60 protein-coding genes and 1 pseudogene (1 of these 61 cut by a window edge) are annotated in these 55,630 nt (G+C 70.2%); 19 read left to right on the top strand and 42 right to left on the bottom strand.

The window, feature by feature from the left end; all coding sequences use genetic code 11:
• From ACXJKB_RS10880 to ACXJKB_RS10865, 4 genes are all read right to left on the bottom strand, one after another.
• A protein-coding gene (locus ACXJKB_RS10880; RefSeq protein ID WP_457188187.1) for a transglutaminase-like domain-containing protein crosses the window boundary here: on the bottom strand, positions 1-241 show its start. Its footprint begins 2,216 nt before the window's first position; the window shows 241 of its 2,457 coding nt (coding positions 1-241); the start codon lies at positions 239-241; its stop codon lies beyond the left edge, outside the window.
• A 92-nt stretch (positions 242-333) separates the two neighbouring features.
• On the bottom strand, positions 334-1,503 hold the full coding sequence (locus ACXJKB_RS10875; RefSeq protein ID WP_457188185.1) for a DUF58 domain-containing protein: 1,170 nt from the start codon (positions 1,501-1,503) through the stop codon (positions 334-336).
• 20 nt (positions 1,504-1,523) lie between these two features.
• The gene (locus tag ACXJKB_RS10870; RefSeq protein WP_457188183.1) at positions 1,524-2,495 is read right to left on the bottom strand and encodes an AAA family ATPase; all 972 of its coding nucleotides are present in this window, start codon (positions 2,493-2,495) and stop codon (positions 1,524-1,526) included.
• Positions 2,496-2,546: 51 nt separating this feature from the next.
• The gene (locus tag ACXJKB_RS10865) at positions 2,547-8,810 is read right to left on the bottom strand and encodes an Ig-like domain-containing protein (RefSeq protein ID WP_457188182.1); all 6,264 of its coding nucleotides are present in this window, start codon (positions 8,808-8,810) and stop codon (positions 2,547-2,549) included.
• Between the two features lie 176 nt (positions 8,811-8,986).
• On the opposite strand from ACXJKB_RS10865, the gene ACXJKB_RS10860 reads away from it, so the two are divergent.
• On the top strand, positions 8,987-10,156 hold the full coding sequence (locus ACXJKB_RS10860; protein ID WP_457188180.1) for an FHA domain-containing protein: 1,170 nt from the start codon (positions 8,987-8,989) through the stop codon (positions 10,154-10,156).
• Entirely contained in the window at positions 10,153-11,616 is a 1,464-nt protein-coding gene (locus ACXJKB_RS10855) for a serine/threonine-protein kinase (RefSeq protein ID WP_457188178.1), read from the top strand. Before ACXJKB_RS10860 ends, ACXJKB_RS10855 begins: the two co-directional genes overlap by 4 nt.
• A 27-nt stretch (positions 11,617-11,643) precedes the next feature.
• Here the strand turns inward: ACXJKB_RS10855 and ACXJKB_RS10850 are convergent, their stop codons facing one another.
• The 25 genes from ACXJKB_RS10850 to rpsJ all read right to left on the bottom strand — a co-directional run bounded on the left by ACXJKB_RS10850 (position 11,644) and on the right by rpsJ (position 25,619).
• Positions 11,644-12,675 carry a TerC family protein gene (locus ACXJKB_RS10850; protein WP_457188176.1) on the bottom strand — a complete coding sequence of 344 codons (1,032 nt, stop codon included), beginning with the start codon at positions 12,673-12,675 and terminating at the stop codon, positions 11,644-11,646.
• Positions 12,676-12,879: 204 nt separating this feature from the next.
• Positions 12,880-13,704: a type I methionyl aminopeptidase gene (map, locus tag ACXJKB_RS10845; protein WP_457188174.1), complete on the bottom strand. Its 825-nt coding sequence runs from the start codon at positions 13,702-13,704 to the stop codon at positions 12,880-12,882.
• A gap of 16 nt (positions 13,705-13,720) precedes the next feature.
• Positions 13,721-14,296: an adenylate kinase gene (locus ACXJKB_RS10840; protein ID WP_457188172.1), complete on the bottom strand. Its 576-nt coding sequence runs from the start codon at positions 14,294-14,296 to the stop codon at positions 13,721-13,723.
• On the bottom strand, positions 14,297-15,592 hold the full coding sequence (gene secY / locus ACXJKB_RS10835; RefSeq protein WP_457188170.1) for a preprotein translocase subunit SecY: 1,296 nt from the start codon (positions 15,590-15,592) through the stop codon (positions 14,297-14,299).
• Positions 15,593-15,782: 190 nt separating this feature from the next.
• Positions 15,783-16,223: a 50S ribosomal protein L15 gene (gene rplO / locus ACXJKB_RS10830; RefSeq protein ID WP_300049852.1), complete on the bottom strand. Its 441-nt coding sequence runs from the start codon at positions 16,221-16,223 to the stop codon at positions 15,783-15,785.
• A 1-nt stretch (position 16,224) separates the two neighbouring features.
• Positions 16,225-16,407 (bottom strand): 50S ribosomal protein L30, encoded by a 183-nt coding sequence (rpmD, locus tag ACXJKB_RS10825; RefSeq protein WP_056599717.1) that lies wholly within the window; start codon positions 16,405-16,407, stop codon positions 16,225-16,227.
• On the bottom strand, positions 16,407-17,030 hold the full coding sequence (gene rpsE, locus ACXJKB_RS10820) for a 30S ribosomal protein S5 (RefSeq protein ID WP_457188167.1): 624 nt from the start codon (positions 17,028-17,030) through the stop codon (positions 16,407-16,409). Before rpsE ends, rpmD begins: the two co-directional genes overlap by 1 nt.
• Before the next feature lie 40 nt (positions 17,031-17,070).
• Entirely contained in the window at positions 17,071-17,454 is a 384-nt protein-coding gene (gene rplR, locus ACXJKB_RS10815; protein WP_457188165.1) for a 50S ribosomal protein L18, read from the bottom strand.
• Position 17,455: 1 nt separating this feature from the next.
• Positions 17,456-17,998 carry a 50S ribosomal protein L6 gene (gene rplF / locus ACXJKB_RS10810; protein WP_300049844.1) on the bottom strand — a complete coding sequence of 181 codons (543 nt, stop codon included), beginning with the start codon at positions 17,996-17,998 and terminating at the stop codon, positions 17,456-17,458.
• A 34-nt stretch (positions 17,999-18,032) separates the two neighbouring features.
• A complete protein-coding gene (gene rpsH / locus ACXJKB_RS10805; protein ID WP_300049842.1) occupies positions 18,033-18,452 on the bottom strand; it encodes a 30S ribosomal protein S8 in 420 nt (139 codons plus the stop codon).
• Positions 18,453-18,522: 70 nt separating this feature from the next.
• Positions 18,523-18,708 carry a type Z 30S ribosomal protein S14 gene (locus ACXJKB_RS10800; RefSeq protein WP_011757321.1) on the bottom strand — a complete coding sequence of 62 codons (186 nt, stop codon included), beginning with the start codon at positions 18,706-18,708 and terminating at the stop codon, positions 18,523-18,525.
• Position 18,709: 1 nt separating this feature from the next.
• A complete protein-coding gene (gene rplE, locus ACXJKB_RS10795) occupies positions 18,710-19,276 on the bottom strand; it encodes a 50S ribosomal protein L5 (RefSeq protein ID WP_457188162.1) in 567 nt (188 codons plus the stop codon).
• Between the two features lies 1 nt (position 19,277).
• Positions 19,278-19,619 (bottom strand): 50S ribosomal protein L24, encoded by a 342-nt coding sequence (gene rplX / locus ACXJKB_RS10790; RefSeq protein WP_457188160.1) that lies wholly within the window; start codon positions 19,617-19,619, stop codon positions 19,278-19,280.
• Between the two features lie 14 nt (positions 19,620-19,633).
• Positions 19,634-20,002, bottom strand: a complete 369-nt coding sequence (gene rplN, locus ACXJKB_RS10785) for a 50S ribosomal protein L14 (RefSeq protein ID WP_056887123.1) — start codon at positions 20,000-20,002, stop codon at positions 19,634-19,636.
• Between the two features lie 103 nt (positions 20,003-20,105).
• A complete protein-coding gene (rpsQ, locus tag ACXJKB_RS10780; protein ID WP_300049831.1) occupies positions 20,106-20,390 on the bottom strand; it encodes a 30S ribosomal protein S17 in 285 nt (94 codons plus the stop codon).
• On the bottom strand, positions 20,387-20,629 hold the full coding sequence (gene rpmC / locus ACXJKB_RS10775; RefSeq protein ID WP_204811325.1) for a 50S ribosomal protein L29: 243 nt from the start codon (positions 20,627-20,629) through the stop codon (positions 20,387-20,389). Before rpmC ends, rpsQ begins: the two co-directional genes overlap by 4 nt.
• Entirely contained in the window at positions 20,629-21,048 is a 420-nt protein-coding gene (rplP, locus tag ACXJKB_RS10770) for a 50S ribosomal protein L16 (protein ID WP_129426329.1), read from the bottom strand. The genes rpmC and rplP overlap by 1 nt, the downstream gene beginning before the upstream one ends.
• A 5-nt stretch (positions 21,049-21,053) precedes the next feature.
• Positions 21,054-21,872 carry a 30S ribosomal protein S3 gene (gene rpsC / locus ACXJKB_RS10765; RefSeq protein WP_457188156.1) on the bottom strand — a complete coding sequence of 273 codons (819 nt, stop codon included), beginning with the start codon at positions 21,870-21,872 and terminating at the stop codon, positions 21,054-21,056.
• Positions 21,872-22,321 carry a 50S ribosomal protein L22 gene (gene rplV, locus ACXJKB_RS10760; protein ID WP_191194626.1) on the bottom strand — a complete coding sequence of 150 codons (450 nt, stop codon included), beginning with the start codon at positions 22,319-22,321 and terminating at the stop codon, positions 21,872-21,874. The genes rpsC and rplV overlap by 1 nt, the downstream gene beginning before the upstream one ends.
• A complete protein-coding gene (gene rpsS, locus ACXJKB_RS10755; protein ID WP_056906592.1) occupies positions 22,318-22,599 on the bottom strand; it encodes a 30S ribosomal protein S19 in 282 nt (93 codons plus the stop codon). The genes rplV and rpsS overlap by 4 nt, the downstream gene beginning before the upstream one ends.
• 5 nt (positions 22,600-22,604) lie before the next feature.
• Positions 22,605-23,441 (bottom strand): 50S ribosomal protein L2, encoded by an 837-nt coding sequence (rplB, locus tag ACXJKB_RS10750; RefSeq protein ID WP_129453376.1) that lies wholly within the window; start codon positions 23,439-23,441, stop codon positions 22,605-22,607.
• A 24-nt stretch (positions 23,442-23,465) separates the two neighbouring features.
• Positions 23,466-23,771 carry a 50S ribosomal protein L23 gene (gene rplW / locus ACXJKB_RS10745; protein WP_457188153.1) on the bottom strand — a complete coding sequence of 102 codons (306 nt, stop codon included), beginning with the start codon at positions 23,769-23,771 and terminating at the stop codon, positions 23,466-23,468.
• A complete protein-coding gene (gene rplD / locus ACXJKB_RS10740; RefSeq protein ID WP_457188151.1) occupies positions 23,768-24,634 on the bottom strand; it encodes a 50S ribosomal protein L4, sunset domain variant in 867 nt (288 codons plus the stop codon). The genes rplW and rplD overlap by 4 nt, the downstream gene beginning before the upstream one ends.
• 2 nt (positions 24,635-24,636) lie before the next feature.
• On the bottom strand, positions 24,637-25,302 hold the full coding sequence (gene rplC / locus ACXJKB_RS10735) for a 50S ribosomal protein L3 (RefSeq protein ID WP_457188149.1): 666 nt from the start codon (positions 25,300-25,302) through the stop codon (positions 24,637-24,639).
• A gap of 8 nt (positions 25,303-25,310) precedes the next feature.
• Complete coding sequence (gene rpsJ / locus ACXJKB_RS10730) at positions 25,311-25,619, bottom strand: 30S ribosomal protein S10 (RefSeq protein WP_008360994.1); 309 nt, start codon at positions 25,617-25,619, stop codon at positions 25,311-25,313.
• A 497-nt stretch (positions 25,620-26,116) separates the two neighbouring features.
• On the opposite strand from rpsJ, the gene ACXJKB_RS10725 reads away from it, so the two are divergent.
• Entirely contained in the window at positions 26,117-26,458 is a 342-nt protein-coding gene (locus tag ACXJKB_RS10725; protein ID WP_457188147.1) for a hypothetical protein, read from the top strand.
• Here the strand turns inward: ACXJKB_RS10725 and trmB are convergent.
• From trmB to ACXJKB_RS10710, 3 genes are read right to left on the bottom strand one after another with little or no spacing between them, the layout of a single operon-like run.
• A complete protein-coding gene (gene trmB / locus ACXJKB_RS10720) occupies positions 26,434-27,165 on the bottom strand; it encodes a tRNA (guanine(46)-N(7))-methyltransferase TrmB (RefSeq protein WP_457188145.1) in 732 nt (243 codons plus the stop codon). The genes ACXJKB_RS10725 and trmB overlap by 25 nt on opposite strands.
• A gap of 51 nt (positions 27,166-27,216) precedes the next feature.
• On the bottom strand, positions 27,217-28,620 hold the full coding sequence (locus ACXJKB_RS10715) for an aspartate aminotransferase family protein (protein ID WP_457188143.1): 1,404 nt from the start codon (positions 28,618-28,620) through the stop codon (positions 27,217-27,219).
• Positions 28,617-29,075, bottom strand: coding sequence for an Lrp/AsnC family transcriptional regulator (locus ACXJKB_RS10710; RefSeq protein ID WP_457188141.1), 459 nt, complete (start codon positions 29,073-29,075; stop codon positions 28,617-28,619). The genes ACXJKB_RS10715 and ACXJKB_RS10710 overlap by 4 nt, the downstream gene beginning before the upstream one ends.
• 192 nt (positions 29,076-29,267) lie before the next feature.
• On the opposite strand from ACXJKB_RS10710, the gene ACXJKB_RS10705 reads away from it, so the two are divergent.
• The 12 genes from ACXJKB_RS10705 (at position 29,268) to ACXJKB_RS10650 (ending at position 41,871) form a co-directional block, all read left to right on the top strand.
• Positions 29,268-30,713, top strand: coding sequence for a gamma-aminobutyraldehyde dehydrogenase (locus tag ACXJKB_RS10705; RefSeq protein WP_457188139.1), 1,446 nt, complete (start codon positions 29,268-29,270; stop codon positions 30,711-30,713).
• 92 nt (positions 30,714-30,805) lie between these two features.
• Complete coding sequence (locus tag ACXJKB_RS10700) at positions 30,806-32,056, top strand: ABC transporter substrate-binding protein (RefSeq protein WP_457188137.1); 1,251 nt, start codon at positions 30,806-30,808, stop codon at positions 32,054-32,056.
• A gap of 1 nt (position 32,057) precedes the next feature.
• Entirely contained in the window at positions 32,058-33,158 is a 1,101-nt protein-coding gene (locus ACXJKB_RS10695; protein WP_457188135.1) for an ABC transporter ATP-binding protein, read from the top strand.
• 43 nt (positions 33,159-33,201) lie between these two features.
• On the top strand, positions 33,202-34,113 hold the full coding sequence (locus ACXJKB_RS10690) for an ABC transporter permease (protein ID WP_457188133.1): 912 nt from the start codon (positions 33,202-33,204) through the stop codon (positions 34,111-34,113).
• A 1-nt stretch (position 34,114) separates the two neighbouring features.
• Positions 34,115-34,999 (top strand): ABC transporter permease, encoded by an 885-nt coding sequence (locus ACXJKB_RS10685; protein WP_457188131.1) that lies wholly within the window; start codon positions 34,115-34,117, stop codon positions 34,997-34,999.
• 26 nt (positions 35,000-35,025) lie between these two features.
• Positions 35,026-36,309: a saccharopine dehydrogenase family protein gene (locus ACXJKB_RS10680; protein ID WP_457188128.1), complete on the top strand. Its 1,284-nt coding sequence runs from the start codon at positions 35,026-35,028 to the stop codon at positions 36,307-36,309.
• Positions 36,306-37,667, top strand: coding sequence for a 4-aminobutyrate--2-oxoglutarate transaminase (gene gabT / locus ACXJKB_RS10675; RefSeq protein ID WP_457188126.1), 1,362 nt, complete (start codon positions 36,306-36,308; stop codon positions 37,665-37,667). Before ACXJKB_RS10680 ends, gabT begins: the two co-directional genes overlap by 4 nt.
• Positions 37,667-39,124, top strand: a complete 1,458-nt coding sequence (locus ACXJKB_RS10670; RefSeq protein WP_457188124.1) for an NAD-dependent succinate-semialdehyde dehydrogenase — start codon at positions 37,667-37,669, stop codon at positions 39,122-39,124. Before gabT ends, ACXJKB_RS10670 begins: the two co-directional genes overlap by 1 nt.
• A gap of 7 nt (positions 39,125-39,131) precedes the next feature.
• Positions 39,132-40,493, top strand: a complete 1,362-nt coding sequence (locus tag ACXJKB_RS10665; protein ID WP_457188122.1) for a transaminase — start codon at positions 39,132-39,134, stop codon at positions 40,491-40,493.
• Complete coding sequence (locus ACXJKB_RS10660) at positions 40,490-40,966, top strand: helix-turn-helix domain-containing protein (protein WP_457188120.1); 477 nt, start codon at positions 40,490-40,492, stop codon at positions 40,964-40,966. Before ACXJKB_RS10665 ends, ACXJKB_RS10660 begins: the two co-directional genes overlap by 4 nt.
• 9 nt (positions 40,967-40,975) lie before the next feature.
• On the top strand, positions 40,976-41,419 hold the full coding sequence (locus ACXJKB_RS10655) for a VOC family protein (protein ID WP_457188118.1): 444 nt from the start codon (positions 40,976-40,978) through the stop codon (positions 41,417-41,419).
• A gap of 32 nt (positions 41,420-41,451) precedes the next feature.
• Positions 41,452-41,871 (top strand): hypothetical protein, encoded by a 420-nt coding sequence (locus ACXJKB_RS10650; RefSeq protein WP_457188116.1) that lies wholly within the window; start codon positions 41,452-41,454, stop codon positions 41,869-41,871.
• 29 nt (positions 41,872-41,900) lie between these two features.
• On the opposite strand, the gene ACXJKB_RS10645 is transcribed toward ACXJKB_RS10650, so the two are convergent.
• The 8 genes and pseudogenes from ACXJKB_RS10645 to ACXJKB_RS10610 all read right to left on the bottom strand — a co-directional run bounded on the left by ACXJKB_RS10645 (position 41,901) and on the right by ACXJKB_RS10610 (position 50,543).
• Positions 41,901-42,491 (bottom strand): mismatch-specific DNA-glycosylase, encoded by a 591-nt coding sequence (locus tag ACXJKB_RS10645; protein ID WP_457188114.1) that lies wholly within the window; start codon positions 42,489-42,491, stop codon positions 41,901-41,903.
• Between the two features lie 106 nt (positions 42,492-42,597).
• The gene (gene tuf / locus ACXJKB_RS10640; protein ID WP_300049773.1) at positions 42,598-43,791 is read right to left on the bottom strand and encodes an elongation factor Tu; all 1,194 of its coding nucleotides are present in this window, start codon (positions 43,789-43,791) and stop codon (positions 42,598-42,600) included.
• 73 nt (positions 43,792-43,864) lie between these two features.
• Entirely contained in the window at positions 43,865-45,982 is a 2,118-nt protein-coding gene (gene fusA, locus ACXJKB_RS10635; RefSeq protein WP_191194607.1) for an elongation factor G, read from the bottom strand.
• A gap of 89 nt (positions 45,983-46,071) precedes the next feature.
• The gene (rpsG, locus tag ACXJKB_RS10630; RefSeq protein ID WP_191194606.1) at positions 46,072-46,542 is read right to left on the bottom strand and encodes a 30S ribosomal protein S7; all 471 of its coding nucleotides are present in this window, start codon (positions 46,540-46,542) and stop codon (positions 46,072-46,074) included.
• The gene (gene rpsL, locus ACXJKB_RS10625) at positions 46,542-46,913 is read right to left on the bottom strand and encodes a 30S ribosomal protein S12 (protein WP_056906817.1); all 372 of its coding nucleotides are present in this window, start codon (positions 46,911-46,913) and stop codon (positions 46,542-46,544) included. The genes rpsG and rpsL overlap by 1 nt, the downstream gene beginning before the upstream one ends.
• Positions 46,914-47,111: 198 nt before the next feature.
• Positions 47,112-48,368: pseudogene (locus tag ACXJKB_RS10620) on the bottom strand (MFS transporter); the annotation flags it as partial.
• A gap of 57 nt (positions 48,369-48,425) precedes the next feature.
• Positions 48,426-48,869, bottom strand: coding sequence for a MarR family winged helix-turn-helix transcriptional regulator (locus ACXJKB_RS10615; RefSeq protein ID WP_457188111.1), 444 nt, complete (start codon positions 48,867-48,869; stop codon positions 48,426-48,428).
• A gap of 186 nt (positions 48,870-49,055) precedes the next feature.
• Positions 49,056-50,543, bottom strand: coding sequence for an NCS2 family permease (locus tag ACXJKB_RS10610; RefSeq protein ID WP_457188109.1), 1,488 nt, complete (start codon positions 50,541-50,543; stop codon positions 49,056-49,058).
• A gap of 64 nt (positions 50,544-50,607) precedes the next feature.
• Between ACXJKB_RS10610 and ACXJKB_RS10605 the strand changes: the two genes are divergently transcribed.
• Entirely contained in the window at positions 50,608-50,895 is a 288-nt protein-coding gene (locus ACXJKB_RS10605) for a DUF2530 domain-containing protein (protein WP_254182517.1), read from the top strand.
• A gap of 10 nt (positions 50,896-50,905) precedes the next feature.
• Positions 50,906-51,499 (top strand): class I SAM-dependent methyltransferase, encoded by a 594-nt coding sequence (locus tag ACXJKB_RS10600; protein WP_457188107.1) that lies wholly within the window; start codon positions 50,906-50,908, stop codon positions 51,497-51,499.
• A gap of 22 nt (positions 51,500-51,521) precedes the next feature.
• On the opposite strand, the gene ACXJKB_RS10595 is transcribed toward ACXJKB_RS10600, so the two are convergent.
• Complete coding sequence (locus tag ACXJKB_RS10595) at positions 51,522-52,316, bottom strand: DUF3027 domain-containing protein (protein WP_457188105.1); 795 nt, start codon at positions 52,314-52,316, stop codon at positions 51,522-51,524.
• 111 nt (positions 52,317-52,427) lie between these two features.
• Between ACXJKB_RS10595 and ACXJKB_RS10590 the strand changes: the two genes are divergently transcribed.
• Positions 52,428-53,885, top strand: a complete 1,458-nt coding sequence (locus tag ACXJKB_RS10590) for an MFS transporter (protein ID WP_457188103.1) — start codon at positions 52,428-52,430, stop codon at positions 53,883-53,885.
• A gap of 22 nt (positions 53,886-53,907) precedes the next feature.
• Here ACXJKB_RS10590 and ACXJKB_RS10585 read toward each other — a convergent pair whose 3' ends face one another.
• Positions 53,908-54,303 (bottom strand): cold-shock protein, encoded by a 396-nt coding sequence (locus ACXJKB_RS10585; RefSeq protein ID WP_457188101.1) that lies wholly within the window; start codon positions 54,301-54,303, stop codon positions 53,908-53,910.
• A gap of 214 nt (positions 54,304-54,517) precedes the next feature.
• On the opposite strand from ACXJKB_RS10585, the gene ACXJKB_RS10580 reads away from it, so the two are divergent.
• Positions 54,518-55,630: S8 family serine peptidase (locus ACXJKB_RS10580; protein ID WP_457188099.1), on the top strand; the 1,113-nt coding region annotated here is incomplete at its 3' end.

Here is a 55,630-nt window from a genome sequence, read left to right as displayed (position 1 = left end):
CGAGGCAGATGACGACCGCGGAGATCACGGGCCAGCCGGCGGCGCGGGTCAGGTGGGTCACCAGGATCGCGATCACCGTGCCGAGCAGGCCGACCACGAGGTAGGCCGACCCGGTGAACGACGAGCCGAACGCCGTCAGCGCCACCCCTGCCAGCGCGAGGGTGAAGCCCATGTCGACCCACGAGTGGCGGTCGGGCAGCAGCGCGTGCGGGCGTACGCGGGTGCGGGTGCCGGTCGCCATGCCCGAAGGTCCTCGGTCGGTTTCGGGGTCCCCGCGGCGTTGTCCGGCGGAGGAGCGGGGCGGAGGAGACGGAGAACGTCGTGGGGTGAGTCTCATCGGACGCTCCAGCGCAGGAGACCGCCGAGGTCCTCCTTGGCAGCGAGGTGGAGGACGGGCAGGCCGCCGGTCTCGGTGACGCGACTGTTGCCCTGGGGGTCGACGACGATGCCGTAGCGGCGCACCTCGGGCGGGAAGGCCGCCGAGGAGCGGAGCAGGTCGGTGAACGGCGACTCGCTGCCGCCGATGAAGAACGCGAGGCTCGTGTCGGGAGCCAGCATGCTGGCCTGCCGCCCGGACTCGACGAGGCCGCGGTCGCCGAAGTCGGCGCGGCAGACGGCGTCGAGGGCGAGGTGGCCGTCGGAGCCCGACGAGGCGTGGGTGCCGCACACGAAGGACACGTCGAACTCGTCGAGCACCGCCCGCACCGCGATCGACGCCGCGACGGCCATCGCCGCCTCGAAGTCCTCCGGGTCGGACCACGAGTCGAGCCGGTCGTCGACGACGATCGTGGCGTGGCTGCGGCGGGTGTCGAGGTACTGGCGAACGAGCAGGGAGGACTCGCCGCTCGAGGCCATCACCTTCGCCGACGACCGCCAGTGGATGTGTCGCAGGTCGTCACCGGGGACGTACTCCCGCAGGGCGTGGAACGCCAGGTCGCTCTGGCTGACCGCGTCGGTCGAGACCCCTTCGAGGTCGCGCAGCAGTCCTGCGCCGAGCGACTCGATCGGCAGCAGGTGCGGACGTACGAGCACCTCGCGCACCGGCGTCCAGACCACGTCGCGGGAGAAGATGCCCACCGGGTCGCCACGACGCGTCATCGCCGGGCCGACGGCGATCACGCCGCGCCGCTCGGTGCGGATGGTGAACGACTCCTCGTGAGTGGCCCCGGGCGCGAGCGAGCTGATGCCGTAGCGGTGCACGGCCGATCCGACCGGGACCTCGAGCGTCGTCGGGACCAGGCGCGAGGACGCGCGGTTGACCACCAGGACGCCGGCAGCCACCGACTCCCCCGCCGCCACCCGCTCGGGCTGGAGCCGCAGGTCGACCGACACCGACGTCCGGCCGAGGAGGAACGGCAGCGCGAGCACCATCAGCACCAGGCAGCCCGTGCCCAGCACCGCCAGCTCGCGCCACTGAGCGAGCACGGCGACCAGGAGGGAACCCAGGCCGAGACCGAGGACCAGCCAGCCGATCGGCTTGATGACCTCGAGCGCGTCGTTCAACCGCTGCCGGACCAAGACGGTCAGGCCCCCACGCGGTCGGTCGGCGGCGCGACGGCGTCGAGCAGGCGCGAGATCACCGTCTGCACGTCGACGCCGCTGAACTGCGCCTCGGCGTCGAGCAGCAGGCGGTGCGAGAGCACCGGCTCGGCGAGGTCCTTGATGTCGTCGGGCACCACGTGGTCGCGACCGTCGGCGGCGGCCCACGTCTTCGCCACGCGGACGAGCGCCAGGCAGCCGCGGGGCGACAGACCGAGCTTGACGTGCGGCTGCCGGCGCGACTCCTCGGCGAGCTCGGCGACGTAGCCGACCACGGCCGGGTCGACGTAGACCTCGTCCGCGAGGCCGCTCATCTGCGCGATGGTGGCGGCGGTGATCACCGGGGTGACCAGGGCGGCCCGGTCACGGACCGCCGCGTTGTTGAGCAGCTCGACGGTCGCCTGGCGGTCCGGGTAGCCGACCGAGGTCTTCATCAGGAAGCGGTCGAGCTGGGCCTCCGGCAGCCGGTAGGTGCCGGCCTGCTCGATGGGGTTCTGGGTGGCGATCACCAGGAACGGCTTGCCGACCGGGTGGGCCACGCCGTCGACGGTGACCTGGCCCTCCTCCATGACCTCGAGCAGCGCCGACTGGGTCTTGGGCGAGGCGCGGTTGATCTCGTCGGCCAGCACGATCGTGTGGAAGATCGGGCCCGGGTGGAACTCGAACGTGCCCTTGTGCTGGTCGTAGACGGTGACGCCGGTGACGTCGGAGGGCAGCAGGTCGGGGGTGAACTGGATGCGGGCGTGGCTGCCCTGCACGGTGTTGGCCAGCGCCCGGGCCAGCATCGTCTTGCCGGTGCCGGGGAAGTCCTCGATGAGGATGTGCCCCTCCGACAGCAGGCAGGTCAGCGCGAGCCGGACGACGTGACGCTTGCCGAGGACCGCCTTCTCCATGTTCTCGGTGAGCTGGTCGAAGGTCGACCTGAACCACTCGGCCTGTTCGTGGGAGATGGTCAACGGTGCTCCTGGTGTCGGAATAGCGGTGAGGAAGGGCTTCTGGGACTTCGATCAGGGGAACGTGTACACGAAGCGCTGGTCCGCGTAGTTGAACGAGAACCTGCACGTCCCGGCGACGGTGTCGCCTGAGTTGTAGTAGGCACGCACCTGCCCGTTGAAGTCACCCGAGCCCTGTTCGTCGCGCGTGAACGGGAACTTGTCGAACTCGCAGCGCCAGATGGCCTTCTGCGCGTCGGGCGCGAAGGTGATGCTGAGGTTCGCAAAGGCACACGAGGCAACGTCGCACGGCGCGTCCGGCGGACCGGACCAGCAGTTGTTCTCGAGCACCTCGTCGCCGTCGTTGCACGAGGCTCCCCGCGAGATCCCGATCGTCGGTGGCGGTGGTGGACCCGTGCGGTCCGTGCGGGCGGACCGGTCCTCGCCCCGACCGCCCGGGTCGTCGTCGTACAGGCGCACCGAGATGGTGATGTTCTGGTTGTACTCCGGCGCGGTGTACGTCTTCTGGAAGGAGAAGCGGCCCGGACCGCCGGGACGGAACACCTCGGTGGTGCCGTCGACCTGGACCTCGACGACGCTGGGGTTGCCGTTGCTGGTGCCGGCGATGGTCCATGTCATCGTCTTGCCGTTGATAGATGCCGGACCGACGTCGTCGAGCGCGCCGTCGAGGCGCCCGTAGGACTGGACGTTGAGCATCCCGCTCAGCGTGCACCCGGCTGGGGCGTCCTCGTTGCACACCCTCACCTGCACGGTGTAGGGCGCTTCGTTGCTGGGCACCTGGATCCTGGTGGTGACGGTGCCTGTCTGCTGCACGGCCGGCCTGACCGGTGAGCCGGCGACGAGGATGTCCACCTTGCTCGTGCTCCCGCGCGAGTCCGGCACCGTGTACTGGAGCTGCACCTCTTGACTGGTCCCGGTGGCCGTCGCCGAGATCGCACCCCAGGGTGCCGGGCGACCGACCGCCTCGATGGAAGTGCCGGGACTCGGCTGGGAACGCTTGCCCGGCTGGTCACCGGGCTGGTTCGCCGCGACGACCGTGTAGGTGTAGGTGAGGCCGTCGTAGGGCACGCCGGCGTGGGTGCAGGTCAGCGACGCCAGTCGCTGGCACCCGGAGACCGTCCCGGAGGTCACGCCGTTGGTGTAGCTGACGGTGTAGACCGTCGGCCCGGGGCCCTCGGGCAGCACTCCCTGCCACGCGATCCGGATGTTGGTCTGGTTGGCGCCGGACTCGAGGTCGGTCACCGCCGGGGCCGCCGGCGCCGGCGGCGTGCCGAGCGGCTGCATCGGCCCGGACGTGCGGGGAAGCGAGTAGCCGACCGCGTTCTGGGCCTTGATCGTGAAGACGTACTGCGTGTTGTTGTCCAGGCCCGTGACGGGGAAGGACGTGGTGCCGCCGTCCACGACGACGGGGCCTCCACCGGGCCACGTGATCGTGTAGTCCAGGATCCGGGAGGTGTTGGTGGACGGCTTGTCCCAGGCGACGGTGATCTGGCCGTTGTCGCGGCCGGCCATCCGGATGTTCTGGACCCGACCCGGCTGCGTGTCGGCCCTCGCCGTGCGCGACAGGTTGCTCCACTCGCTGCCGCCCACCCGGTTGAAGGCCTGCACGCGGAAGCTGTAGTTGCCGCCCGTCTTGAGCTTGCGGAAGACGCACTCGTTGGTGTCGCACCGCTGCTTGGTGCCGGACCTCTCCTCGCGCACCATGTAGTACGTCAGCGGCGCCCCGCCGTCGTCGTCGGGCGGCGCCCATCCCATCTTGATGGTGCCGACCTCGTCGGACAGGGGGTAGGGACGCGGCTCACCGGGCGGCGACGGCGTGCCGATCACGCGGAACTGGATCCGGCCCTCGGCGGTGCGCGACGACGGCGGGTCGCCGTCGGACACGTCGCTGACGACCAGCCGGAAGCTCGCGTCCGCACCACGGGTGTCGCGCTCGGCCGTCAGCGTGAGCCGGCTGCCGTTCACGCTGGCCTTCACGCCGGGCGTCCCGGTGTTCTGCACCTGCACGATGGTGGGATCGGGGTTGGCGACGCCGGCCTGGAGGTAGGCGGCCATGTCGTACGTGCGGCTCTGCCCGGCCTCCATGGTCTCGACCCGGATCGGGTTGAGTCGCGGCGGCGGGGCCTGGGCCAGCCGGAAGCGCACCTCCTGCGGGTTGCTCTCGCCGGCACGCACCGTCAGCACGGCCTCGCCGCCCTCCGTGGCGTCCTCCGAGGCGGTGACGGGCACGACGGAGCCCACGGGGCTCCCGACGTCGACACCGTCGACGGCCTGGCTCCACTCGGCGGTGAAGTCGAGGTCGGCGGCGTCGCGGGGGTCGACGGTGAAGACCTTGCAGTACGTCTCGATGTCGAGGTCGTAGCGCTGGCCGGACGAGATCGGGATGACGTTGGAGGGGCACTCGAGCGACGGGACGTCGTCGCCCACCACCACCGGGATCGACAGGATCGCGGTGACGCCGTCCTCGGTCGTCGTGGCGTCCTCGTTGCCGCTGGCGTCGGTGGCGGTCGTGACCTCCACGAGCACCGAGCCCGGTCCGCGGAAGGTCGCCGGGGCCGAGAGCGTGAACTGGTTGTCCCCGTCGGGTCCGACGGTGAGGGACGTGGGCGAGGCGGAGTAGGAGCGGCGGCCGGACGCGAGGCGTACCTTGCCGCCGTCGGGCGCGGCGATGTAGTCGGTCACCTTGCCAGTGGTGCTCTCGCCGGAGTCGAGCTCGATGAGCGACCCGGGCAGGACGTAGGGCAGGCCGTCGCCCGTGGGCGGGATGTAGACCGATGCGACGGCGGTCGCGCCGTCGGCGTCGCGCACCTGGAAGGGCAGCACCTTCGGCGCCTCCCCGCGGTCGGCACGGACCTGCACCCCGTCGACCACCCGGGCCGACGGGTCACCGGAGACGTCGACGACCTCGAGGTCATCGACGTCACCGTCCGGGTCGTAGGCGCCCTCGAGGACGTCGACGACGACGCTCCCGCTGTCGTCGGCCCGGCCGAAGGCGTCGTAGACGATCGGCGGGTTGTCGTAGTCCTCCGCCGTGGTCAGCGTCATCGTCGAGCGGGACTCGTCGATGCCGTTGGTGACCCGGTAGACGAGCACGGTCGGCGCGGCGTCCGCGGAGTCGGGCGCCGGCACCGTCACCAGGTTGGTGTCGGGGTCGAGGCGGGCACCGTCGGGGCCGTCGAGGATCTCGACCTCGACCGAGTCGCCGGCGGCGATGTAGTCGTTGGCCAGCGGGTCGAACGTCGCGGTGCGTCCCGGCTCGACGGTGAGCCGGTCCTCGACCGCCAGCGGCGGCTGGGGCTGGCCAGGCTCGACCACGGCCACCCGGACCGTGCCGGTCGCGAAGGCGCCCTGGGAGTCGACGACGGAGTAGGTGAACTCGTCGGTGCCAACCGTGCGCGGGTAGGCCTCGTACTCGAGGAAGTTGCCGCCGACGGCCTCGATCCGGCCGAGCCGGGGGGCGGAGGTGATGCCCGTGACCGTGACCGGGTCGCCGTTGCGGTCGACGCCCACCCCGGGCACCCGGACCTTCACGGTGTCCCCGGAGACCACCCGGCCCTCGAGGGTCGGCGGCTCGGGCGCGTCGTTCGGGTCGTCGGCGGGCAACACGGTCACCTTGAGGGTGCCGTCGGCGCGCTTGCCCTCGAGGTTCTGCGCGACGTACTTCACCGTGTAGGTGTCGCGCTCCTCGACCTTCTCGGGCGCGACGTAGCGCACCACGCGGCCGGAGACGAAGGCCTTGCCGACGTCGCCGGTGACGTCGATGGGGGCGACCACCGCGAGCTCGCCCGGGGTGTCGGTGCTCGACAGGTCGTTGAGCAGGGTCAGGCGGTCGCCCGCCGGGGACACATCGTTGTCGAGCACGGGGGCCGCGACCGAGCCGCCGGCCCGCACCACGACCTTGTCGGAGACCGTGATCGGGGTGTTGTCCTCCGGCGCCGGACGCTGGGTGACCACCACCTCCCCCCGGACGGCGGAGCTGGTGCCGTTGCTGATCGTGTAGGAGACGGTCTGCGTGGCGGGAGCGAGGTCGGGGCGGGTCGCGGAGATGCGCAGCCACCGCCCGTCGACGATCGCCACGTCCAGCTGGTCGGCGCGGTCCCCGACGGCGCGCTGCACGACCAGCAGGCCGCCCGCCGGGTCGAGGTCGTTGGCCAGCACGTCGACGATGCCGGGGGCCTGCCCGTAGACGGTGAGGGTGTCGGGCATGGCGATCGGCTCGGCGGAGCGCTTGGGGCTCGCCTTGACGTCGACGCGGATCGTGCCCTGGTCGAGCGGGGCGTTGCCGAAGGCCGCGTCGTAGCTGAGGAAGTACGTCCCGGCCCGCTCCCCGGTGAAGGTCAGCTGCCCGGCGTCGAGGTCGGTGACCACCTTGGCGTTGGGCTGCTGGGGCACCTTCCCGCCCAGCGACAGCTCGGCGTCGGTGGCGTTGGGGTCGGACCCCGGCAGGTCGTTGAGCAGTGGCCGGATCTTGATCGGCTTGCCGACCTCACCGCGTACGACGTCGGGCTCGGCCTGCGGTGCGTAGGACTTCTGGTCCTTGGGCGCCTGGACCTGGAAGCTCATCGACTTCGTGACCGGGGCGGAGCGACCGTCGGTCACGGCGAACTCCACGCGCACCAGCTGGGATCCGTCGGCGGGACCGGTCGGGGCAGTGAAGCGGATCCGGCCGTCGGCCGTGGTGCGGGCGGCAGCGCCCGACTCCTCCCCGCCGACGGCCTTCGCCGACTCGAGGAGCAAGGTGTCGCCGTCGCTGTCGTCGCGCCAGTCCCCCAGCACCGGCACGGCGAGCTCACCGCCGTGCGGCACCTTGTAGGTCGGCTTCTTCCACCCCTCCCGCAGGGCGGGTGGCTCGTTCTGCTCGGAGCCGCGCACCGTGACGTCGACGGCCGCGTTGGCCGAGAGGCCGTTGCGCCCGTCGTCGATGAAGTAGTCGAACCGGGCGGGACGACCGTCCTCGGGCATCTCCAGGACCAGCGTCTGGCCGTCGGGGCTGATCTCGACGCGCGCCCCGCCGGACGGCTGGTCCACGTCGACGATGCTCAGCAGGCGACCGTCGGGCGCCGAGTCGTTGTCGAGCGGGTGGAGCACGGTCGTGCGCCCCGCGCGCACGCCGTAGGAGTCGGGCTTGGCACGCGGCGGGCGGCGGTCGGCGTCGGTCTGGTTCTCGTTCTCCTCGTCGTCGTCCTTGTTCTTCTTCTTCGACGTGAAGGCTTCCCAGTTGTCGATGCGGATCGGCTTGTCCTCCTGGACGTCCCAGACGGTGCCGCTGTTGGCGTCGTTCAGGACGATCTCGCCGCGGTTGACCCGGAACGCGAGGCTGGTGGCGTTGCCGCCGAGGTCGTCCTCCATGACGTCCTGCGAGCCGCACTGCACGGCGACGGCGCCCAGGCCGCCGGACCAGGCGCCGTAGGCGCAGGCTCCGAGGCGCACCGGCTCGACGGCGGAGGTGCCGGAGTTGGTGGAGACGGTGGTGACGTCGCCGGACGCGAGGTCGACGCTCAGCAGCCCGTCGGGAGCCCCGACGAGCACGGCGTCGTCGGTCGGCCCCGGCTGCTGGAGCTTGCTGCCGGGCGTGACGGACACGGTGGCGCCGCCGACCACGCTGAGGACCCCGGCGTCGGCGTCGAGGGTGACGATGCGGTCCCCGACCGTGGTGACGTCGGACACCTGGCCCGCGTCGTCCGACAGGTCGCGGGTGCGCGGCTTGCGGAATCCCGCGTCGGTCGGCGCGAGGGTCGTGACGGTGCTCTCCTCGGTGGAGGTCACCACGACCGTGCCCGACTGGCTCACCGTGAGCGCCGCGCCCTCGCCGGCCTCGGCGAGGGGCTCGGCCTGCCGGTCGACGGCGCTGACGACAGGCTTGCCGAGCTCGTCGTCGTAGCGGACGGCCCAGACCTCGCCGGTCTCGGCGTCCGCGGTGGCGAGCGAGCCGCCGGCCATGGCGACGTCGCCGGTGACCGGGATCGCGGCGGAGCCGCCGTCCTGGGCCTCGAGACGACTCGTCTCGATCACCTGCCCGCGGCTGGTGCCGGCGTCGAGGGTCACCACGGCCGCGCCGTCCTGGACCACGTCGAGGCGGGCCTTGCCGTTGTCGCCGGGCACCACGCCGTCGAGCTGGTTGATCGGCTTGTTGAGCCGGCCCGACCAGCCCTTCTTGCCGTTGACCACCCACACGCCGCCGTCGTTGAGCTCGGCCTCGTGCTTCTTGTAGCCGTCGGCGGAGACGGCGTAGACGGCGATGACGGTCGTCGCGACGGCCAGCGCAACGCCGGAGGCGATGCCCGCCCGGTGTCGACGCAGAGCAGTCACACGTGCCACGCCAGTCCCCCTTGGCCCCACGGATGAGGTACGCCCGCCGCACACACCCAGAGAGGAGCGTATGTATGTCGCTGAGGTTCGGACAAGTTTCCGACAAATCGTGACCATGTGCGCCGGACTGGCGTGATGGGTGATGATGGCGGGGTGGGCGTGTACGAGGGGAGCCGACGTTGATCGTGGAAGCGCGGTACGCCAGCGGTGCTGGGGTGCTCGTCGGCAGTGGCGCGCACTGGGTGCTGCTCACCGACCCCGATGACGAGCGGGTGGTCCAGGAGATCTGGGACGCGCTGTCGCTGACGGCGCCGTCCGGGGCCAGCGTCGCCGAGCGCGTGCTGGCCGTCGCCGAGAAGGCGTTCGAGGGCGACCCGCCCGGACTGGCCCTCGTCGACTTCACCTCGGGCGCGTCGACGACGTTGTCCCGCGGCGCCGGTCACGTGCGCCTCGCCGGGCCGGCGCGCGTGCTGAGCCTCGATGGCGGGGCGGACCCCGACGGCCTCGTCACCACCCGGCGCCTCGTGGGTGGGGTGGTCGCCGCCGATCGCGTCGAGCTGACGCCCGTGTCGGCCCGCACCGCCCCCGTCCACCGTTCCGACGCGAGCCCGGCGCCCGCGGCGGCCGCCCTCATCGACGGCATCCCTGACGCCATCCTCGCCGCGAAGGGTCCCGACGGCCCTCCCCCGCGCACCCGCGTACGTCCTCGGGTCGAGGACACCGGTTCGCTCGTCGACACCTCCGAGCCCGACCCGCTGATGATGCAGCGCATCGAGGAGGGGGCCCACACCACGATCCGGCCCCCGACGACGCCGACCACCGCGACGGAGCCCGACGACCACGACGGTGCCACGTCCATGCGTCCGGCCCACCTGGCCCACACCACCGCGCCGACGGTGCTCGCCGTGAGCTGCCCCCTCGGGCACCTGACTCCCCCGGCCTCCCCGCAGTGCCGCGTGTGCCACCAGCGGGTCGCCCCGCAGGAGCCGCGGCGCGTGGACCGGCCGCCCCTCGGCGGTCTCCGCCTCCCCACCGGTGAGGTCGTGCCGCTCGACCGGGGCGTGGTCCTGGGGCGCAAGCCGGTCCCCGCCGAGGGCAGCACCGACTGGCCCCACCTCGTGCACCTGCCGGCCGACCACTCGTTCGTGTCGCGACGCCACCTGCAGATCGAGCTCGACGGCTGGGACGTGGTCGCCCGCGACCTCGACAGCCGCGGCGGCACCACGTTCGCGCCCCCGGGCCGTGATCCGGAGCGCATGCGGCCCGGCGACGCCTACGTGCTCGAGCCGGGCACGGTCCTCGACATGGCCCACGTCTACAGCGTCCGCTACGAGTCGGGGGCGGTCGCCCGGTGAGCGCACCAGCCATCCCGGGGTTCGCGTTCGTCGAGCACCTCGGAAGCGGCGGCTTCGCCGACGTCTTCCTCTACGAGCAGCAGTGGCCGCGCCAGCGCGTCGCGGTCAAGGTCGTACGCCCCGACGTCCCGCTGACCGACCGCGAGAAGTACCTCTTCACCGCCGAGGCCAACGCCATGGCGCGGCTGGCCGACCACCCCTACATCGTCTCGGTCATCACCGCCGGGGTCACGGCCGAGGGCGGCCGCCCGTTCCTCGTGATGCGCTACTGCCCCCCGCCGGACCTCGGCGTGCGGGTGCGCGCCAACCCGATGGCTCCGGTCGACGCGGTCTCCACCGGCATCAAGCTGGCGAGCGCGATCGAGACCGCGCACCGCTCGGGCATCCTGCACCGCGACATCAAGCCGAGCAACGTCCTCGTCACCACCTACCACGAGCCGGCGCTGACCGACTTCGGCATCGCCGGCCACATGGCCGACGTCGAGGGCGACAACGACGTCCGCATCTCCTACCCCTGGTCGCCGCCCGAGCTGCTCGACGGACGGTCCAACGGCTCGGTCGCCTCCGACGTCTACTCCCTCGGCGCGACCATCTGGCACCTGCTCGTGGGGCGGTCGCCGTTCTCCATCCCGTCGGGCGACAACTCCACCCGGGCCCTCAGCGCGCGCATCCTGCACGCCACTCCCCCGGCCACCCAGCGCCCCGACGTCCCACCCGCGCTCGACCGGCTCCTCCAGCAGTGCCTGGCCAAGCGCCCGGAGCACCGGCCCGCCAGCGCCCTCGAGCTCGCTCGCGCGCTCCAGCGCATCGAGTCCGCCGCCGGCTGGGCGCGGACCTCGGTGGCCGTGGAGGGCGACCGGCCCGATGCCTCGGTCAGCCCCTCCGAGGCACCCGGCTCGTCCGGGACCTCCGGGTCGTCGGGGTCGTTCGCGTCGCCCGGCGCGGCGGGACCGGCCGAGGACGCGACGGCGATGAAGCCCGTCACGGTGATCTCGGCGAGCGGTCCGCGGCGCATCGCCGCCCAGGACCCCGCACCTGCGCTGCAGGACGGCGAGGAGGAGCGGGCCGGAGTGCCGGGCCTGGTGTGGGCCGGCATCGGCGCCGCGGTGCTCGCGCTGCTGATCGGCTTCCTCGTCCTCGGCGGCAACGACCGCGAGGAGGATCCGGGCGTCGTCGTTCCGACCGCGTCGCAGACGCCGGCCGACGTGATCCCCGACGTCCTCGTCGAGGCGGTGACGCTCACCGGCAGCCGCACGCCCCGCGGGGTCCTGTTCGAGTGGCGCCCGCCCGTGAGCGTCGAGGCGGGAGACTCGTTCAGCTGGCACCGCGACGACACCGATGAGTACGGCAGCACGTCCCGCAGGCGGCTGCTGGTGCGCACCGACGAGCCGGTGTGCCTCGACGTGCGGATGACCCGCGGATCGGACAACTCACCCAGCGCGAGCCAGTGCGTGTCCTGACCCGCGGGTCCCGACGTCAGGCGGCGGTCAGCCGTCTTCCCAGTCGCGGCGCGGGCCGGTGGCCGCGTCCTGCTCCTCGTCGGACATCCGGCTCGAGGCCCACAGCGACAGCGCCGCGGTGATCGCCAGCGTGGCGACGATGACCACGAGCGAGAGCCAGATCGGGATCTCCAGCCACGCGTAGTCGAGGGGCTCGCCACCGTTGATGAACGGCAGCTCGTTCTCGTGCAGCGCGTGGAAGAACAGCTTGACGCCGATGAAGGCCAGCAGGAACGCGAGGCCGTAGGAGAGGTAGATCAGGCGCTGGAGCAGGCCACCGATGAGGAAGTAGAGCTGGCGCAGGCCCATCAACGCGAAGATGTTGGCCGTGAGCACCAGGTAGGGCTCCTTGGTGATGCCGAAGATCGCGGGGATCGAGTCGAGGGCGAACAGCAGGTCCGTCGTGCCGAGCGTGAGGATCACGATGAACATCGGCGTGATCATCTTCTTGGCGTTGTCACCGCTGACCAGGAGCTTCTTGCCGTGCCACTCCGACGTGGCCGGGAAGCGCCGCTCGACGAACGCGACGAGCTTGTTCTCCTCGAACTCGTCGTCCTCGTCCTCGGCGCCCTCCTTGGCGAGCTTGAAGGCGGTGTAGATCAGGAAGATGCCGAACAGGTAGAAGACCCAGCTGAACTGCTCGATCGCCGCGGCGCCGACTCCGATGAAGATCGCGCGCATGATCAGCGCCATCACGATGCCGATCATCAGGGCGTACTGCTGCAGCTCCTTGGGCACGGCGAACTTCGCCATGATGATGATGAAGATGAAGAGGTTGTCGATGGACAGGGAGTACTCCACCAACCACCCGGAGAAGAACTCCAGGCCGTGCTGGTGGTCCCAGACGACCCACACACCGATGCCGAAGAGGATGGCCAGCCCGACGTAGATCGAGAGGTAGGTCGCACACTCCTTCATGCTCGGCTCGTGCGGCCTGCGGCCGACGATGACCAGGTCGAAGGTGAAGATCACGATCGTGACGGCGAAGGTCGCGATCCAGACCCAGGTGGGTACGTCCACGCTGTTGCTCCTTGGGATGAGGCGAGATCGGGGTCCGCGCAGCGCACGGACGCCAGAGGTCTCTTCCGCTCGCGCTGATTCGGCGAACCAGTGGCACCGGGCGCCGCTCGCGCGGACGCCGTACTGACGACACCACTGTCAGGGAATACTCCCCTCCAACCGCGTCAGTCTGTCACGCGTCGCGGGGTGGGCGTGAAATCGAGGTCAGCGTCCGCCGAATGGGACGCCGAGGGCGTCGAGGCGGGCCCGGCCGCCGTCGACGGCCGTGAGCACCCAGGCGCCCTGCGGGGTCACCGTGAAGGTGTGCTCGAAGTGCGCGGCGAAGGACCCGTCGACGGTCGCGACGGTCCACTCGTCCTCGAGCAGGTCGGTGTGCTTGCTGCCCAGCGTGACCATCGGCTCGACCGCGAGCGCGAGCCCTTCGACGATCGCGGGTCCGCGGCCGCGCCGGCCGACGTTGGGCACGTTGGGCGGCATGTGCATCTCGGTGCCGATGCCGTGGCCCGTGTAGTCCTCGAGGATGCCGTAGCGGCCCTGGGCGCGGACGTGCGTCTCCACGGCGTGGCTGATGTCGCCCACCCGACCGCCGAGACGGGCGGCTGCCATGCCGCGCCACAGCGACTCCTCGGTCACCCGCAGCAGCTCGACGACGTCGTCGGCGACCTCGCCGACGGGGACCGTGATCGCGGCGTCGCCGTGCCAGCCCTCGACGATGGCGCCGCAGTCGATCGAGATGACGTCACCCTCGGCGAGCGCGCGCTCACCCGGGATGCCGTGCACCACCTCGTCGTTGACCGAGGCGCAGATCGTCGCCGGGAACGGCGGGTGGCTGTAGCCCTTGAACGACGGCACGCCCCCGTGGTCGCGGATGTTGGTCTCCGCGATGGTGTCGAGCTCCAGGGTGGTCACCCCCGGCCGGACGGCAGCGCGGAGCAGGTCGAGGGTCTCCCCCACGAGCAGCCCGGCGACACGCATCAGGTCGATCTGCTCGGGGGTCTTGATCTCGATCCCGCGGTCCCGGAACCCCATGGGCCTGTGCCGACCGTCAGCTCTGCGGGACGACGTCGAGGGCGTCGAAGATGCGGGTCGTCACGTCGTCGACCTCACCCATCCCGTCGACCTCGACCAGGATCCCGCGCTCGCGGTAGACCCCGATCAGCGGCTCGGTCTGCTCGGCGTAGACCTCCTGGCGGCGCCGGATGACGTCCTCGGTGTCGTCGGCGCGACCGTCGGTCTGGGCACGCTGCAGCAGGCGCTGGACGAGCTCCTCCGGGTCGACCGTGAGCACGACGACCGCGTCGAGCCGGTGGCCGGTGAACGCGATCATCCCGTCGAGCTCGGTGACCTGGGCCAGGGTGCGGGGGTAGCCGTCGAGCAGGAAGCCCGGCTCGGCGTCCGCCTCGTCGATGCGGTTGCGCACCATCAGGTTGGTGACCTCGTCGGGGACGTACTCCCCGGCGTCCATGAAGCGCTTCGCCTCGACGCCCAGGGGTGTGCCCTGGGAGACGTTGGCGCGGAAGATGTCACCGGTCGAGATCGCCGGGATGCCGAAGTGCTCGGCCACGAAGCGGGCCTGCGTGCCCTTGCCCGCACCCGGCGGGCCCATGAGGATCAGTCTCATCTACTTCAGGAATCCTTCGTAGTTGCGCTGCTGGAGCTGGCTCTCGATCTGCTTCACCGTGTCGAGTGCCACGCCGACCATGATGAGGATCGAGGTGCCGCCGAACGGGAAGTTCTGGTTGGCGTCGATCATCGCGAAGGCGACGAGCGGGACCAACGAGATCGCACCGAGGTAGAGCGCTCCAGGGAACGTGATGCGGGACAGGACGTAGGACAGGTAGTCCTCGGTCGGCTTGCCCGCCCGGATCCCGGGGATGAAGCCGCCGTACTTCTTCATGTTGTCCGCCACCTCGACAGGGTTGAAGGTGATCGAGACGTAGAAGTACGTGAAGAAGATGATCAGCAGGAAGTACGTCGCCATGTAGAGCGGGTGGTCGCCGCCGACGAGGTAGGTGCCGATGAAATCGAGCACTGGGTTCTGGCTCTCGGGGTTGAACTGCACCGCCATAGCCGGGAGGTAGAGCAGCGACGAGGCGAAGATGACCGGGATGATGCCGGCCTGGTTGACCTTGAGCGGGATGTAGGTCGAGTTGCCACCGAACATCTTGCGGCCGACCATGCGGCGGGCGTACTGCACCGGGATGCGGCGCTGGGCCTGCTCGATGAAGATGACGCCGGCCACGAGGAGGAGGCCGATCACCATCACGATGCCGAAGGTGACCCAGCCCTGGGACGTCTGCACGCTCCACAGGGCCGCCGGGAAGGTCGCGACGACCTGGGTGAAGATGAGGATCGACATGCCGTTGCCGATGCCACGGTCGGTGATGAGCTCACCGAGCCACATGATGACCGCGGTGCCCGCCGTCATCGTGATGACCATGACCAGGAACGTCGAGGTGCCGTCGTCGTGCAGCAGGTCGCGCGTGCAGCCCTGCAGCAGGGCGCCGCTGCGCGCGAGGGCGACGATGCCGGTCGCCTGCAGCACGGCCAGTCCCAGGGTCAGGTAGCGCGTGTACTGGGTGATCTTCGTCTGACCGGCCTGCCCCTCCTTCTTCAGCGCCTCGAGCCGTGGGATCACCACGACGAGCAGCTGCAGGATGATGGAGGCCGTGATGTACGGCATGATCCCCAGCGCGAAGATGGTGAGCTGGAGCAGCGCACCACCCGAGAAGAGGTTGATCAGGCTGTAGAGGCCACCCTCTTCGAGCTGGTTGATGCACGCCTGGACATTGGCGACGTGCACACCTGGGGTGGGCACCTGCGAGCCGAGTCGGAAGATCGTGACGATCAGCAGGACGAAGAGCAGCTTGCGCCGCAGGTCCGGAGTCCGGAAAGCGTTGGCGAACGCGCCTAGCACTGGTTCCTCTTTCGTATGGGTGCCCGACCAGGATCGGCGGGCGGACGAGACACCCTCGCCGTCGTACGGCTGAGAGCCCGGGGAAGCCTAACAGTCGGGGTTCGACCCGCTTCCCCGCTCAACGACGAAGGCCCGGCCGACAGTTCCCACTGTGCGGCCAGGCCTTCACCGGATGAGCGAGATCGTGGCCTCAGGCCACGGTCGCGGTGCCACCGGCAGCCTCGATCTTCTCCTTGGCGGAGGTCGAGAACGCGTTGGCGCTGATCTGGACAGCGACGGAGATGTCACCCTGACCCAGGACCTTGACGGGCTGGTTCTTGCGAACGGCGCCCTTCGCCACGAGGTCGTCGACGGTCACGGTGCCACCGTCGGGGAACAGCTCGCCGAGCCGGTCGAGGTTGACGACCTGGAACTCCACGCGGAAGGGGTTCTTGAAGCCCTTCAGCTTGGGCAGGCGCATGTGGATCGGCATCTGGCCACCCTCGAAGGCAGCCGGAACCTGGTAGCGCGCCTTGGTGCCCTTGGTGCCGCGGCCGGCGGTCTTGCCCTTGGAGCCCTCACCACGACCCACACGGGTCTTGGCGGTCTTGGCACCCGGAGCGGGACGCAAGTGGTGCAGCTTGAGCGTCATGTCACTCCACCTCCTCGAACGTCACCAGGTGACGGACAGTGTTGATCATGCCCCGGATCTCCGGGCGGTCTTCCTTCACGACGACGTCGCCGATCCGCTTGAGACCGAGCGACCGCAGGGTCTCGCGCTGGTTGGCCTTGAGGCCGACCAGACCACGCTTCTGCTGGACCTTGAGCTGTGCCATCAGGACTGCACCCCCGCGGTCTCGGCCTGACCCTCGGCGCGCGCCCTGAGCAGCGCGGCCGGGGTGACGTCCTCGACGCGCATGCCGCGGCGGGCGGCCACGGCCTCGGGCTCCTCGAGCATCCGCAGCGCCTCGACGGTCGCGTGGACGATGTTGATCTGGTTGGACGAGCCGAGCGACTTGCTCAGCACGTCGTGGATACCGGCGCACTCGAGGACCGCACGCACCGGGCCACCGGCGATGACGCCGGTACCGGGAGCGGCGGGACGCAGCAGGACGACGCCTGCGGCCTTCTCGCCCTGGACCGGGTGCGGGATGGTGCCCTGGATGCGGGGAACCTTGAAGAATGCCTTCTTGGCCTCCTCGACACCCTTGGCGATCGCCGCGGGAACTTCCTTCGCCTTGCCGTAGCCGACGCCGACCAGACCTTCACCGTCGCCGACGATCACGAGGGCGGTGAAGCTGAAGCGACGACCACCCTTCACGACCTTGGCGACACGGTTGATCGCCACGACGCGCTCGATGTAGGCGGTCTTGTCAGCCTGACCGCGACCGTTGTCGCGTCCGCGACGGTCACCAGACTGGCGCTCGCCACCGCGCTGTCCGCGCTGGGCTCCGCTCATGAGACTTGCTCCTTCATCATCATTGTCTTCGATCGGGCGATCAGAATTGGAGGCCGCCCTCGCGGGCGGCGTCGGCCAGGGCCGCGATGCGGCCGTGGTACTTGTTGCCGGCGCGGTCGAAGACGACGTCCTCGATACCTGCCGCCTTGGCGCGCGACGCCACCAGCTCGCCGACCAGCTTGGCCTTGGCGGTCTTGTCGCCGTCGGTGCCGCGGACGTCGGCCTCCATGGTGGAGGCGTAGGCCAGCGTGGCACCCTGCAGGTCGTCGACGACCTGCACCGAGAGGTGCTTGGCCGACTTGGTGACCACCAGGCGCGGACGCTCGGCGGTGCCGTTGATCCGCTTGCGGCCACGTGCCTGACGACGCAGGCGCGCCCGGACGCGGGTGGCGGTGTGCTTGTTGTTGCTCAGCGAGATCGCCATGTCACTTACCGGCCTTTCCGACCTTGCGACGGATGTGCTCGCCGGAGTAACGCACGCCCTTGCCCTTGTAGGGCTCGGGCTTGCGCAGCTTGCGGATCTTGGCCGCAACCTCGCCGACAAGCTGCTTGTCGATGCCGACGACGCCGAGCTTGGTCGGGCCCTCGACGGTGAAGGTGATGCCCTCGGGGGCGTCGAAGATGATCGGGTGCGAGTAGCCGAGCTGGAACTCCAGCTGGGTCGGGCCCTTGGGCAGGACGCGGTAACCGACGCCCACGATCTCGAGCTTCTTCTCGTAGCCCTCGGTGACGCCCACCACCATGTTGTTGATGAGCGTGCGGGTCAGGCCGTGGAGCGAGCGGCTGTTGCGCTCGTCGTCGGGACGCTGCACCTCGAGGATGCCGTCCTCGCCCTTGGCGACCGTGATCGGCGCGGCGATGGTGTGCGACAGGGTGCCCTTGGGCCCCTTGACCGTCACCAGCGACTCGTCGATCGCGACGTCGACACCGGACGGGACCGCGATGGGGAGCTTGCCAATGCGCGACATGCTTCTCTCTCTTCCTGGTCTCAGTTGGTCCGGGTCACCAGACGTAGGCGAGGACTTCGCCGCCCACGCCCTTCTGGTTCGCCTGGCGGTCGGTCAGCAGTCCCTGCGACGTCGAGATGATCGCGACGCCGAGGCCACCGAGGACCTTGGGCAGGTTGGTGCTCTTGGCGTAGACGCGCAGGCCGGGCTTGCTGATGCGGCGCACGCCGGCGATCGAGCGCTCCCGGTTGCGGCCGTACTTGAGCGTCACGGTCAGCGTCTTGCCGACCGAGGGCTCGCCCTCGGCGGTGACGTTGTCGGCGACGTCGTAGGAGGTGATGTAACCCTCCTGCTTGAGGATCTCCGCGAGGCCGGCCTTCATCTTGCTGTAGGGCATCGACACCGCGTCGTGGTACGCCTGGTTGGCGTTGCGCAGACGCGTGAGCATGTCTGCGATCGGGTCAGTCATCGTCATGATGTGGTTCTTTCTCGTCGTGGTTTCCCGCAGGCATCACAGCCGGGGGACCTTCAACGGGTGTGAGTGATTACCAGGAGGACTTGGTGACGCCGGGGAGCTCGCCGCGGTGGGCCATCTCCCGCAGGCAGATCCGGCACAGGCCGAACTTGCGGTAGACGGCCTTCGGGCGACCGCAGCGCTGGCAGCGGGTGTAGCCGCGGACAGCGAACTTCGGCTTGCGGGCGGCCTTGACCTTGAGAGCAGTCTTCGCCATGTCAGTTCTCCTTGAACGGGAAGCCGAGCTGCTTGAGCAGCGCCCGACCCTCGTCGTCGTTGGTGGCGGTGGTCACGATGGTGATGTCCATACCGCGCGACCGGTCGATCCTGTCCTGGTTGATCTCGTGGAACATGACCTGCTCGGTGAGACCGAAGGTGTAGTTGCCACGACCGTCGAACTGCTTCGGCGAGAGGCCGCGGAAGTCGCGGATGCGGGGCAGGGCCAGGGACAGCAGGCGGTCCAGGAACTCCCACATGCGGTCGCCGCGCAGGGTGACGTGCGCGCCGATCGGCATGCCCTCGCGCAGCTTGAACTGCGCGATCGACTTGCGGGCCTTGGTCACGGACGGCTTCTGGCCGGTGATCGCGGTGAGGTCGCGGATCGCGCCCTCGATCAGCTTCGAGTCGCGAGCAGCCTCGCCGACGCCCATGTTGACCACGATCTTGGTCAGGCCGGGCACCTGCATGATGTTGGCGATGTCGAACTCGGAGCGCAGGGCGGGGATGATCTCCTCGCGGTAGCGCGCCTTGAGACGGGGAATCTCAGTGGTCTGGGTCTCGGCCATCTCAGATCTCCTTGCCGGACTTGCGGGACACGCGGACGGACCGGGTCGCGGAGTAGGTCGAGCCGTCGGGACGGCGCTTGGTGACCTCGTCGCGGCGGAAGCCGACACGCGTGACGCCGTCGCCCTCGACGAGCATCACGTTGGAGACGTGGATGGGCGCCTCGCGGGTGATGATGCCGCCGGTGGTGTTGGTCTGCTGCACGGACTTGGTGTGGCGCTTGACGAGGTTGACACCCTCGACGATCACGCGGTCCTCCTCGCGGAGCACCGAGATGACCTTGCCCTGGGCACCCTTGTCCTTGCCAGCGATCACCTTGACGGTGTCGCCCTTCTTGATGTTCATGTCCTTACCCATCTTCAGAGCACCTCCGGGGCGAGCGAGATGATCTTCATGAAGCGCTTCTCGCGCAGCTCGCGGCCGACGGGGCCGAAGATGCGCGTGCCACGGGGCTCGCCGTCGTTCTTGAGGATGACGGCGGCGTTCTCGTCGAAGCGGATGTAGGAACCGTCGGCGCGGCGACGCTCCTTGACGGTGCGCACGATCACGGCCTTGACGACGTCGCCCTTCTTGACGTTGCCACCGGGGATCGCGTCCTTGACGGTGGCGACGATGACGTCACCGATGCCGGCGTAGCGACGCCCAGAGCCACCGAGAACACGGATGCAGAGGATCTCCTTCGCACCGGTGTTGTCGGCGACCTTGAGTCGCGACTCCTGCTGGATCATTGATTTCTCCTGGTTGTCGAGCTGGTTCTCGCCCCCTCAGAGGGGAGCGAGCCTGGCCGAACTGATATGTGGAAACTTGTGCTCGAGGCCGGGGGGCCTCAGGTCACTTGGCCTTCTCCAGCACCTCGACGAGGCGCCAGCGCTTGGTGGCCGACAGCGGACGGGTCTCCATGATGAGGACCCGGTCGCCGATGCCGCACTGGTTGGTCTCGTCGTGCGCCTTCAGACGCGACGTCTTGCGCAGCACCTTGCCGTAGAGGGCGTGCTTCACGCGGTCCTCGACGGCGACGACGATGGTCTTGTCCATCTTGTCGCTGACGACGAGGCCCTCGCGGACCTTGCGCTGGTTGCGCTCGTCGACCGACTGGGTCGCAGTGTTCTCGCTCATGCCTTCGCCTCTTCGTTGGTGCCCGGAGTGGTGCGGATGCCGAGCTCGCGCTCGCGGACCACGGTGTAGATGCGGGCGATGTCCTTCTTGACCACGCGCAGGCGGCCGTTGCTCTCCAGCTGGCCGGTCGCGGCCTGGAACCGGAGGTTGAAAAGCTCCTCCTTGGCCTCGCGCAGCTTGGCCTCGAGGGCGGGTGCGTCGAGCTCGTCGAGCTCGTGGGCGTTCAGCTTGGTAGCCATCAGAATTCACCGGCCTCACGGGAGATGAACCGGCACTTCATCGGGAGCTTGTGCATCGCACGGCGCATGGCCTCGCGAGCAGTCACCTCGTCCACACCGGAGAGTTCGAACATGACGCGGCCGGGCTTGACGTTGGCAACCCACCACTCGGGGGAACCCTTGCCTGAACCCATGCGGGTCTCGGCAGGCTTCTTGGTCAGCGGACGGTCCGGGTAGATGTTGATCCAGACCTTGCCGCCACGCTTGATGTGGCGGGTCATGGCGATACGGGCCGACTCGATCTGTCGGTTGGTCACGTAGTGACCCTCGATCGCCTGGATGCCGAAGTCACCGAACGCCAGCGTGGTGCCACCCTTGGCAGCGCCACGACGCTTGGGGTGGTGCTGCTTGCGGTGCTTGACGCGACGGGGCATCAACATGAGGTTCAGGCCTCCTGTCCGGTGCTCGGTGCAGCCTCGGCAGCCGGGGCCGCAGAGGTCTCAGCAGCGCCCTCGGCGCGAGGAGCGCGGTCGCCGCGCGAGCCACGGCTCGGACGCTCGCCGCCACGGGTGTTGGGACGACCGCCGCGGCCGGGGGCACCGGCGCGGGCAGCCTGCTGGGCCTGGCGCTCGGCACGGGTGCCGGCGACCTCGCCCTTGTAGATCCAGACCTTCACGCCGATGCGGCCGAAGGTCGTACGGGCCTCGTAGAAGCCGTAGTCGATGTCGGCGCGGAGGGTGTGCAGGGGCACGCGGCCCTCGCGGTAGAACTCCGTGCGCGACATCTCGGCGCCGTTGAGGCGACCCGAGCACTGGATCCGGATGCCCTTGGCACCGGAGCGCATCGAGGTCTGCATCGCCTTGCGCATCGCGCGACGGAACTGCACACGACCCGAGAGCTGCTCGGCGACACCCTGGGCAACCAGCTGCGCGTCGATCTCGGGGTTCTTGACCTCGAGGATGTTGAGCTGGACCTGCTTGCCGGTGAGCTTCTCGAGCTCGCCGCGGATGCGGTCCGCCTCGGCGCCGCGGCGGCCGATGACGATGCCGGGACGCGCGGTGTGGATGTCCACCCGGACGCGGTCACGCGTGCGCTCGATCTCGACCTTGGAGATGCCGGCCCGCTCCATGCCCTTGGAGAGCAGCTTGCGGATGGCGACGTCCTCACCGACGTACGACTTGTAGAGCTTGTCGGCGTACCAACGGCTCTTGTGGTCGGTGGAGATGCCCAGGCGGAACCCGTTCGGGTTGATCTTCTGGCCCATCAGGCACCCTTTCCGTTCTTCGAGGCGCGGGCCTTCTTGCCCGGCGCGGTGAGCACGTCAGCCGGCTGCACCGCGAGGGTGATGTGGCTCGTGCGCTTGTTGATGCGGGTCGCCCGACCCTGAGCACGCGGACGCCAACGCTTCATCGTCGGGCCCTCGTCGACCATCGCGACGGAGAGGACCAGGTCGGCCCGGTTGAGGCCCTCGGTCGTCTCGGCGTTGGCGACGGCGCTCTCCAGCACCTTGTAGACGGTCTCGGAGGCGGCCTGCGGCGCGAACTGCAGCAGGGTCAGGGCCTCGTCGACCTGGAGGCCGCGGACCATGTCGACGACACGGCGGGCCTTCATCGGGGTGATCCGCACGTAGCGTGCGCTCGCGTACGCACCCGGCTGGTCGCCGAGCAGCGTGGTGCGGCGCGCACTGGTGCGGCTGCGCTCGGTGGTGCTCATCGACGGCGTCCCTTCCGGTCTTCCTTGACGTGCCCGCGGTAGGTGCGGGTGGGGGCGAACTCCCCGAGCTTGTGGCCGACCATGGAGTCGGTCACGAAGACCGGGACGTGCTTGCGACCGTCGTGCACAGCGATGGTGTGGCCGATCATGTCGGGCACGATCATCGACCGGCGCGACCAGGTCTTGATGACGTTGTGGCTGCCCTTCTCGTTCTCGGCGTCCACCTTCTTCTGAAGGTGGCCGTCGACGAAGGGGCCCTTCTTGAGGCTGCGAGGCATGTCGGTTACTTCCTACCCTTGCCGGACTTGCGGCGACGAATGATCTGGGAGTCGCTGGCCTTGCGCTTGCGCGTGCGGCCCTCGGGCTTGCCCCAGGGGGAGACGGGGTGGCGACCACCGGACGTCTTGCCCTCACCACCACCGTGCGGGTGGTCGACCGGGTTCATGACGACACCGCGGACGGTCGGGCGAACGCCCTTCCACCGCATGCGGCCGGCCTTGCCCCAGTTGATGTTCGACTGCTCGGCGTTGCCGACCTCGCCGATCGTGGCGCGGCAGCGCACGTCCACGAAGCGCATCTCGCCCGAAGGCATGCGCAGCGTGGCGCGGCTGCCCTCGCGGGCGACCAGCTGGGCCGAGTTGCCGGCCGAGCGGGCGATCTTCGCGCCGCCGCCCGGACGCAGCTCCACGCAGTGGATGGTCGTACCGACCGGGATGTTGCGCAGGGGCAGGTTGTTGCCGGGCTTGATGTCGGCGTTGGGGCCGGACTCCACCGCGGTGCCCTGGGTCAGACCCTTGGGCGCGACGATGTAGCGCTTCTCGCCGTCGGCGTAGTGCAGCAGCGCGATGCGCGCGGTGCGGTTGGGGTCGTACTCGATGTGAGCGACCTTCGCCGGGACGCCGTCCTTGTCGTAGCGACGGAAGTCGATGATGCGGTAGGCGCGCTTGTGACCGCCACCCTTGTGCCGGGTGGTGATGCGGCCCTGGTTGTTGCGGCCACCGTTCTTCGGCAGCGGGCGCGTCAGCGACTTCTCGGGCGTCGACCGGGTGATCTCGACGAAGTCGGCCACCGACGAGCCACGACGGCCCGGGGTGGTCGGCTTGTACTTGCGGATAGCCATATCAGTTCCTAGTCAGGAGCCCGGTCAGGAGACCGGACCTCCGAAGATGTCGATGCGGTGACCCTCGGCGAGGCTGACGATTGCGCGCTTGGTGTTGGGACGCTTGCCCAGGCCGTACTTGGTGCGGCGCGTCTTGCCCTGGCGGTTGATCGTGTTGACCGAGGTGACCTTGACGTCGAAGACCTTCTCGACCGCGATCTTGATCTCGGTCTTGTTGGCGTCCGGGTGGACGATGAAGGTGTACTTGTTGGCGTCGAGCAGGCCGTAGCTCTTCTCCGACACGACCGGGGCGATCAGGATGTCGCGGTGGTCCTTGTGCAGGGTGCTCACTTGTCGCTCTCCTTCTCGTCGGCGCGGGTCAGGCCAGCGGCCTCGGCGTCCTCGGTGGACTTGAACCAGAAGTCGCCACCGGAGACGTCGTAGGCGGAGTCGCCCTCGACGAGGTAGGTGCCGGACTGCAGGCCCTGGACGTCGTAGCCCTTGGGGTTCTTGCCGCTCTTGAGCGGGGCCTTCGCGCCGGCCGGCAGGGCCGGCTCGTCGGTGGCCTGCTCGGAGGCGGGCGCAGCAGCCGACTCGGTCTTCGCGGCCGGAGCAGCGGAGGCGCCACCCACGAAGACGTCGTAGGCACCCTTGGTGAAGACCACGTCATCGGCGTTGAGCACGTCGTAGGTGTTGAGCTGGTCGACGGCGACGATGTGGACCTCGGGCGCGTTGCGCAGCGAGAGCCAGGTGATCGCGTCGGAACGCTCGAGCACCACGAGGTAGCCCACGCGGTCGGTCAGCGAGACCAACGAGGCCAGCGCGGCCTTGGTGGAGGGCTTGTCGCCCGACACCAGGGCGTCGACCACGTGGACGCGGTCGTTGCGGGCCCGGTCGGAGAGGGCACCGCGCAGGGCGGCGGCCTTCATCTTCTTGGGGGTGCGCTGGTCGTAGCTGCGCGGCTGCGGGCCGTGGACGATGCCACCGCCGGCGAACTGCGGCGCGCGGGTCGAGCCCTGGCGGGCGCGACCGGTGCCCTTCTGCTTGTAGGGCTTGCGTCCACCACCGCGGACCTCGCCGCGACGCTTGGTGGAGTGCGTGCCCTGACGCGCAGCGGCCTGCTGGGCCACGACGACCTGGTGGATCAGGGGAATGTTGACCTCGACGTCGAAGATCTCGGCGGGGAGGTCGACCTTGACGGTCTTGACAGCCATGCTCAGGCCTCCTGCGTCTTCTTGGCGGCCGAGCGAAGGACGACGAGACCGTTCTTGGGGCCAGGAATGGCGCCCTTGATCAGGATCAGGCCCTTGTCGGCGTCGACGGCGTGCACCGTCAGGTTCTGGGTGGTCACCGTGTCGTTGCCCATGCGGCCCGCCATGCGGGTGCCCTTGAACACGCGACCCGGGGTGGCGCAGGCGCCGATGGAGCCCGGCTTGCGGTGGTTGCGGTGCGCGCCGTGTGAGGCGGAGACACCGTGGAAGCCGTGACGCTTCATGACACCGGCGAAGCCCTTGCCCTTGCTGGTGCCGGTCACGTCGATCTCCTCGCCTGCGGCGAAGGTCTCGACGGTCAGCTCCTGGCCCACGGTGTAGGCGGCAGCGTCAGCGGTGCGGATCTCCACCATGTGGCGGCGGGGGGTGACCCCGGCCTTGGCGAAGTGACCGGCGTCGGGCGAGTTCACCTTGCGGGCCTCGATCTCGCCGAAGCCGACCTGGATGGCGTTGTAGCCGTCCACCTCGGGCTGGCGGATCTGGGTGACCACGTTGGTGCTCGCGGCGATCACGGTCACGGGGACGACCTTGTTGTTCTCGTCCCACAGCTGGGTCATGCCGAGCTTGGTGCCCAGCAGGCCCTTCACGTTGCGTTCGAAAGTCTTAGCCATGTCGCGCCTCAGAGCTTGATCTCGATGTCGACACCGGCAGGCAGGTCGAGACGCATCAGCGAGTCGACGGTCTTCGGCGTCGGGTCGATGATGTCGATCAGACGCTTGTGCGTCCGCATCTCGAAGTGCTCGCGGGAGTCCTTGTACTTGTGGGGCGAACGGATGACGCAGTACACGTTCTTCTCGGTCGGCAGCGGCACAGGGCCGGCGACCTTCGCACCCGTACGGGTGACGGTGTCCACGATCTTCCGCGCCGAGGTGTCGATCACCTCGTGGTCATAGGCCTTGAGCCTGATGCGGATCTTCTGTCCCGCCATAGGTCCCTGTCCTCTTCGATCTCGTACGCCTGGTCTGGTTTCGGCTCCCGGCCCCTGGTGGGCGAGCGCCGCCTGTCTCTCCTCCACCCTCCGACCCCCGCGGTCGGGCGTGTCGCGCCCCCAACTGAAAACATTGGGCCTCGTGACACGACCCCGGGAGGTCGGTGTAGCTCTGGGTGGCACCCGACGGTTGTCGGATCTGGTCGAGTCTCCGATCACCATGTGATCCGGTGCGGTGCACGCAGACGACTGGCTCGATCAAAGGAGACGCGATTCAGAAGTCAAGGTGTGCCGCACCCCGGCGACCCGCCGGAGCAACCGGAACATCTTGACAGACTCCGCACGCCCACGCCAAATCGCAATGACGGTGGAGCACGTGGCCCGCTCCCGATGTCCCGGGAAGTCGCCAGCCTACGCTCCGGGGCGCACGGACGGCGAACCGGCGCCGCTCGAGCAAGGCCCTTGCGGCGCCCCCGGGGCCGACCTACCGTCGGAGGATGGCCGGCCTGGTCGCGCTCGTCCTACGGGGCGTGCGCACGCGCCTCTCCCCTCCCCCGCCGGAGCCGTCGGTCCCGGCGATCGAGGAGCTCGCGGCCGCCCTGCGCCGCGTCCGGCCGCTGGTGCTCGCACCGGCGCCCGGGACGCCGATGGCCCGCCGGCGCGGGACCACGGCGGCGTACGACGACCTGCTGGGCCAGGCGGCACGCGCCCTCAGGGTGCCGGACCTGCTCACCGACCTGCGCGAGGGGACCGACCGCGAGGCCGAGCGGCTGCGGCTCGAGCACTTGCTGCGCGAGGCGGGCCTGGTGCTCGATCAGCCCCGGTCGGACCGGCGGTAGCAGAAGTCAACGATGTCGCGCTCGACGTCGCGGCCCTTGCGCTCGAACCGGGTCACCGGCCGCTCGTCCCACCGCTCCGCGGGGCCGCCCTCCAGGGTCGGTTCGGCGTCGAGGACCTCGCGCATCTGGTCGGCGTAGTCCGCCCAGTCGGTGGCCAGCCGCCACGCGCCGCCCGGCACCAGCCGGGACGAGGCGAGCGCGGCGTTGGCCGGGTTGACCAGCCGCCGCTTGCGGTGCTTGGTCTTGCGCCACGGGTCGGGGAAGAAGGTCCACAGCTCGGCGACGCTGGCCGGGCCGAGCAGGTTCTCCAGGGTCCAGACCGCGTCGACGGAGCAGAACCGCACGTTGTCGGCCCCCGCCTCGGCGACGCGCCACAGCGAGTCGGCGATGCCGGGGAGCCACACCTCGAGGGCCAGCACGTCGTGGTCGGGGCGCGCGGCAGCCAGCACCGAGGTCGCCTCGCCGATGCCCGGGCCGATCTCGACGATCAGCGGCGCCTCACGGCCGAACCACTCCGCGAGGGCGAAGCCGGGCCGGTCGACGGCCTCCTCGGGGATCACCCAGTCGGCGTGGTGGGCGGCCCACGACTCCGCCTGTCGCGGCGTGAACCGGTTGCCCCGCCGCGAGTAGGTGAGCACCTCCCGCATCCGGCGTCCGTCCGCGGTCAGCTTGTGGTGCGGGCGGGCGGGGCGTAGGGCGTCGTTCACGGGCCCATCCTCCCCGCTCCCCCGGGTCGGACGCACATCAGCGCGCGCGGGTCAGAGGTGCTCGAGGGCTCCGGTCAGCACCGAGCGCAGTCGCTGCTCGATGTCGTCGAACTCCGGCTGGCCGATGATGAGCGGCGGGGCGAGCTGGATGACGGGGTCGCCGCGGTCGTCGGCGCGGCAGTAGAGACCGGCCTCCCAGAGCGCGCCGGAGAGGTAGCCGCGCAGCAGCCGCTCCGACTCGGCGTCGTCGAACGTCTCCTTGGTCTCGCGGTCCTTGACCAGCTCGATGCCGTAGAAGTAGCCGTGGCCGCGCACGTCGCCGACGATCGGGATGTCGAGGAGCTTCTCCAGGGTCGCCCGGAACGCGGGGGCGTTCTGCTGGACGTGGTCGGTGAGGCCCTCGCGCTCGAAGATGTCGAGGTTGGCCATCGCCACCGCCGAGGAGACCGGGTGCCCCCCGAAGGTGTAGCCGTGGGCGTAGGCCGTCGTGCCCGACCTGAACGGCTCGAACAGCCGGTCGCTGGCGATCATCGCCCCGATCGGCGAGTAGCCGGAGGTCATGCCCTTGGCGCAGGTGATGATGTCGGGCTGGTAGCCGAACTCGGCCGCGCCGAACATCTCCCCCACGCGCCCGAAGGCACAGATGACCTCGTCGGAGACGAGCAGGACGTCGTACTCGTCGCAGATCTCGCGGACCCGCTCGAAGTAGCCGGGCGGCGGCGGGAAGCAGCCGCCGGCGTTCTGTACGGGCTCGAGGAAGACGGCGGCGACGGTGTCGGGGCCCTCGAACTCGATCGCCTCGGCGATGCGGTCCGCGGCCCAGCGGCCGAAGGCCTTCTCGTCGTCGCCGATGTACTCCGGGCGGCGGTAGAAGTTGGTGTTGGGGACCTTGTGGGCGCCCGGCACGAGCGGCTCGAACATCTCCTTCAGCGGCGGGATGCCGGTGATGGACAGCGCACCCTGCGGGGTGCCGTGGTAGGCCACGGCGCGGGAGATGACCTTGTGCTTGTTGGGCTTGCCGGTGAGCTTGAAGTACTGCTTGGCCAGCTTCCACGCGGACTCGACGGCCTCGCCGCCGCCGGTGGTGAAGAAGACGCGGTTGAGGTCGCCGGGCGCCATCGCGGCGATGCGGTCGGCGAGCTCGACGGCACGCGGGTGCGCGAAGGACCAGAGCGGGAAGAACGCCAGCTCCTTGGCCTGCTTCGCGGCCGCCTCGGCCAGCTCCTCGCGGCCGTGACCGACCTGGACGACGAACAGGCCGGCCAGCCCGTCGATGTACTCGCGACCGTGGCTGTCCCAGATCTTGTGGCCCTCGCCCTTCACGATCAGCGGCATCTCGCCGCCGTTCTCGTAGGTCGAGTGCCGCGTGAAGTGCAACCAGAGGTGGTCGCGGCCGGCGGCCTGGTAGTCGAAGGACTCGTCGTAGGGCTTGCCCTCGGTGGAGTGGAGGCTCATCTCGTTCCCCAGTTGTAGTGCTGCTTGTTGAGCTTGAGGTAGACGAAGGTCTCCGAGGAGACCACGCCCTCGAGCTCGCGGACCTGACGGATGACGTCGAGCAGGTGCGGGTCGTCCTCGCACACCACCTCGACGAGGAGGTCGAAGCTGCCGGCGGTGGTGACCACGTAGTCGACCTCCGGCACCTCGGCCAGGCGATCGCCGACCTTCATCGGGTCGCCCTCGGTGCGGACGCCGATCATGGCCTGGCGGGTGAAGCCGACCTGGGTGGGGTCGGTGACCGCGACGACCTGCATCACCTCGGAGTCGAGCAGCTTCTGGACCCGGGCCCGGGCGGCCGCCTCCGACAGCCCGACCGCCTTGGCGATCGCGGCGTAGGAGATCCGGCCGTCCTCCTGGAGCAGCTCGATGATGCGCTTGGCGGTCGCGTCGAGGCGGACCTGTCCCTCACCCATGCTCGTGCCCCATGCGCTCGCTCATGGCGCCATGGTGGACGGGACATCGCCCGTTCGCAAGTCACCGAGCGTGGAATCCGCATTTCCGGACTGTTAATTCCGCGATTCCCGCACAATCTTCGGCAACAAGTATGGCGATTGCGGGCCCACCCGTCCTAGTCTCCCCTCACCGCACCCGACCGGGAGGACCCCGTGACCAGCCCACGCACGCTGCGCAACTTCATCGGTGGCACGTACGTCGACGGCAGCGCCGGCGCAACGAGCGACGTCGTCGACCCGACGACCGGCCAGGTCGTCGCCCAGGCGCCCGTCAGCGGGGCGGAGGAGGTGGACGCGGCCTACGAGGCCGCCGACCGCGCCTTCGGCGAGTGGGGGCGTACGACGCCCAGCGAGCGCCAGCAGGCGCTGCTGAAGATCGCCGACGCGATCGAGTCCCACGCCGAGGAGCTGATCGACCTCGAGTCGGCCAACACCGGCAAGATCAAGGCGCTCACCGCGAGCGAGGAGATCCCGCCGATGGTGGACCAGCTCCGGTTCTTCGCCGGGGCGGCCCGCGTGCTGGAGGGCAAGGCGGCGGGCGAGTACATGGCGGGGCACACCTCGTGGATCCGTCGCGAGCCGATCGGCGTCGTCGGCCAGGTCACCCCGTGGAACTACCCGTTGCTGATGGCCGTGTGGAAGATCGGCCCGGCCCTCGCCGCCGGCAACACGGTCGTCCTCAAGCCCAGCGACACCACCCCCGAGGGCACGCTGCGGCTGGCCGAGCTCGCCTCCGAGTTCCTCCCGGCCGGGACGCTCAACGTCGTCACCGGCGACCGCGAGACCGGCCGCCTCCTCGTCGAGCACCCGACGCCCGGGCTCGTCGCGATCACCGGATCGGTCCGCGCCGGCGCCGAGGTCGCGGCGAGCGCCGCCCCGCAGGTCAAGCGGGTGCACCTCGAGCTGGGCGGCAAGGCGCCGGTCGTGGTCTTCGACGACGCCGACATCGAGGCCGCCGTCGAGGGCATCGCGATCGCCGGCTACTTCAACGCCGGCCAGGACTGCACGGCCGCCACCCGCGTCCTGGTCGCCCCCGGCATCCACGACGACTTCGTGGCGGCGCTCGCGGACTACGCGAGGGGCTCGGCACCGGTGGGCCTGCCCGACGACGAGGACGCCCTCTTCGGCCCCGTCAACAACGCCACGCAGCTGGCCCGGGTGAGCCGGTTCATCGAGGACCTGCCGTCCCACGCGACCGTGTCGGCGGGCGGCAACCGTCGTACGGACCTCGGCGACGGCTACTTCCTCGAGCCCACCGTCCTGTCCGGCCTGCGCCAGGACGACGAGGCGATCCAGAACGAGATCTTCGGCCCCGTCATCACGGTCCAGCGCTTCACCGACGAGGAGGAGGCGCTCCGCTGGGCCAACGGCGTCGACTACGGCCTGGCGTCGTCGGTGTGGACCAAGGACTTCGGCCGGGCGATGCGGATGTCGAAGGCGCTCGACTTCGGCTGCGTGTGGATCAACACCCACATCCCGCTCGTCGCGGAGATGCCGCACGGCGGCTACAAGAAGTCCGGCTACGGCAAGGACCTCTCGATGTACGGCTTCGAGGACTACACGCGCATCAAGCACGTCATGGCCAACATCGAGGGCTGAGCGGCGAGCGACCACATGGCGAGCACCATTGTCGACACAGCCACGACCACCACACCTGCACGACTCGGGGGCGAAGCGGAGGAGATGCACCGATGAGACCCATCCCGCGCCGACGGCGCCCCCAGTCCGCGCCGGCCGCAGCCCTGACCGCGGCCGCCTCAGGCGGGCTCAGCCGCCGGGCGCTGCTCGGCACCGGCGTCGCGGCGGGCGCCGGCCTGGCGCTCACCGGGTGCGCCCCGCCCGAGCCGCCCGCGGCCGGAGGCATCGCCAGCCTCGACCTGCCCACCGACGTCTCCGACAAGGAGAAGACGCTCAAGTGGGCCAACTGGACGGCGTACCTCGACATGAACGGCAAGGAGACGACGTCCCCGACCCTCTCGGCCTTCATCGAGCAGTCGGGCATCGACGTCGACTACTTCGAGGAGATCGACGACAACGACTCCTACTACGCCAAAGTCGGCCCGCAGCTGCGTGCCGGTCAGGACATCGACCGCGACATCATCACGCTGACCGACTGGATGGCAGCCCGGCTCATCCGAGACCAGGTCGTCCAGCCGCTCGAGCTGATCCAGATGCCCAACGTGGTGAGCAACCTCCTGCAGCCGCTCAAGGACGCCTCCTTCGACCCCGGCCGGCTCCACTCGATCACGTGGCAGAGCGGCTTCGCGGGCATCGGCTACAACAAGGAGAAGGTCGGTCGCGAGCTGAAGTCCCTCGACGACCTGTGGACCGACGACCTCAAGGGCCGCGTCGTCGTGCTCTCCGAGTTCCGCGACACCGCCGGCCTGGTCATGCAGTCCCAGGGCGTCGACATCGAGAGCGACTGGGGGCAGGCGGAGTTCGAGAAGGCGCTCGACTTCATCGAGCAGAAGATCGACGAGGGCTACATCCGCAAGGTGAAGGGCAACTCCTACATGGAGGACCTCACCAGCGGCAACGCGGTGGCCGGCATCACGTGGAGCGGTGACATCTTCGTCCTCGCCGCCGACACCAAGGACCCCAACTGGACCTTCACCCTGCCGGAGTCAGGCGGCACGCTCTGGTCGGACAACCTGATGGTCCCGATCACCTCGACCCACCGCTCGAACGCCCAGCGGCTGATGGACTACTACTACGAGCCGGCGGTCGCGGCGCAGGTGGCGGCGTGGGTCAACTACGTGTGTCCCGTCGAGGGCGCCCAGGCCGAGATGGAGAAGATCGACCCCGAGCTCGCCGAGAGCCCGTGGATCTTCCCGAGCGTCGAGTTCATCGAGGACAACAACGTCCAGCAGTTCCGGGTGCTCGACGCGGACGAGGACATCCTGTACGCCGACCTCTGGTCCACGAAGGTGATGGGGAACTGACATGGCCGGATTTCGCGAAGCGAGCGGCGACCTCCGGCTCGAGGGCGTCACCAAGAGGTTCGGGGACTTCACCGCCGTCGACGGCATCGACCTCCTGGTCCCCCGCGGCTCCTTCTTCGCCCTGCTCGGCCCGTCGGGCTGCGGCAAGACGACCACGCTCCGGATGATCGCCGGCCTCGAGCAGCCCACCGCCGGGCGGGTGACGATCGGTGACACCGACCTGACCGGCTCGCGGCCCTACGAGCGCCCGGTCAACACGGTGTTCCAGTCCTACGCGCTGTTCCCGCACCTGACGATCCGCGACAACGTCGCCTTCGGTCCCAAGCGGCGCAAGGTCGCCGACGCGGCCCAGCGCACCGAGGAGGCGCTGGAGCTGGTGCAGATGTCGTCCTTCGCCGCGCGCAAGCCGTCCCAGCTCTCCGGAGGCCAGCAGCAGCGGGTGGCGCTGGCGCGAGCCCTGGTCAACCACCCGGAGGTGCTGCTGCTGGACGAGCCGTTGGGCGCGCTCGACCTCAAGCTGCGCCGCGAGATGCAGGTCGAGCTCAAGCGCATCCAGACCGAGGTGGGCCTCACCTTCATCCACGTCACCCACGACCAGGAGGAGGCCATGACCATGGCCGACACCGTGGCCGTGATGCACAAGGGCCAGATCGAGCAGCTCGGCGCACCGGAGGAGCTCTACGACCTGCCCCGCACCAAGTTCGTCGCCGACTTCCTCGGGCAGGCCAACACGGGCGTCGGCACCATCAAGGACGTCGACGGCGACCACCTCGTCGTCAACGTGCTCGGCACGCCGGTCAAGATCCTCAAGTCCCGCTCCCAGGTGCACGAGGGCGAGGTGCTCTTCGGCGTCCGGCCGGAGAAGGTCACCGTGTCGCGCAGGCAGCCGGAGGGCGCTGGCAACGACGTCCGGGGCGTGGTGCGCGACGTGTCCTTCCTGGGCGTGGCCACCAGCTACCTGGTCGACATGCCGAGCGGCACGACCTGGAGCTGCTACGAGCAGAACCTCGACGTCGAGCCGCTCGACCTGCGACCCGGCGACGAGGTCTGGCTGACCTGGAACCCCGGGCACGCGTTCGGTGTCCCTGCGGAGGTCTCGTGAGCACCCCAGGCCGTCCTGCGGCACGACTCCCCGGGGACCCCGCATGAGCGCGCTCGCCCAGGTGGCCGGTGACCCGGACCTGGAGCCCGCGCCCGCGGCGCCCGAGGCCAAGCAGCGGTCCTGGACGGCCTACCTGCTGATGCTGCCGGGCGTGCTGTGGCTCGGCGTCTTCTTCCTGCTGCCGCTGGTGCAGCTCGCGTCGGTGAGCCTGCAGAGCCGCTACCCCGGCTTCCCGGGCTACTACTACCGCGACCTCAACTTCTCCAACTACGCCAGCGCCCTCACCGACTACGCCCCGCACTTCGCCCGGTCGTTCCTCTACGCCGGCCTGGCGACCTTGCTGGCGTTCGCGGTGGCGTACCCGCTGGCGTACGCCATGGCGTTCAAGGCCGGGAGGTGGCGCAACCTGATGATGATCTGCGTCATCGCGCCGTTCTTCACCTCGTTCATCCTGCGCACGTTCGCGTGGTCGCAGATCCTCGCGGACGAGGGGTGGGTGGCGAGCGTCCTCAACTTCCTGCACGTCCTCCCCAACGGGCACATCATCAACACCCCCATCGCGGTGGTCGCGGGCCTCACCTACAACTTCCTGCCGTTCATGGTGCTGCCCATCTACGCCTCGCTCGAACGCGCCGACCCGCGCGTCATCGAGGCCGGCGGCGACCTCTACGCCAACGGGTTCACGACCTTCCGGACGGTGACGCTCCCGATCTCGATGCCGGGTGTCCTCGCCGGGACGCTGCTCACCTTCATCCCGGCGGCGGGCGACTTCGTCAACATGGAGCTCCTCGGCCCCCAGCGCGGCAAGATGATCGGCAACGTCATCAACGACCAGTTCCTCGCCGTCCCCGGCGGCTACCCGGTGGCGGCGGCGCTGTCCTTCACCCTCATGGCCGCGATCCTCGTCCTGGTCTTCCTCTACGTACGCCGCTTCGGCACCGAGGAGCTGGTGTGAGATGACCACGACGACGCGCCCGACCCCACCCGCGACCACGACCCGGCCGACGGCCTACCGGCCGTCCGCCGGCAAGCGCGCCCAGGTCTGGCTGGCCAACCACTTCGCGATGATCAGCGCGATCCTGGTGCTCCTCTACCTCTTCCTCCCGGTCGCCTACACGTTCGCCTTCTCGTTCAACGACCACGGCAAGACCAACATCGTGTGGCAGGGCTTCACGTGGAAGCACTGGCAGGACCCCTGCGGCGTGCAGGGCGTGTGCGAGTCGCTGGTCACCTCGCTCGAGGTCGGCGTGATCTCCACGGTCGTGGCCACGGTCCTCGGCACGCTGATGGCGCTGGCGATGGTCCGCTACCGGTTCCGGGGCAAGGCGGCCAGCAACGTGCTGATCTTCGTGCCGATGGCCACGCCGGAGATCGTCATGGGCGCCGCGCTGCTGACGATCTTCGTGCAGGGCTTCGCCAACATCGGGATCAACCTCGGCTTCGGCACCATCGTCTTCTCGCACATCATGTTCTGCGTGAGCTTCGTGGTCGTCACGGTCAGGGCTCGCATCCAGTCCCTCGACCCACGGATCGAGGAAGCTGCCCAGGACCTCTACGCGAGCCCGATGCAGACCTTCTGGAAGGTGACCTTCCCGCTGATCCTGCCCGGCATCGCCGGTGCGGCGATGCTCGCCTTCTCGCTGTCCTTCGACGACTTCATCATCACCAACTTCGTCTCCGGCAACGAGTCGACGTTCCCCAAGTTCGTCTACGTCGCCTCGCGGCGCGGCATCCCCGCCGAGGCCAACGTCATCGGCTTCTCGATGTTCGTGATCGCCGTCCTGCTCGTCGTGGGCGCACAGGCCGTGAGCTCGCTGCGGGCCTCGAAGTACAAGAGCTGACCCCCTTCCCCACTAGGAGAGATCGAGTGCCTGAACCCATGCGCGTGCTGATGGTCGGTGCCGGTGGCGTCGGTGACGCCGCGGCCCGGATCGCGGTGGAGCGCGACTTCTTCGAGGCCTGGGTGGTGGCCGACTACGACGTCGAGCGGGCCGAGCGCACCGTCGAGGCGGCACGCGGACGTCGTACGGGCGAGGAGCGCTTCAGCGCCGCGCAGGTCGACGCCTCCGACGCCGAGGCGGTGACCGCGCTCGCCCGCGAGGTCCGGGCCACCCACGTCTTCAACGCCGTGGACCCGCGGTTCGTGATGCCCATCTTCACCGGGGCGCTCGCCGCGGGCGCCGACTACCTCGACATGGCGATGAGCCTGTCCGCGCGCCACCCCGAAGCCCCCTACGAGAAGGTCGGCGTGAAGCTCGGCGACGAGCAGTTCGCCCGGGCCGCGGAGTGGGAGGCGGCGGGGCGGCTCGCCCTCCTCGGCATCGGTGTGGAGCCCGGTCTTTCCGACGTGTTCGCCCGCTACGCCGCCGACGAGCTCTTCGACCACATCGACGAGCTCGGCACCCGCGACGGCGCCAACCTCGTCATCCGCGACGACCACGGCAACGAGGTGTTCGCCCCCGGTTTCTCGATGTGGACCATCATCGAGGAGTGCCTCAACCCGCCCGTGGTGTGGGAGCGGGAGCGGGGCGGTGGCGACCTGGAGGCCGGCTTCTTCACGCTGCCGCCGTTCTCCGAGCCCGAGGTGTTCGACTTCCCCGAGGGCATCGGGCCCGTCGAGTGCGTGCACGTCGAGCACGAGGAGGTGCTCCTCATGCCTCGCTGGGTCGAGGCCGACCGGGTCACCTTCAAGTACGGCCTGGGCGAGGAGATGATCGGCATCCTCCGCACCCTTCACACGCTCGGCCTCGACTCGACCGAGCCGGTGTCGGTCAAGGGGGTGCAGGTCTCGCCCCGCGACGTGGTGGCGGCGTGCCTGCCGGACCCGGCCACGATCGGCCCCCGGATGGAGGGCAAGACGTGCGCCGGGCTCCTCGTCACCGGCACCGGCAAGGACGGCGCACCCCGGTCGACGTACCTCTTCCACGTCGTCGACAACGCCGACTCGATGCGCGACTACGGCGCGCAGTGCGTGGTCTGGCAGACCGCGATCAACCCCGTCGTCGCGCTGGAGCTCCTGGCCGACGGCACCTGGTCGGGCAGCGGCGTCCTGGGGCCCGAGGCCCTGCCGCCGAAGCCCTTCCTCGACCTGCTCGCCGCACCCAAGCCAGAGGGCTACGGCTCTCCCTGGGGGATGGAGAACCGAACATGACGCTCAGCCAGCAACGGATCCTGGCCACCGAGATCCCCGGCCCGCGCTCGCAGGCGCTCCAGGCGCGCAAGGTCGCGGCCGTCTCGGCCGGCATCGGCACGACGCTGCCGGTCTACGTCGAGCAGGCGGGCGGCGGCATCCTGCGCGACGTCGACGGCAACCAGCTGATCGACTTCGGCTCGGGCATCGCCGTCACCACGGTCGGCAACGCCGCCCCGCGCGTGGTCGAGGCGGTGCAGCGCCAGGTCGCCGACTTCACCCACACCTGCTTCATGGTCACGCCCTACGAGGAGTACGTCGCAGTCTGCGAGAAGCTGGCCGACCTGACCCCGGGCGACCACGAGAAGCGGTCGGCGCTCTTCAACTCCGGGGCCGAGGCGGTGGAGAACGCCGTCAAGGTCGCGCGCCACCACACGGGCCGCGACGCGATCGTCGTCTTCGACCACGCCTACCACGGCCGCACCAACCTCACGATGGCGCTGACCGCGAAGAACATGCCTTACAAGCACGGCTTCGGGCCCTTCGCCGGCGAGATCTACCGCGCCCCCATGGCCTACCCCTACCGCTGGCCCGGTGGCGCCGAGGCGTGCGCCGACGAGGCGTTCGAGGCCTTCGTCAACACCGTCCACGCGCAGGTGGGCGAGGACCAGTGCGCCGCCGTGCTGATCGAGCCGATCCAGGGTGAGGGCGGCTTCATCGTGCCGCCGCCGGGCTGGCTGCCGCGCGTCGCCGACTGGTGCCGCGAGCAGGGCATCCTGCTGATCGCCGACGAGATCCAGACCGGCTTCGCGCGCACCGGCGACTGGTTCGCGTCCGACCACGAGGGGGTCGTCCCGGACCTGGTGACCACCGCCAAGGGCATGGCCGGCGGCCTGCCCCTGGCAGCCGTCACGGGTCGTGCGGACGTGATGGACTCCGTCCACGTCGGCGGCCTCGGCGGCACCTACGGCGGCAACCCCGTCGCCTGCGCCGCTGCGCTCGCCGCGATCGAGACCATGGAGGCCGAGGACCTGCCCGCCCGCGCACGTGAGATCGAGGCCGCCTTCCTGCCGCGGCTCCGCGCCCTCGCCGAGCGCCACCCCGACCGGGTGGGCGACGTCCGCGGACGCGGCGCCATGCTGGCGGTCGAGCTGGTCAGCGACGGCCCGGGACGTACGCCGGACGCCGCGCTCGCAGGCGCCGTGCACCGGGCCTGCTCGGCGCAGGGGCTGGTCACGCTGACGTGCGGCACCTTCGGCAACGTGTTCCGGTTCCTGCCACCGCTCGCGATCGGCGACGACCTGCTCGCCGAGGGGCTCGACGTGTTCGAGGCCGCCTTCGAGGAGGCGGTCGGTGGCCCTGGTGGCAGGGTGGGGTGATGGCCGTGACTGACTCCGTGATCGAGACCGTTCCCACCCAGCTCCTCATCGGCGGCGACTGGGTCGACGCCACGGGAGGCGCGACCTTCGAGGTGCACAACCCGGCCGACGCCGGCGTCCTCACGCGCGTCGCCGACGCCAGGCCGGAGGACGGCCAGCGCGCCCTCGCCGCCGCCGCGGAGGCCCAGCAGGAGTGGCGTGCCACCGAGCCGCGCAAGCGGGGCGAGGTGCTGCGCAGCGCGTTCGAGCTGCTCACCGAGCGGGCCGACGACTTCGCCCGGCTGATGACCCTGGAGATGGGCAAGACGCTGGCCGAGGCGAGGGGCGAGGTGACCTACGGCGCCGAGTTCTTCCGGTGGTTCTCCGAGGAGGCCGTCCGCATCCACGGGCGCTACTCCCCCGCGCCCGCCGGCAACACGCGGCTGATCACCATGAAGGGGCCGGTCGGCCCGACGCTGATGATCACGCCCTGGAACTTCCCGCTCGCGATGGGGACCCGCAAGATCGGGCCCGCCATCGCCGCCGGCTGCACGATGGTGGTCAAGCCCGCCGCCGAGACCCCCCTCACGATGCTCGCCCTGGCGGCGCTGCTCGAGGAGGTCGGCCTGCCGGCCGGCGTGCTCAACGTCCTCACCACCACCGACTCCGGCGGCGTCTGCGAGCCGATCATCAAGGACCCGCGTCTCCGCAAGCTCACCTTCACCGGGTCCACCGTGGTCGGCAAGAAGCTCGTCGCCCAGGCCTCCGACCAGCTGCTGCGGGTGTCGATGGAGCTCGGCGGCAACGCACCCTTCCTCGTCTTCGAGGACGCCGACCTCGACGCCGCGGTCGACGGCGCGATGCTGGCCAAGATGCGCAACATCGGCGAGGCCTGCACCTCGGCCAACCGGTTCCTGGTGCACGAGTCGGTCGCCGACGAGTTCTCCCGCCGGTTCGCCGAGCGCATGGGAGCCCTGACGGTCGGGGACGGCACGGAGGACGGGGTGGACGTGGGTCCGCTCATCACCGAGAAGGCCCGCGCCGGCGTCCACGAGCTCGTCGAGGACGCCGTCTCCGCCGGTGCGCGGACGCTCGTCGGCGGCGCGGTCCCCGACGGTGCCGGACACTTCTACCCGCCCACGGTCCTGGTCGACGTACCCGCCTCGGCACGGGTGTTCCGCGAGGAGATCTTCGGGCCGGTCGCGCCGGTCTCCACCTTCGGCGACGAGGACGAAGCGGTCCGGCGGGCCAACGACACCGAGTACGGCCTGGTCGCCTACGTCTTCACCCGCGACCACGCCCGCGTGCTCCGCGTCAGCGAGGCGCTGGACTTCGGCATGGTCGGCGTCAACACCGGCATCGTGTCCAACCCCGCCGCCCCGTTCGGCGGCGTCAAGCACTCGGGGTTCGGCCGCGAGGGCGGCTTCGAGGGCATCGAGGAGTACCTCGAGACCAAGTACGTCGGCAGCGCCTTGTGAGGCGCCCGTGACGACGGTCGACCGGTCCCGGCTGGCCGCCCTGCACGCGGAGGAGGAGCAGCGCTTCGTCGACCTGCACCCCACCTCGGCGCGGCTGGCGAAGGAGGCGGGCGAGCACCTGCTGGCGGGCGTCCCGATGCCGTGGATGACCCGCTGGCCGGGCTCCTTCCCGCTGTTCGTCGAGTCGGCGGCGGGAGGACGCTTCACCGACGTCGACGGCATCGACTTCGTCGACCTGTGCCTCGGCGACACGGGCTCGATGACGGGCCACTGCCTGCCGGCGGTGGCCGAGGCGGTGCGCGAGCGCACCGAGCGTGGCATCACCACGATGCTCCCCTCGACGGACGCCGCGTGGGTCGCCGGTGAGCTCAGCCGCCGCTTCGGCCTGCCCCGGTGGCAGATGGCGATGACGGCCACCGACGCCAACCGCTTCGTGCTCCGGTTCGCCCGCCACCTCACCGGCCGGCCCCGGATCGCGGTGATGGACTGGTGCTACCACGGCACGGTCGACGAGACGCTCGGCGTCCTCGAGCACGGTCGTGCGGGCGACCGGGTCGTCGCGCGGCCCGGCGCGCTGGGACCGCAGGTCGACGTCGCCACCACCACCGCGGTGGTGCCGTTCAACGACCTCGACGCCCTCGACGCGCGGCTCGCGCGGGGCGACGTCGCGTGCCTGCTGATGGAGCCGGCGCTCACCAACATCGGCATCGTGCTGCCCGACGACGGCTACCTCGCCGGCGTCCGGGAGGTGACCCGGCGCCACGGTGTGCTGCTCGTCAACGACGAGACGCACACGATCTGCGCCGGCCCGGGCGGCGCGACCGCAGCCTGGGGCCTCGACCCCGACCTCGTGGTCATCGGCAAGCCCATCGGAGGTGGCATCCCGGTCGCGGCCTACGGCATGACCGAGGAGGTCGCCTCGCGGCTCGAGGGTCCGATGCTCGGGCACGACATCGACGTCGCCGGCGTCGGCGGCACCCTGTCGGGGTCGGCGCTCGCGATGGCCGCCGTGCGGACCACCCTCTCCACCGCCCTGCGGCAGGAGGACTTCGACGTCTCGATCCCGCTCGCCGAGCAGTTCACCGACGGCATCCGGGACGTCATCGCCCAGCACGAGCTGCCGTGGCACGTCCAGCGGCTCGGCTGCCGGGCGGAGTACTGGTTCTGCCCGCCGCCGCGCACCGGCGCGGAGGCCGCGGCCGCCGTCGACGAGGAGCTCGACGCGTTCTTCCACCTCTGGACCGTCAACCGCGGCGTCCTGCTGGCGCCGTTCCACAACATGTCGCTCTTCTCGCCGTTCCACGACCGGTCGGACGTCGACGCGCACACGTCGGCGTTCCGCGGCGCCGTGGAGGCGCTGCTCGGATGACGGGGCGCACGACCGGGCCACGACGCGTCCCCGGCGACGTGCTGGTGCACCTGCGCCGCACGCGCGACCACCTCGACCGGCACTTCGCCGAGCCCTTCGACCTCGACCACCTCGCGCAGCTCGCCGGGATGAGCCGCTACCACTTCATCCGGTCCTTCGCGATGACCTACGGCCCGACGCCGGCGGCGTACCTAGCCGAGCGTCGCGTCGAGCGGGCCCAGGACCTTCTGCGTGCGGCCAACCTGACCGTCACCGAGGTCTGCCACGCCGTCGGCTACAGCAGCCTCGGCTCGTTCAGCTCCCGCTTCCGCGAGATCGTCGGCGAGAGCCCCAGCGACTTCCAGCGGCGCTACGCCGCGGTCGGGAACCCGCGCATCCCCGGGTGCTACGTCTTCATGGCCGGACTCGTCGAGAAGCGCGGTGCTGGCACGACCGCAACGCAGGAGAAGCAGGACGGCGCCGGTCCTTCATAGGCTCGTCGCATGATCACCAACATCTCCCTCATGTCCGTCTGGGTGAAGGACATCGACGAGTCCCTCGCCTTCTACACCGACGTCCTCGGCTTCGAGGTCGGCGACGACCTGCAGCTCGGGCCCGACTTCCGCTGGTGCACGGTCTTCCACTCCAAGCAGCCCGAGGTCCACCTCCACCTGACCACTCCCAGCGGCCCCCTCCCCGACTACCTCATCGAGGCGATGAAGCGCGCGCAGGACGAGGGCGGCCTGCCGGGCATCGGGATGAACGTCGACGACTGCCACGCGACCTACCGGGACCTCAAGGCCAAGGGCGTGGAGTTCCTGCAGGAGCCGGAGGAGCGGCCCTACGGCGTCGAGGCACTGATGCGCGACAACTCCGGCAACTGGATGGTGCTGGTCGAGAAGCGGGACTTCGTCCCGGAGGACTTCGACGGGGTCGACATGGGCTGACGCCCGGAGCGCGCCCGGCGTACCGTGGATGGATGAGGAGCTGGCTCATCACCGTCGGCGCGCTGCTGCTGGCCCTGGTGCTGCTCCGACTGGCCTGCGCCGCCCTCCGGGGCGACCTCGCCGAGTGGCGCAGCGCCCGGGCCGCAGCACGGCGCGCGCGGCGCGCACGGCGGCACGGTGCCGACGTCGTCCCGCTCCACCGACCGGTCGAGAGGGTGGGCGCCGACCTGCGCCGGCTCCACTCCACCTTCCACCGCGGCGGCATGCGCTTCGCGAAGTACGAGGGCTGCCGGCTGGCCTACGACCGGGTCCTCGGCGAGGCCGCCGACATGGCGGGGCGCCCCCACCTGCTGGCCGTCCTCCCGCCCGGCGAGGATCTCGACCACGAGCGCCAGCGGGTGGAGGGACTGCTCGTCCAGCACGGCCTGCTCCCGCCGCCGTACGCCGCCTGACGGGCGCTCCCGGCTCCGCGGGGGTCAGGTCACGGCTCCGGCGTGCTCCCGAGCACTCCGGCCGCCCGGGCCGCGTCGGCGTAGGCCCGGGCCAGCGTCGCGACGGTCTCGTGGGCGTTGAGCCCCGACGGGTTGGGCACCACGAACACCCGCGAGGCGCCCCAGCGGTCGGGCTGCTCGCCGACCCGGGCACGGGGCTCGCCGAACGCCGTGCGGTAGGCGGTGATGCCGGCAACCGCCACGACGGCCGGACGACGCTCTGCCACCAGTGCGTGGAGCCGCTCCCCGCCCTCCCGCAGCTCGGCTGGCGTGAGCTCGTCGGCCCGTGCCGTCGCTCGCGGCGCCACGTTGGTGATGCCGATCCCCTGCCGCCGGAGCAGGTCGCGGTCCTCGTCGGTCATGCCCGCTGCCGGGTCGATCGGGGACGTGAGGACCCCGGCGCGCAGCAGCGCGGGGTAGAACCGGTTGCCGGGGCGGGCGAAGTGGGACTGCGTGGCGGCGGTCCACAGGCCCGGGTTGATGCCGACGAACAGCAGCCGCAACGGCTGGCCGGCGGACGGGAGGAGGTCGGGGACCTCCACGTCGCGGAAGGTCTCGAGCTCGGCCCTGGTGAACCCCATGGCTGACATCCTGCCGGGCGGGTCCGACCCGGGACGCGCGAGACCCCGCCTCCCTTGCGGGAGACGGGGTCTCGGTGTGGTGCTGGTGCGCCCTCAGGCGCTCAGATCACTTGGTGATCTTGACGACGCGGCCGGCGCCGACCGTGCGGCCACCCTCGCGGATGGCGAAGCGCAGGCCCTCGTCCATCGCGATGGGCTGGATGAGCTCCACCGACATCTCGGTGTTGTCACCCGGCATGACCATCTCGGTGCCCTCGGGCAGGGTCACAACACCGGTCACGTCAGTCGTACGGAAGTAGAACTGGGGACGGTAGTTGTTGAAGAACGGCGTGTGACGGCCGCCCTCGTCCTTGCTGAGGATGTAGACCGAGGCCTCGAAGTTCGTGTGAGGCGTCGTGGTGCCCGGCTTGATGACGACCATGCCGCGCTCGATGTCCTCGCGCTTGGTGCCACGGAGGAGCAGACCGACGTTCTCGCCCGCCTGGCCCTCGTCGAGGAGCTTGCGGAACATCTCGACACCGGTGACGGTCGACTTCTGGGCGGTCTCGCGGATGCCGATGATCTCGACCTCCTCGTTGACCTTGACGATGCCGCGCTCGATGCGACCGGTGATGACGGTGCCACGACCAGTGATCGTGAAGACGTCCTCGACGGGCATGAGGAAGGGCTTGTCGGTCTCGCGCTCGGGCGTCGGGATGGACTCGTCCACCGCCGTCATGAGCTCGACGATCGAGTCGGCCCACTTCTCGTCACCCTGCAGGGCCGGGAAGGCGGCAACGCGAACCACGGGGATGTCGTCGCCCGGGAACTCGTACTCCGAGAGGAGCTCGCGCACCTCCATCTCGACGAGCTCGATGAGCTCCTCGTCGTCGACCATGTCGCACTTGTTGAGCGCCACGACCAGGGCCGGCACGCCGACCTGGCGGGCGAGCAGCACGTGCTCACGCGTCTGCGGCATCGGGCCGTCGGTGGCGGCGACCACGAGGATCGCGCCGTCCATCTGGGCCGCGCCGGTGATCATGTTCTTGATGTAGTCGGCGTGACCGGGGCAGTCGACGTGCGCGTAGTGGCGCGCCTCGGTCTGGTACTCGACGTGCGCGATCGAGATCGTGATGCCGCGCTGGCGCTCCTCGGGGGCCTTGTCGATCTGGTCGAACGCCGAAGCCTCGTTGAGGTTCGGGTACTTGTCGTGCAGCACCTTGGTGATCGCCGCGGTCAGCGTCGTCTTGCCGTGGTCGATGTGACCGATGGTGCCGATGTTGACGTGCGGCTTGGTCCGCTCGAACTTCGCCTTAGCCACTGGGGCTCCTCCTGATTGTTGTTACTTGACTCGTGGGTGTGGGGTGGTGCTGGTGCCGAGGATCCGGGCGAGATTACTCGCCGCGGACCTTCTTGATGATCTCGTCGGCGATGTTCGTGGGAACCTCGGCGTACGAGTCGAACTCCATCGAGTACGACGCCTGACCGGAGGTCTTGGACCTCAGGTCGCCAACGTACCCGAACATCTCGGACAGGGGCACAAGGGCGTTGACGACCATGTCGCCGTGACGCTCCTCCTGAGCCTGGATCTGGCCACGACGCGAGTTGATGTCGCCGATCACGGTGCCCAGGAACGTGTCGGGCGTGGTGACCTCTACGGCGAACATCGGCTCGAGCAGGACCGGCTTTGCCTTGCGTGCGGCCTCCTTGAAGGCCTGGTTTCCGGCGATCTTGAACGCAAGCTCGGACGAGTCGACGTCGTGGTAGGCGCCGTCCTCGAGGGAGAACTTCACGTCCACCATGGGGTAGCCGGCGAGCACGCCGAACTCCATGGCCTCCTGGCCACCCTGGTCGACCGAGGGGATGTACTCCTTCGGCACGCGACCACCGGACACGTTGTTAACGAACTCGTAGCCCGCGCCGGTGCCGGTCTCAGGGTCGATGTTCGGACCGAGGTTGACGACAACCTTGGCGAACTGACCCGAACCACCGGTCTGCTTCTTGTGGGTGTAGGAGTGCTTCTCGACCGTGTTGCGGACGGTCTCACGGTAGGCCACCTGCGGCTTGCCGACGGTCGCCTCGACGCGGAACTCGCGCTTCATGCGGTCGACCAGGATCTCGAGGTGCAGCTCGCCCATGCCGGCGATGATCGTCTGGCCGGTCTCTTCGTCGGCCTTGACCGTGAAGGTCGGGTCCTCGTCGGAGAGGCGCTGGATCGCGGTGCCCAGCTTCTCCTGGTCGCTCTTCGTCTTGGGCTCGATCGCGACCTCGATCACCGGGGCCGGGAACGTCATCGACTCGAGCACGACCTGGTTGTTCGGGTCGCTGAGCGTGTGACCGGTCTTGGTGTCCTTCAGACCCATCACGGCCACGATCTGGCCGGCGCCGACCGACGCGATCTCCTCACGCTTGTTGGCGTGCATCTGGTAGACCTTGCCGATCCGCTCCTTGCGGCCGTTGACCGAGTTGACCACGGTCGAGCCGGCCTCGAGCTTGCCGGAGTAGACGCGGACGTAGATCAGCTTGCCGAGGTGCGGGTCGGAGGCGATCTTGTAGGCCAGGCCGGAGAACGGCTCGCTGTCCGACGGCTGGCGAACGATGACCTCGTTCTCGTCCTTGACCGAGTGGCCCTGGATGCCGTCGATGTCGAGCGGCGACGGCAGGAACTTGACGACCGCGTCGAGCAGGGGCTGGACGCCCTTGTTCTTGAACGCGGTGCCGCACAGGACCGGGTTGAGCTTGTCGGCCAGCGTGGCGCGACGGATCGCGGCCTCGAGCTCGGCGACGGTGAAGTTCTCGTCACCCTCCTCGAGGTACTTCTCCATGATGTCGTCGTCGGCCTCGGCGAGCGTCTCGATGAACTTCTCGCGATACTCCGCAGCCTGCTCGGCGAGCTCGGCCGGGATCTCCTCGACCTCGTAGTCCTCGCCCATGGTGGTCTCGCCGCGCCAGGTGAGGGCACGCATGCCGACCAGGTCGACGACACCGAGGAAGTCGGACTCGGCACCGATGGGGAGCTGGAGGACCAGCGGGGTGGAGTTGAGGCGCTCGACCATCATGTCGACGCAGCGGAAGAAGTCCGCTCCGGTGCGGTCGAGCTTGTTGACGAAGCACATGCGGGGGACGGAGTACTTGTTGGCCTGGCGCCACACCGTCATGGTCTGCGGCTCCACACCGGCGACACCGTCGAACACCGCCACGGCGCCGTCGAGGACGCGCAGCGAGCGCTCGACCTCGGCGGTGAAGTCCACGTGGCCGGGCGTGTCGATGATGTTGATCTGGTGGTCCTTCCACCAGCAGGTCGTCGCGGCGGACGTGATGGTGATGCCGCGCTCCTGCTCCTGCTCCATCCAGTCCATCGTGGCGCCACCCTCGTGGACCTCACCGATCTTGTAGGTGATGCCGGTGTAGAAGAGGATGCGCTCGGTGGTGGTGGTCTTGCCGGCGTCGATGTGCGCCATGATGCCGATGTTGCGGACCTTGTTGAGGTCGGTGGTGATGTCGACAGCCACTGTTGTGTCTCAGTCCCTCGAAAGTTGGTGGGAGCTCGTGGGGTGAGGGGCCGTACGACGCGCGGTGCGGGTCGTACGGCCCCTCGCCGTCACCAGCGGTAGTGAGCGAAGGCCTTGTTGGACTCGGCCATCTTGTGGGTGTCCTCGCGCTTCTTCACAGCGGCACCGAGGCCGTTGCTCGCGTCGAGGATCTCGTTCATCAGGCGCTCGGACATGGTCTTCTCGCGGCGGTCGGCGGCGTAGCCCACGAGCCAGCGCAGGGCCAGCGTGGTGGAGCGGTTGGCCTTGACCTCGATGGGGACCTGGTAGGTCGCGCCACCGACGCGGCGGGACTTGACCTCGATCGCCGGCTTGACGTTGTCCATCGCGCGCTTGAGCGTGACGACGGGGTCGGTGCCGGTCTTCTCGCGGCAGCCCTCGAGAGCGGTGTAGACGATGCGCTGCGCCACAGCCTTCTTGCCGTCCTGCAGGACCTTGCTCACGAGCTGGGTGACCAGCTGGGAGCCGTAGACCGGGTCGACGACGAGGGGGCGCTTGGGAGCGGGACCCTTGCGAGGCATTACTTCTCCTTCTTCGCGCCGTAGCGGCTGCGGGCCTGCTTGCGGTTCTTGACACCCTGGGTGTCGAGCGAGCCGCGGATGATCTTGTAGCGGACACCGGGAAGGTCCTTCACACGGCCGCCGCGCACGAGCACGATCGAGTGCTCCTGCAGGTTGTGACCGACACCCGGGATGTAGGCGGTGACCTCGACGCCACTGCTCAGGCGCACGCGGGCGACCTTGCGGAGGGCGGAGTTCGGCTTCTTCGGGGTGGTCGTGTAGACGCGGGTGCAGACGCCTCGGCGCTGCGGGGATCCCTTCAGGGCAGGCGTCTTGTTCTTCGACACCTTGTCCTGGCGGCCCTTGCGGACCAGCTGGTTGATGGTGGGCACCGGGTGGTTCCCTCTCTCTGTCATCTGTCACGGCTCGGCGAGGTGCCGGGCTCGGGTGTCATGCGTTGTTGCGCGTGCCTGTTGCGAATTCCGTGGCCAGCCGGGGCGCGGCATGAGACGCCGCGAATTCCGGAGCATGGGCATGGGTCTGGACGTGCCAGACACGAGGATTGAGGCTACTCGTGCGCCACGGCAGAATCAAAATGCCGCTGGTGCCGCCTGGACGGTCGCTTCGGGCACGCGGGGGTCACGCTCGCGCCGCGCCCGGTCGGCCCTGAGGTAGAGGCCCGCCGAGAGCGCCACACCGGCGATCGTGAGCAGCCCGCCGCCCAGCAGCGTCCAGCGTGCGCCGTACTCCTCACCGATCCAGCCGATGATGGGTGCGCCGACGGGTGTCCCGCCCATGAAGATCATCAGGTAGAGGGCCATCACCCGGCCGCGGACCCCGGCGTCGGTGTGCAGCTGCATGTAGGTGTTGGCGCTGGTGATGAAGGTCAGCGCGGTCAGTCCGGTGATCGGCGCGAGCAGCGCGAAGGTGAGGTAGGAGGGCATCAGCCCGGCGAGCATCACCGACAGCCCGAACGCCAGTGCGGCGCCCACGACGAGGCGGTGGCGCACCTGGTTGCGCCGCGCGGCGAGCAGGGCACCCGTCAGCGAGCCGACGGCCAGGAAGGTGCCGAGCAGGCCGAACTCCTCGGGTCCCTTGCCGAACACCTCGGTGGCCATCAGCGCGGAGGTGATCTGGAAGTTGAGGCCGAACGTGCCGGCGAAGAACACCAGTCCCAGCACGAGCAGCAGGTCCGGGCGCGCACGGACGTAGGCCACGCCCTCCCGGATCGCGCCGGGCCCGCGGTCGGCCGGCGCCGCGGCGTCGATCCGGCTGGCGTCGAGGTGGCGCAGCGACCAGATCGGGGCGGCGTACGACACCGCGTTGAGCAGGATGACCCAGCCGGTCGCGACCGATCCCCCGCCGAAGGCGGCGATGAGCAGGCCGGCGAGGCCGGGGCCGACGAGGCGGGCGGCGTTGAAGCTGGCGGAGTTGAGGCCGACGGCGTTGGTCAGGTCGCCCGGCTCGACGAGCTCGGAGACGAACGACTGCCGGGCGGGCGCGTCGAACGCCGACGCCGAGCCGAGCAGGAAGGCGAGGACGTAGACGTGCCAGACCTCGGCGACGCCGGTGACGGCGAGGATGCCGAGGACGGCGGCCGGGAGCGCCATGCCGAGGTTGGTGAGCTGCAGCAGTCGCTGCTTGGGCATCCGGTCGGCGATGAGGCCGGCGAACGGCGTCAGCAGCAGGAACGGCAGGAACTGGAGCCCGGTCGTGATGCCCAGCGCGGTGGCGCCGGACCCGGCGGCGAGCTCGAGCACCAGCCAGTCCTGGGCGACGCGCTGCATCCAGGTGCCGGTGTTGGACACGACACCGCCGGCGGCGTACAGGCGGTAGTTCGCGTTGGAGAGGGAGCGGAACGTGGGACTCGTGGTGACTCCTCAGTCGATCATTCGGTCAGGTGGTCAGTCGGCGACGGCGAGCCGGGCCAGGATCGGCGCTGCGTCGCGGAGGGTGGCGCGCTCGGCCGGCGTGAGCCCGGCGAGGCGCTGGGACAGCCAGGCGTCGCGGCGCTGGCGGTCGGCCAGCACGGCGGCACGGCCTGAGTCGGTGATCGAGACGACGACCTGGCGTCCGTCGGTCTCGTGGGGGCGGCGCTCGACGTAGCCGTCGCTCTCCAGGCAGTTGACCGTGCGGGTCATCGACGGCGGCTGGACGCGCTCGGCGCGGGCCAGGTCGCCGACGGTCTGCTCGCCGATCCGCACGAGGAGCCCGAGCACGACCATCTGCGGGATGCTCAGGTCGTTGTCGGGGTGGCGCTCGTTGACGAGTCGGCGGCGCAGGCGCATGACACCGGCCCGGAGCTCTGAGGCGAGCCCGGCGTCGGTGCGGAGGTCGGCGGTCGGCATGTCGTTAGCATAACTCATTACTTCTGCTAACTATTCCGGCCGCCGATGGCGCCCTGCAGCGATCCCCGGCTGACCGGGGATCGCTGAAGTTGTCAGGCTTTGCACGGGCCGACATGTTCAGTGATCCCCGGCCGACCGGGGATCGCTGACGTCGCGAGGTTCACCCTCGCGCGGACCCTCAGGCGGTCAGGAGAGCCAGCCGCTGATGGGCGTGTAGGCGAAGAAGACGACGAAGAGGGCCGCGACGACCCACATGAGCGGGTGGACCTCCCGGGCCTTGCCGACGACGACCTTGATGAAGACGTACGCCACGAAGCCGGCCCCGATGCCGACCGAGATCGAGTACGTGAAGGGCATCAGGACGACGGTGAGGAACGCCGGGATGGCCACCTCGAGGTCGCGCCAGTCGATCTCGGTGACCTGCTGCATCATCAGGAAGCCCACCAGCACCAGCGCCGGGACGGCCGCCTCCGACGGGATGGCCGCGACGAGGGGGGTGAAGAAGGTGGCGAGCAGGAACAGCACGCCGGTGACGATGGAGGCCAGCCCCGTGCGGGCGCCCTCGCCGACGCCCGAGGCGCTCTCGATGTAGGAGGTGTTGGACGAGACGCCCGCGGCGCCACCGGCGATCGCGGCGACCGAGTCGACGACCAGGATGCGCTGGGCGTTGGGCGGCGTGCCCTCCTCGTCGTTGAGGCTGGCCTCGGCACCGATGGCCGTCATCGTCCCCATCGTGTCGAAGAAGTCGGCCAGCAGGAGCGAGAAGACGAGGAGCAGCGCGGCCAGCACGCCGGTGCCGGCGCTGCCGAAGGCGCCGAACAGGTCGACCTCGCCGAGGGTGTCGAAGGACGGCCAAGCGACGAAGTCGCCGCTGAGGGTGGGCACACTGAGCGACCAGCCCGTGGGGTTGTCGCCCGACGCGGCACCCAGCTCACCGATCGCCTCGACCACGACGGCCACCACGGTGGTGACGAGGATCGAGATGAGGATCGCGCCGCGCACCTTGCGCACCCAGAGGGCGATCATGAGCGCCAGGCCCAGGCAGAACACCAGCACCGGCCAGCCGCCGAGGTGGCCGTCGGCGCCGAGCTGGACCGGGACGGTGGTCTGGAACGCGTCGGGGATGCGGGTCACGACGCGGGCGTCGACGAAGCCGATGAGGGCGATGAACAGGCCGATCCCGACCGAGATCGCCACCTTGAGCTGCTGCGGGACGGCGTGGAAGACGGCCTTCCGGAAGCCGGTGAGCACCAGCAGAAGGATCAGGATGCCCTCGAGCACGACGAGCCCCATCGCCGCCTCCCAGGTGGACTGGCGGGCGATCGTGTTCGCGACGAACGCGTTGAGGCCGAGCCCCGTGGCCAGGGCGAGCGGGAAGTTGGCGAACCCGCCCATGGCGATCGTCAGCACGCCGGCGACCAGCGCCGTACCTGCCGCGATGGCCGGGATGCCGCTGCCCGGCTCGGCCCCGCCGCCCAGGAAGGCGCCCGTCGAGTCGGGCACGAAACCGAGGATCAGCGGGTTGAGCACGATGATGTAGGCCATCGTCAAGAAGGTCACGACGCCGCCGCGGACCTCACGGCCGACGGACGAGCCGCGCTCGCTGATCTTGAAGTAGCCGTCGAGGCCCGAGCCCTGCGGTCGCTGTCGCGCTGTCTGCGTCTGGTCGCTCACAGGACCGCAGTGTGGCACGAAGAGGGGCCCGCGCTGCACCACCGCTCGCGTGTAGCGTGAGCGCGTGGACCTGGGTGACGAGCAGCCGACGCAGCACGAGATCGGTCGGCGCACCTACATCGTGGCGCAGGTCGAGCCGCTCGACGTCGACGGAGTCCGTACGACCGAGGTCGGCACCGCGCTGTGGCTGCTGGGTTTCCTGGGCCTGCTGCCCTTCTGGGGCGCACTCGAGGACAGCGGCCGCACCTGGTGGCTGTGGACCTGCCTCGCCGGTTTCGGGCTCGGCCTCTGTGGCCTGGAGTACTGCCGTCGCCGGCGCAAGGAGCGGGCCTCGCAGCAGGCGGTCCGATGAGCGTCCGCGCATGACGACGCCGACCCGCTGGGAGCTCGCGGGCGAGGACAACCGCGGCTACGGACGCCACTTCGCCGACCTCGTCGCGCAGGGCGCCGACGTCGCCGGCGAGGCCCGGCTTGCCGATGCGCTGGTCCCCCGCGGCGCCCGGATCATCGACATCGGCTCCGGCATGGGCCGCATCGCGGCCGAGCTGGCGGCTCGGGGCCACGACGTCGTCGCGACCGAGCCCGACCCGGCGCTCCGCGACCAGTCGCGGGCGACCTACGCCGACCTCGAGGTCCTGCCCCACGACGCGCTGGCCCTCGACCCGGCCGAGCTGGGCGCGTTCGACCTCGCGGTGCTCGTCGGCAACGTGATGATCTTCCTCGCCGAGGGCACCGAGCGGGGCGTGCTGCAGCGGGTGCGCGACCTGCTCGCCCCGAGCGGGCGCGCACTCGTGGGATTCCACCTTCAGGCGGTCAAGGCCGGCAGCCGCACCTATCCCGCCGACGAGTTCGTCGCCGACGTGGAGGCGGCCGGGCTGCGGGTGGTGCACCGGTTCGGCAGCTACGAGCTGCACGAGCCGGTCGGCGACTACGCCGTGTGGGTGCTGGGCCGCTGAACCTGCGCCGGGACCCTGCGTCTCAGAGGGGCTCGAGCTCGTCGTCGCCCACGGTGTCGTGCACGTGGTCCGGGAGCGGCAGCGGCTGCTGCTTGCGCGCGAGCTTGACCTCGGAGTGCGCGCCACAGCCGTGGTCGACGGAGACCACGCGACCGTCGTCGTTGGCGTTGCCGTTGGCGCAGACGCCGAAGCTCATCGACAGCGACCCGTTGAGGCGGACCAGGAAGCCGCAGGACCAGCAGCTGTCCGGCGCGCTCTTCGCCAGCGGCGCCTCCGGGCCGCCGGGCCCGGCCTGCCAGCGCTCGGCCGCCATGTCGAGTCCCTCGCGGCTCAGGGTGCGGACGCGGCCCAGCCCGAGGTCCTCGGCCACGCGGCGCACCTGCGCCCGGGCGTCACCGTCGAGCGGGGTGTCGATCGGGTCGTCGCCGACGAGGTAGGTCGGAACCAGCCGGGCGTCCTCGTCCTCGACGGGCAGGAGGTCGCCGGGTGACAGGTCGCCGGGCTGGAGGCGCTCCTTGTAGGGCACCCAGTCGGGCGCCACGATGGCCTCGTCGCCGGGCAGCAGGACGACCTCGTTGACGGTCAGGTCCTTGCCGCGCTTGGCGCGGGTCATGGTGACCGACCAGTACCAGCCCGGGTAGCCCGGGCGGGTGCACGAGAAGTGGTGGGTGACGACGCGCTCGCCCTCGGCGCGGGCGCCGAGGTGGTCGCCGATGTCGGTCGGGTCGGCGACCTCGAGGACGACGCTGCGCGCCAGCTCCACCGCCTTGGCGAGGACCGAGTCGGGCTTGCCGGCACGAGTAGGGAGAGCGATCACCTGCGCATCATGGCAAATGGCTGGTGGTCCTGTCCCGTCGGGGACGCCGGACGCGACCAGACCTGCGGGTGTCGGACGCAGGGCCGGGAGCCGTAGGCCAAGATGGTGCACGTGACGTCCGACCGCCCCGAACCCACCGCGGGTCCGCAGTCGGAGCGCTCCGACACCGCCACCGACGCACCCCGATCGGGCACCGACGCACCGGCGGCGGGAGCTGGCGCGCCCCGCGCGGGCGCCGTACGACGCTCGTTCGCCGGGGCTGCCCGCGGAGCCCGGGCGGCCGGTCGCGGCGCGGGGACCGCCGGTCAGTTCGCGGTCGCGCAGACACGGCGGGCCACCCGCGCGGAGGGCGCCGGCGACTCGGGGCTCTCGCGCCTGATCGAGCTCCACGCCTTCAACGCCGCCGGTGACGCCGCCGTCGCGATCTCGCTCGCCGGCACCCTCTTCTTCCAGGTCCCGACCGGGGAGGCCCGCGGCCAGGTCGCGCTGTTCCTGGGCCTGACGATGCTGCCCTTCGCGATCGTCGCGCCGCTGATCGGCCCGTTCCTCGACCGCTTCAGCCACGGCCGGCGGTGGGCCGTGGGCGCGACCATGGCGATCCGCTGCTTCCTCTGCTGGGTGCTGGCGACGGCCGTGGTCACCGAGTCCGACTGGCTGTTCCCGGCGGCGCTGGGCTGCCTCGTCGCCTCCAAGGCGTACGGCGTCACGCGCGCCGCGGCGGTCCCCCGGCTGCTGCCGCCCGACCTGACGCTCGTCAAGGCCAACGCCCGGGTCTCGCTCGCGGGCGTGGTGGGCGCTGGGCTGTCCGCGCCGCTCGCCATCCTCGCCTCGACGTTCGGCCCGGAGTGGTCGCTGCGCTACGGCTTCCTGGTCTTCGTGCTCGCGACGATCTGGGCGATCCGGCTTCCGCAGAAGGTCGACTCCAGCCACGGCGAGGGCGAGATGGTGCTGACCGGCTCGACCGACGAGGTGCGCACCGGTCGTCGCCCGCGCACCCGCATCCCCGGGGCGGTGGCGTTCGCGTTGCGGGCCAACTGTGGACCGCGGTGGTTCTCGGGCTTCCTCACGATGTTCATGGCGTTCCTGCTGCGCGACAACCCGATCGGCGACTGGCGGCCCGAGGTGCTGCTCGGGCTCGTGATCGGCGCGGCGGGCCTCGGCAACACCATCGGCATCACGATCGGGTCGCTGCTCAGACGCCTGAACCCGGCGATGACGGTGGTGATCGCCCTGCTGGCCGACGTCGTCGTCGCGATCCTGGCGGCGTTGTTCTACGGGCTCGCCACCCTCGTGCTGCTCGGGCTGACAGCTGGCCTCGCGCAGTCGCTCGCCAAGCTGTCGCTCGACTCGACGATCCAGCGCGACATCCCCAGCCGCATCCAGGCCAGCGCGTTCGCCCGCTCCGACACCACGCTCCAGCTGGCGTGGGTCATCGGCGGCTTCGTGGGGATCGTGATGCCGCTGATGCCGCAGCTCGGCCTCGGCATCGCGGCCGGGGTCCTGGGGCTCTGGGCGGCGTTCGTGCTGTTCAGCCGTCCGCACCGGGCGTCAGGGCCGGCGCGTACCTGACGACGCCGCCGGTCGCGGTGGATCAGGCGTCGAGCTCGTCGGCGAGGGCGCGCAGCACCTTCGCCGTGCCGCGCGCGGCCGCGCGCTCGGGGTGCCGGCCCCGCCGGTAGGTCTCCTCGACGCCCTCGAGCATCTTGATGAGGTCCTCGACGATCGTCACCATCGCCTCCGGCTGCTTGCGCTGGGCGTTGCGCTGGTTGCGCGCGACCGAGGCGGGGGCGTCGATGACGCGCACCTGCAGCGCCTGGTCGCCGCGGCGACCCTGGGCGATGCCGAACTCGACCTTCGTGCCGGCCTTGAGCGTGGTCGTGCCCTCGGGCAGCGCGTCGGCGTGGACGTAGACGTCCGGGCCGTCCTCCTGCGACAGGAAGCCGAAGCCCTTCTCCGTGTCGTACCACTTCACCTTGCCACTCGGCACGGTCCACCCCACTCAGCTCAGCACTCGGCGCCGCGTGGTTCCACCCGGCCCGGCACAGGATAGGGGGCGCCACCGACCCCCGACCAACGGGTTCTGGCGCCGGGTCCCGGGGGAGGGCTTTGATTTGGTGACGGCACTACTGGGACCATGGGAGGCTCGGGGGTCCCACCGCTGGGGGCGGAGGGTGACCAGAGCTGCTGAGCGGGAGAGACACGTGCGGACACGACGGACCAGACGGTTGATCGGCTGCGGCCTGCTCACGCTCGCCCTCGGCCTGTCGGTCCCTGCCGTCGCGACCGCCGACGACGCCCCGCCCACCGCAGCGCCGGGCGACCTCGCCCTCGTGACGATGAACGGCGGCGGCACCGCCGCCGGCCGCGCGGAGGCACCCGAGCTGCTGGCCGCGCAGGACGCCGTGCTCACCGCCGTCGGTGCCGGCGAGCCCGTCTACCGCTGGACCACCGCGCTCAACGGCTTCGCGGTCCGGCTGACCGAGGCCCAGCTGACCGCGCTCGTCGACCAGCCCGGCGTCGCCTCGGTCGAGGCCGACTCCATCCGCCCGATGGCCGGGCGGACGTCGTTCGCGGCCGTCCGTGGCGCCGCGGCCAGCCCGCGCCTGCGGGGCGGGGCCGGCGTGGTGATCGGTGTCGTCGACTCGGGCATCGCGCCGGAGTCGCCCGCCTTCGCGGAGGTGCCGGGACTCGGCGCCGACCCCGAGGGCTTCGCCGGCGCGTGCGCCGAGGGCGACGGCTGGACGGTCAACGACTGCACCCGCAAGATCGTCGGCGCCCGCTGGTACGTCGGCGGCTTCGGCGCCGACCGCGTGAGGTCCTCGGAGTCGCTGTCGCCGCGCGACGCGCTCGGGCACGGCACGCAGGTCTCCTCGGTCGCGGCCGGCAACGCCGGTGTCAGCGTCCGGGTCGACGACCGTGACGCCGGCTTCTTCGGCGGCGTGGCCCCGCAGGCGCGGGTCGCCACCTACAAGGCCTGCTGGGGAGCACCCGACCCCGCCGACGACGGCTGCTCGACCGCCGACGTCGTGTCCGCGGTCGACGCCGCGGTCGCCGACGGCGTCGACGTCCTCAGCCTGGCCCTCGCAGGGGGCGAGCTCATCGACACCCTCCAGGTGGCGCTCCTCGGCGCCGCCGAGGCCGACGTGGTCGTCATCGGCGCGTCCGGCAACTCCGGAGCGTCGGCCTACGCCGCGCACGCTGCCCCGTGGGTCACGACCGTCGGCGCCGCCGTCGGCCGGATGTCGCGGGGCCGGGTCGTGCTCCCCGGCGGCCGTTCGTGGGACGGCGGCGGGCGCCCTGCCACGGTGCGAGGC

This window comes from Nocardioides sp. P5_E3 (assembly GCF_054049275.1).
This window is presented reverse-complemented; position numbering and strand designations above follow the sequence as displayed.

What these genes read in the sequence shown, in the direction of transcription:
- rpsJ (WP_008360994.1), bottom strand. Translation starts at nt 25,619, where the DNA reads ATGGCGGGACAGAAGATCCGCATCAGGCTCAAGGCCTATGACCACGAG.
- map (WP_457188174.1), bottom strand. Translation starts at nt 13,704, where the DNA reads ATGGGGTTCCGGGACCGCGGGATCGAGATCAAGACCCCCGAGCAGATC.
- rpsE (WP_457188167.1), bottom strand. Translation starts at nt 17,030, where the DNA reads ATGAGCGGAGCCCAGCGCGGACAGCGCGGTGGCGAGCGCCAGTCTGGT.
- rpsS (WP_056906592.1), bottom strand. Translation starts at nt 22,599, where the DNA reads ATGCCTCGCAGCCTCAAGAAGGGCCCCTTCGTCGACGGCCACCTTCAG.
- ACXJKB_RS10695 (WP_457188135.1), top strand. Translation starts at nt 32,058, where the DNA reads ATGGCCGGATTTCGCGAAGCGAGCGGCGACCTCCGGCTCGAGGGCGTC.
- rpsG (WP_191194606.1), bottom strand. Translation starts at nt 46,542, where the DNA reads ATGCCTCGCAAGGGTCCCGCTCCCAAGCGCCCCCTCGTCGTCGACCCG.
- ACXJKB_RS10685 (WP_457188131.1), top strand. Translation starts at nt 34,115, where the DNA reads ATGACCACGACGACGCGCCCGACCCCACCCGCGACCACGACCCGGCCG.
- ACXJKB_RS10660 (WP_457188120.1), top strand. Translation starts at nt 40,490, where the DNA reads ATGACGGGGCGCACGACCGGGCCACGACGCGTCCCCGGCGACGTGCTG.
- rpsC (WP_457188156.1), bottom strand. Translation starts at nt 21,872, where the DNA reads ATGGGCCAGAAGATCAACCCGAACGGGTTCCGCCTGGGCATCTCCACC.
- ACXJKB_RS10655 (WP_457188118.1), top strand. Translation starts at nt 40,976, where the DNA reads ATGATCACCAACATCTCCCTCATGTCCGTCTGGGTGAAGGACATCGAC.
- ACXJKB_RS10670 (WP_457188124.1), top strand. Translation starts at nt 37,667, where the DNA reads ATGGCCGTGACTGACTCCGTGATCGAGACCGTTCCCACCCAGCTCCTC.
- rplR (WP_457188165.1), bottom strand. Translation starts at nt 17,454, where the DNA reads ATGGCGATCTCGCTGAGCAACAACAAGCACACCGCCACCCGCGTCCGG.
- rplB (WP_129453376.1), bottom strand. Translation starts at nt 23,441, where the DNA reads ATGGCTATCCGCAAGTACAAGCCGACCACCCCGGGCCGTCGTGGCTCG.
- rplF (WP_300049844.1), bottom strand. Translation starts at nt 17,998, where the DNA reads ATGTCGCGCATTGGCAAGCTCCCCATCGCGGTCCCGTCCGGTGTCGAC.
- rpsH (WP_300049842.1), bottom strand. Translation starts at nt 18,452, where the DNA reads ATGACGATGACTGACCCGATCGCAGACATGCTCACGCGTCTGCGCAAC.
- rplD (WP_457188151.1), bottom strand. Translation starts at nt 24,634, where the DNA reads ATGGCTGTCAAGACCGTCAAGGTCGACCTCCCCGCCGAGATCTTCGAC.
- rpmC (WP_204811325.1), bottom strand. Translation starts at nt 20,629, where the DNA reads ATGGCTACCAAGCTGAACGCCCACGAGCTCGACGAGCTCGACGCACCC.
- ACXJKB_RS10645 (WP_457188114.1), bottom strand. Translation starts at nt 42,491, where the DNA reads ATGGGGTTCACCAGGGCCGAGCTCGAGACCTTCCGCGACGTGGAGGTC.
- ACXJKB_RS10840 (WP_457188172.1), bottom strand. Translation starts at nt 14,296, where the DNA reads ATGAGACTGATCCTCATGGGCCCGCCGGGTGCGGGCAAGGGCACGCAG.
- ACXJKB_RS10600 (WP_457188107.1), top strand. Translation starts at nt 50,906, where the DNA reads ATGACGACGCCGACCCGCTGGGAGCTCGCGGGCGAGGACAACCGCGGC.
- rpsQ (WP_300049831.1), bottom strand. Translation starts at nt 20,390, where the DNA reads ATGAGCGAGAACACTGCGACCCAGTCGGTCGACGAGCGCAACCAGCGC.
- ACXJKB_RS10725 (WP_457188147.1), top strand. Translation starts at nt 26,117, where the DNA reads ATGGCCGGCCTGGTCGCGCTCGTCCTACGGGGCGTGCGCACGCGCCTC.
- rplE (WP_457188162.1), bottom strand. Translation starts at nt 19,276, where the DNA reads ATGGCCGAGACCCAGACCACTGAGATTCCCCGTCTCAAGGCGCGCTAC.
- ACXJKB_RS10690 (WP_457188133.1), top strand. Translation starts at nt 33,202, where the DNA reads ATGAGCGCGCTCGCCCAGGTGGCCGGTGACCCGGACCTGGAGCCCGCG.
- ACXJKB_RS10800 (WP_011757321.1), bottom strand. Translation starts at nt 18,708, where the DNA reads ATGGCGAAGACTGCTCTCAAGGTCAAGGCCGCCCGCAAGCCGAAGTTC.
- rplN (WP_056887123.1), bottom strand. Translation starts at nt 20,002, where the DNA reads ATGATCCAGCAGGAGTCGCGACTCAAGGTCGCCGACAACACCGGTGCG.
- rpmD (WP_056599717.1), bottom strand. Translation starts at nt 16,407, where the DNA reads ATGGCACAGCTCAAGGTCCAGCAGAAGCGTGGTCTGGTCGGCCTCAAG.
- gabT (WP_457188126.1), top strand. Translation starts at nt 36,306, where the DNA reads ATGACGCTCAGCCAGCAACGGATCCTGGCCACCGAGATCCCCGGCCCG.
- ACXJKB_RS10650 (WP_457188116.1), top strand. Translation starts at nt 41,452, where the DNA reads ATGAGGAGCTGGCTCATCACCGTCGGCGCGCTGCTGCTGGCCCTGGTG.
- rplV (WP_191194626.1), bottom strand. Translation starts at nt 22,321, where the DNA reads ATGAGCACCACCGAGCGCAGCCGCACCAGTGCGCGCCGCACCACGCTG.
- ACXJKB_RS10710 (WP_457188141.1), bottom strand. Translation starts at nt 29,075, where the DNA reads ATGGGTGAGGGACAGGTCCGCCTCGACGCGACCGCCAAGCGCATCATC.
- rplO (WP_300049852.1), bottom strand. Translation starts at nt 16,223, where the DNA reads ATGACGCTCAAGCTGCACCACTTGCGTCCCGCTCCGGGTGCCAAGACC.
- ACXJKB_RS10715 (WP_457188143.1), bottom strand. Translation starts at nt 28,620, where the DNA reads ATGAGCCTCCACTCCACCGAGGGCAAGCCCTACGACGAGTCCTTCGAC.
- ACXJKB_RS10615 (WP_457188111.1), bottom strand. Translation starts at nt 48,869, where the DNA reads ATGCCGACCGCCGACCTCCGCACCGACGCCGGGCTCGCCTCAGAGCTC.
- rplP (WP_129426329.1), bottom strand. Translation starts at nt 21,048, where the DNA reads ATGTTGATGCCCCGTCGCGTCAAGCACCGCAAGCAGCACCACCCCAAG.
- ACXJKB_RS10700 (WP_457188137.1), top strand. Translation starts at nt 30,806, where the DNA reads ATGAGACCCATCCCGCGCCGACGGCGCCCCCAGTCCGCGCCGGCCGCA.
- rplX (WP_457188160.1), bottom strand. Translation starts at nt 19,619, where the DNA reads ATGAACATCAAGAAGGGCGACACCGTCAAGGTGATCGCTGGCAAGGAC.
- rplC (WP_457188149.1), bottom strand. Translation starts at nt 25,302, where the DNA reads ATGGCTAAGACTTTCGAACGCAACGTGAAGGGCCTGCTGGGCACCAAG.